The organism is Lacinutrix sp. MEBiC02595, from assembly GCF_053601555.1.
Map to the genome: position 1 here is coordinate 57,672 of NZ_JBSHNU010000147.1, position 57,671 is coordinate 115,342.

56 protein-coding genes and 2 tRNA genes (2 of these 58 cut by a window edge) are annotated in these 57,671 nt (G+C 32.8%); 26 read left to right on the forward strand and 32 right to left on the reverse strand.

Annotated features, from left to right (window positions below):
• The 6 genes from ACVCZW_RS02455 to ACVCZW_RS02480 all read left to right on the forward strand — a co-directional run.
• On the forward strand, positions 1-519 hold the 3' portion of the coding sequence (locus ACVCZW_RS02455; protein WP_452231564.1) for an alpha/beta fold hydrolase. The gene continues 258 nt to the left of window position 1, outside the view; only the last 519 of its 777 coding nucleotides appear in the window; its start codon lies beyond the left edge, outside the window; it ends in the stop codon at positions 517-519.
• A 46-nt stretch (positions 520-565) separates the two neighbouring features.
• The gene (locus ACVCZW_RS02460; protein ID WP_452231006.1) at positions 566-913 is read left to right on the forward strand and encodes a phage holin family protein; all 348 of its coding nucleotides are present in this window, start codon (positions 566-568) and stop codon (positions 911-913) included.
• A 182-nt stretch (positions 914-1,095) separates the two neighbouring features.
• Positions 1,096-2,424, forward strand: a complete 1,329-nt coding sequence (gene tig, locus ACVCZW_RS02465; RefSeq protein ID WP_452231007.1) for a trigger factor — start codon at positions 1,096-1,098, stop codon at positions 2,422-2,424.
• Positions 2,425-2,602: 178 nt separating this feature from the next.
• A complete protein-coding gene (clpP, locus tag ACVCZW_RS02470) occupies positions 2,603-3,277 on the forward strand; it encodes an ATP-dependent Clp endopeptidase proteolytic subunit ClpP (protein ID WP_055443725.1) in 675 nt (224 codons plus the stop codon).
• Between the two features lie 89 nt (positions 3,278-3,366).
• Entirely contained in the window at positions 3,367-4,599 is a 1,233-nt protein-coding gene (clpX, locus tag ACVCZW_RS02475; RefSeq protein WP_452231008.1) for an ATP-dependent Clp protease ATP-binding subunit ClpX, read from the forward strand.
• A 76-nt stretch (positions 4,600-4,675) separates the two neighbouring features.
• Positions 4,676-5,197 (forward strand): GNAT family N-acetyltransferase, encoded by a 522-nt coding sequence (locus ACVCZW_RS02480; RefSeq protein ID WP_452231565.1) that lies wholly within the window; start codon positions 4,676-4,678, stop codon positions 5,195-5,197.
• Here the strand turns inward: ACVCZW_RS02480 and ACVCZW_RS02485 are convergent.
• The 5 genes from ACVCZW_RS02485 to ACVCZW_RS02505 all read right to left on the reverse strand — a co-directional run bounded on the left by ACVCZW_RS02485 (position 5,175) and on the right by ACVCZW_RS02505 (position 10,169).
• Positions 5,175-5,876: a lycopene cyclase domain-containing protein gene (locus ACVCZW_RS02485; RefSeq protein WP_452231566.1), complete on the reverse strand. Its 702-nt coding sequence runs from the start codon at positions 5,874-5,876 to the stop codon at positions 5,175-5,177. The two genes, ACVCZW_RS02480 and ACVCZW_RS02485, sit on opposite strands and share 23 nt — an antisense overlap.
• Before the next feature lie 3 nt (positions 5,877-5,879).
• A complete protein-coding gene (locus ACVCZW_RS02490; protein WP_452231011.1) occupies positions 5,880-6,338 on the reverse strand; it encodes a sterol desaturase family protein in 459 nt (152 codons plus the stop codon).
• A gap of 29 nt (positions 6,339-6,367) precedes the next feature.
• Complete coding sequence (locus ACVCZW_RS02495; RefSeq protein WP_452231012.1) at positions 6,368-7,204, reverse strand: phytoene/squalene synthase family protein; 837 nt, start codon at positions 7,202-7,204, stop codon at positions 6,368-6,370.
• Position 7,205: 1 nt separating this feature from the next.
• Positions 7,206-8,672 (reverse strand): phytoene desaturase family protein, encoded by a 1,467-nt coding sequence (locus ACVCZW_RS02500; RefSeq protein WP_452231567.1) that lies wholly within the window; start codon positions 8,670-8,672, stop codon positions 7,206-7,208.
• A gap of 78 nt (positions 8,673-8,750) precedes the next feature.
• A complete protein-coding gene (locus ACVCZW_RS02505) occupies positions 8,751-10,169 on the reverse strand; it encodes a fasciclin domain-containing protein (RefSeq protein ID WP_452231014.1) in 1,419 nt (472 codons plus the stop codon).
• Between the two features lie 151 nt (positions 10,170-10,320).
• Here ACVCZW_RS02505 and ACVCZW_RS02510 point away from each other — a divergent pair, with 151 nt between their 5' ends.
• Positions 10,321-11,187, forward strand: a complete 867-nt coding sequence (locus ACVCZW_RS02510) for a MerR family transcriptional regulator (RefSeq protein ID WP_452231015.1) — start codon at positions 10,321-10,323, stop codon at positions 11,185-11,187.
• A 232-nt stretch (positions 11,188-11,419) separates the two neighbouring features.
• Here the strand turns inward: ACVCZW_RS02510 and ACVCZW_RS02515 are convergent, their stop codons facing one another.
• Positions 11,420-12,934 carry a GH3 auxin-responsive promoter family protein gene (locus tag ACVCZW_RS02515; protein ID WP_452231568.1) on the reverse strand — a complete coding sequence of 505 codons (1,515 nt, stop codon included), beginning with the start codon at positions 12,932-12,934 and terminating at the stop codon, positions 11,420-11,422.
• 136 nt (positions 12,935-13,070) lie between these two features.
• Here ACVCZW_RS02515 and ACVCZW_RS02520 point away from each other — a divergent pair, with 136 nt between their 5' ends.
• Positions 13,071-13,865, forward strand: coding sequence for a DUF2797 domain-containing protein (locus ACVCZW_RS02520; RefSeq protein ID WP_452231017.1), 795 nt, complete (start codon positions 13,071-13,073; stop codon positions 13,863-13,865).
• A 66-nt stretch (positions 13,866-13,931) separates the two neighbouring features.
• On the opposite strand, the gene rpsU is transcribed toward ACVCZW_RS02520, so the two are convergent.
• The 3 genes from rpsU to ACVCZW_RS02535 form a co-directional block, all read right to left on the reverse strand.
• On the reverse strand, positions 13,932-14,126 hold the full coding sequence (gene rpsU / locus ACVCZW_RS02525) for a 30S ribosomal protein S21 (RefSeq protein ID WP_055443717.1): 195 nt from the start codon (positions 14,124-14,126) through the stop codon (positions 13,932-13,934).
• Positions 14,127-14,206: 80 nt separating this feature from the next.
• Positions 14,207-16,927 carry an AsmA family protein gene (locus ACVCZW_RS02530; RefSeq protein WP_452231018.1) on the reverse strand — a complete coding sequence of 907 codons (2,721 nt, stop codon included), beginning with the start codon at positions 16,925-16,927 and terminating at the stop codon, positions 14,207-14,209.
• A gap of 90 nt (positions 16,928-17,017) precedes the next feature.
• A complete protein-coding gene (locus ACVCZW_RS02535) occupies positions 17,018-17,722 on the reverse strand; it encodes a queuosine precursor transporter (RefSeq protein WP_452231569.1) in 705 nt (234 codons plus the stop codon).
• Positions 17,723-17,980: 258 nt separating this feature from the next.
• On the opposite strand from ACVCZW_RS02535, the gene folK reads away from it, so the two are divergent.
• Together folK and ACVCZW_RS02545 are read left to right on the forward strand one after the other, a co-directional pair.
• Positions 17,981-19,108, forward strand: coding sequence for a 2-amino-4-hydroxy-6-hydroxymethyldihydropteridine diphosphokinase (folK, locus tag ACVCZW_RS02540; protein ID WP_452231020.1), 1,128 nt, complete (start codon positions 17,981-17,983; stop codon positions 19,106-19,108).
• Between the two features lie 40 nt (positions 19,109-19,148).
• Complete coding sequence (locus ACVCZW_RS02545; protein WP_452231021.1) at positions 19,149-21,449, forward strand: hypothetical protein; 2,301 nt, start codon at positions 19,149-19,151, stop codon at positions 21,447-21,449.
• Here the strand turns inward: ACVCZW_RS02545 and ACVCZW_RS02550 are convergent.
• Entirely contained in the window at positions 21,433-21,978 is a 546-nt protein-coding gene (locus tag ACVCZW_RS02550; RefSeq protein ID WP_452231022.1) for an RNA methyltransferase, read from the reverse strand. The genes ACVCZW_RS02545 and ACVCZW_RS02550 overlap by 17 nt on opposite strands.
• 67 nt (positions 21,979-22,045) lie before the next feature.
• Positions 22,046-22,489 (reverse strand): DUF1573 domain-containing protein, encoded by a 444-nt coding sequence (locus ACVCZW_RS02555; RefSeq protein WP_452231023.1) that lies wholly within the window; start codon positions 22,487-22,489, stop codon positions 22,046-22,048.
• Between the two features lie 156 nt (positions 22,490-22,645).
• Between ACVCZW_RS02555 and mutS the strand changes: the two genes are divergently transcribed.
• The 3 genes from mutS to ACVCZW_RS02570 all read left to right on the forward strand — a co-directional run bounded on the left by mutS (position 22,646) and on the right by ACVCZW_RS02570 (position 25,563).
• Positions 22,646-25,258 (forward strand): DNA mismatch repair protein MutS, encoded by a 2,613-nt coding sequence (gene mutS / locus ACVCZW_RS02560; protein ID WP_452231024.1) that lies wholly within the window; start codon positions 22,646-22,648, stop codon positions 25,256-25,258.
• Positions 25,259-25,357: 99 nt separating this feature from the next.
• Positions 25,358-25,429 (forward strand) — tRNA-Gly (locus ACVCZW_RS02565).
• Positions 25,430-25,479: 50 nt separating this feature from the next.
• Positions 25,480-25,563, forward strand: a tRNA-Leu gene (locus tag ACVCZW_RS02570).
• 763 nt (positions 25,564-26,326) lie between these two features.
• Here the strand turns inward: ACVCZW_RS02570 and ACVCZW_RS02575 are convergent.
• From ACVCZW_RS02575 to ACVCZW_RS02585, 3 genes are all read right to left on the reverse strand, one after another.
• A complete protein-coding gene (locus ACVCZW_RS02575) occupies positions 26,327-26,740 on the reverse strand; it encodes a hypothetical protein (protein WP_452231025.1) in 414 nt (137 codons plus the stop codon).
• A gap of 100 nt (positions 26,741-26,840) precedes the next feature.
• Positions 26,841-27,275, reverse strand: coding sequence for a hypothetical protein (locus ACVCZW_RS02580; RefSeq protein ID WP_452231026.1), 435 nt, complete (start codon positions 27,273-27,275; stop codon positions 26,841-26,843).
• 115 nt (positions 27,276-27,390) lie between these two features.
• On the reverse strand, positions 27,391-28,626 hold the full coding sequence (locus ACVCZW_RS02585; RefSeq protein WP_452231570.1) for a 3-deoxy-D-manno-octulosonic acid transferase: 1,236 nt from the start codon (positions 28,624-28,626) through the stop codon (positions 27,391-27,393).
• A 169-nt stretch (positions 28,627-28,795) separates the two neighbouring features.
• Between ACVCZW_RS02585 and ACVCZW_RS02590 the strand changes: the two genes are divergently transcribed.
• The 3 genes from ACVCZW_RS02590 (at position 28,796) to ACVCZW_RS02600 (ending at position 31,428) form a co-directional block, all read left to right on the forward strand.
• Positions 28,796-29,953: a DegT/DnrJ/EryC1/StrS family aminotransferase gene (locus ACVCZW_RS02590; RefSeq protein ID WP_452231571.1), complete on the forward strand. Its 1,158-nt coding sequence runs from the start codon at positions 28,796-28,798 to the stop codon at positions 29,951-29,953.
• Between the two features lie 101 nt (positions 29,954-30,054).
• Positions 30,055-31,074, forward strand: a complete 1,020-nt coding sequence (galE, locus tag ACVCZW_RS02595) for a UDP-glucose 4-epimerase GalE (protein WP_452231572.1) — start codon at positions 30,055-30,057, stop codon at positions 31,072-31,074.
• 162 nt (positions 31,075-31,236) lie between these two features.
• A complete protein-coding gene (locus ACVCZW_RS02600) occupies positions 31,237-31,428 on the forward strand; it encodes a hypothetical protein (RefSeq protein ID WP_452231573.1) in 192 nt (63 codons plus the stop codon).
• Between the two features lie 44 nt (positions 31,429-31,472).
• Here ACVCZW_RS02600 and lspA read toward each other — a convergent pair whose 3' ends face one another.
• The 10 genes from lspA to ACVCZW_RS02650 form a co-directional block, all read right to left on the reverse strand.
• Positions 31,473-31,952: a signal peptidase II gene (lspA, locus tag ACVCZW_RS02605; protein ID WP_452231574.1), complete on the reverse strand. Its 480-nt coding sequence runs from the start codon at positions 31,950-31,952 to the stop codon at positions 31,473-31,475.
• Complete coding sequence (gene fabD, locus ACVCZW_RS02610; RefSeq protein WP_452231575.1) at positions 31,952-32,845, reverse strand: ACP S-malonyltransferase; 894 nt, start codon at positions 32,843-32,845, stop codon at positions 31,952-31,954. The genes lspA and fabD overlap by 1 nt, the downstream gene beginning before the upstream one ends.
• 152 nt (positions 32,846-32,997) lie before the next feature.
• Positions 32,998-34,554 (reverse strand): NAD(P)/FAD-dependent oxidoreductase, encoded by a 1,557-nt coding sequence (locus ACVCZW_RS02615; protein ID WP_452231576.1) that lies wholly within the window; start codon positions 34,552-34,554, stop codon positions 32,998-33,000.
• An 80-nt stretch (positions 34,555-34,634) separates the two neighbouring features.
• Positions 34,635-35,369: an SDR family oxidoreductase gene (locus ACVCZW_RS02620; protein WP_452231034.1), complete on the reverse strand. Its 735-nt coding sequence runs from the start codon at positions 35,367-35,369 to the stop codon at positions 34,635-34,637.
• Between the two features lie 11 nt (positions 35,370-35,380).
• Entirely contained in the window at positions 35,381-35,761 is a 381-nt protein-coding gene (locus ACVCZW_RS02625) for a DoxX family protein (protein WP_452231035.1), read from the reverse strand.
• Positions 35,762-36,562 carry a haloacid dehalogenase type II gene (locus ACVCZW_RS02630; protein ID WP_452231036.1) on the reverse strand — a complete coding sequence of 267 codons (801 nt, stop codon included), beginning with the start codon at positions 36,560-36,562 and terminating at the stop codon, positions 35,762-35,764.
• A 55-nt stretch (positions 36,563-36,617) separates the two neighbouring features.
• Positions 36,618-37,220 (reverse strand): TetR/AcrR family transcriptional regulator, encoded by a 603-nt coding sequence (locus tag ACVCZW_RS02635; protein WP_452231037.1) that lies wholly within the window; start codon positions 37,218-37,220, stop codon positions 36,618-36,620.
• Between the two features lie 198 nt (positions 37,221-37,418).
• Complete coding sequence (locus ACVCZW_RS02640) at positions 37,419-37,856, reverse strand: hypothetical protein (protein WP_452231038.1); 438 nt, start codon at positions 37,854-37,856, stop codon at positions 37,419-37,421.
• A 374-nt stretch (positions 37,857-38,230) separates the two neighbouring features.
• Positions 38,231-38,686, reverse strand: coding sequence for a GNAT family N-acetyltransferase (locus ACVCZW_RS02645; RefSeq protein WP_452231577.1), 456 nt, complete (start codon positions 38,684-38,686; stop codon positions 38,231-38,233).
• Positions 38,687-38,740: 54 nt separating this feature from the next.
• Positions 38,741-39,649, reverse strand: a complete 909-nt coding sequence (locus ACVCZW_RS02650; protein WP_452231578.1) for a dihydrofolate reductase — start codon at positions 39,647-39,649, stop codon at positions 38,741-38,743.
• A 252-nt stretch (positions 39,650-39,901) separates the two neighbouring features.
• Between ACVCZW_RS02650 and ACVCZW_RS02655 the strand changes: the two genes are divergently transcribed.
• A complete protein-coding gene (locus tag ACVCZW_RS02655; protein ID WP_452231041.1) occupies positions 39,902-40,198 on the forward strand; it encodes an isoamylase early set domain-containing protein in 297 nt (98 codons plus the stop codon).
• Between the two features lie 87 nt (positions 40,199-40,285).
• On the opposite strand, the gene ACVCZW_RS02660 is transcribed toward ACVCZW_RS02655, so the two are convergent.
• From ACVCZW_RS02660 to ACVCZW_RS02685, 6 genes are all read right to left on the reverse strand, one after another.
• Positions 40,286-41,143: a hypothetical protein gene (locus tag ACVCZW_RS02660; protein ID WP_452231579.1), complete on the reverse strand. Its 858-nt coding sequence runs from the start codon at positions 41,141-41,143 to the stop codon at positions 40,286-40,288.
• A 15-nt stretch (positions 41,144-41,158) separates the two neighbouring features.
• Positions 41,159-41,983: a thymidylate synthase gene (locus tag ACVCZW_RS02665; RefSeq protein WP_452231580.1), complete on the reverse strand. Its 825-nt coding sequence runs from the start codon at positions 41,981-41,983 to the stop codon at positions 41,159-41,161.
• Between the two features lie 226 nt (positions 41,984-42,209).
• Positions 42,210-43,877 carry a NupC/NupG family nucleoside CNT transporter gene (locus ACVCZW_RS02670; RefSeq protein WP_452231581.1) on the reverse strand — a complete coding sequence of 556 codons (1,668 nt, stop codon included), beginning with the start codon at positions 43,875-43,877 and terminating at the stop codon, positions 42,210-42,212.
• Between the two features lie 105 nt (positions 43,878-43,982).
• Positions 43,983-44,597 (reverse strand): bifunctional nuclease domain-containing protein, encoded by a 615-nt coding sequence (locus ACVCZW_RS02675; protein WP_452231045.1) that lies wholly within the window; start codon positions 44,595-44,597, stop codon positions 43,983-43,985.
• An 85-nt stretch (positions 44,598-44,682) separates the two neighbouring features.
• Positions 44,683-45,642 (reverse strand): electron transfer flavoprotein subunit alpha/FixB family protein, encoded by a 960-nt coding sequence (locus ACVCZW_RS02680; RefSeq protein ID WP_452231046.1) that lies wholly within the window; start codon positions 45,640-45,642, stop codon positions 44,683-44,685.
• Positions 45,643-45,751: 109 nt separating this feature from the next.
• Positions 45,752-46,498: an electron transfer flavoprotein subunit beta/FixA family protein gene (locus tag ACVCZW_RS02685; protein ID WP_452231582.1), complete on the reverse strand. Its 747-nt coding sequence runs from the start codon at positions 46,496-46,498 to the stop codon at positions 45,752-45,754.
• Between the two features lie 270 nt (positions 46,499-46,768).
• Here ACVCZW_RS02685 and ACVCZW_RS02690 point away from each other — a divergent pair, with 270 nt between their 5' ends.
• Together ACVCZW_RS02690 and ACVCZW_RS02695 are read left to right on the forward strand one after the other, a co-directional pair.
• On the forward strand, positions 46,769-47,785 hold the full coding sequence (locus ACVCZW_RS02690; protein WP_452231177.1) for a pyruvate dehydrogenase complex E1 component subunit beta: 1,017 nt from the start codon (positions 46,769-46,771) through the stop codon (positions 47,783-47,785).
• 85 nt (positions 47,786-47,870) lie between these two features.
• Entirely contained in the window at positions 47,871-50,369 is a 2,499-nt protein-coding gene (locus ACVCZW_RS02695) for a DUF5686 family protein (RefSeq protein WP_452231583.1), read from the forward strand.
• Between the two features lie 5 nt (positions 50,370-50,374).
• On the opposite strand, the gene ACVCZW_RS02700 is transcribed toward ACVCZW_RS02695, so the two are convergent.
• Together ACVCZW_RS02700 and glpK are read right to left on the reverse strand one after the other, a co-directional pair.
• Entirely contained in the window at positions 50,375-52,051 is a 1,677-nt protein-coding gene (locus tag ACVCZW_RS02700; RefSeq protein ID WP_452231584.1) for an FAD-dependent oxidoreductase, read from the reverse strand.
• A 2-nt stretch (positions 52,052-52,053) separates the two neighbouring features.
• Complete coding sequence (gene glpK, locus ACVCZW_RS02705) at positions 52,054-53,547, reverse strand: glycerol kinase GlpK (protein ID WP_452231585.1); 1,494 nt, start codon at positions 53,545-53,547, stop codon at positions 52,054-52,056.
• Between the two features lie 160 nt (positions 53,548-53,707).
• Between glpK and ACVCZW_RS02710 the strand changes: the two genes are divergently transcribed.
• From ACVCZW_RS02710 to ACVCZW_RS02740, 7 genes are all read left to right on the forward strand, one after another.
• Entirely contained in the window at positions 53,708-54,274 is a 567-nt protein-coding gene (locus tag ACVCZW_RS02710) for a hypothetical protein (protein WP_452231051.1), read from the forward strand.
• 9 nt (positions 54,275-54,283) lie between these two features.
• Complete coding sequence (locus tag ACVCZW_RS02715; RefSeq protein WP_452231586.1) at positions 54,284-55,084, forward strand: AfsR/SARP family transcriptional regulator; 801 nt, start codon at positions 54,284-54,286, stop codon at positions 55,082-55,084.
• 171 nt (positions 55,085-55,255) lie between these two features.
• The gene (locus ACVCZW_RS02720; RefSeq protein ID WP_452231587.1) at positions 55,256-55,519 is read left to right on the forward strand and encodes a hypothetical protein; all 264 of its coding nucleotides are present in this window, start codon (positions 55,256-55,258) and stop codon (positions 55,517-55,519) included.
• Positions 55,520-55,625: 106 nt separating this feature from the next.
• Positions 55,626-56,483 (forward strand): hypothetical protein, encoded by an 858-nt coding sequence (locus ACVCZW_RS02725; RefSeq protein ID WP_452231588.1) that lies wholly within the window; start codon positions 55,626-55,628, stop codon positions 56,481-56,483.
• 28 nt (positions 56,484-56,511) lie between these two features.
• A complete protein-coding gene (locus tag ACVCZW_RS02730; RefSeq protein ID WP_452231055.1) occupies positions 56,512-56,799 on the forward strand; it encodes a hypothetical protein in 288 nt (95 codons plus the stop codon).
• A 128-nt stretch (positions 56,800-56,927) separates the two neighbouring features.
• Positions 56,928-57,578, forward strand: coding sequence for a TetR family transcriptional regulator C-terminal domain-containing protein (locus tag ACVCZW_RS02735; RefSeq protein WP_452231589.1), 651 nt, complete (start codon positions 56,928-56,930; stop codon positions 57,576-57,578).
• 68 nt (positions 57,579-57,646) lie between these two features.
• Positions 57,647-57,671 carry the 5' end (the start) of an ABC1 kinase family protein gene (locus ACVCZW_RS02740; RefSeq protein WP_452231057.1) on the forward strand. The gene runs 1,286 nt beyond the window's last position, so only the first 25 of its 1,311 coding nucleotides appear in the window; its start codon is at positions 57,647-57,649; the stop codon falls past the right edge of the window.

Sequence of the window (57,671 nt, forward strand, 5' to 3'; positions counted from 1 at the left end):
GGACATTCTATGGGAGGGAAAACTACTATGCTTTTTGCTACAGAATATCCAGAACTGGTTTCTAAATTAATAATAGCAGATATTTCACCAAGATTTTACCCTATTCATCACGACGCTATTTTAGAAGGATTAAGTCGTTTGAATTTTGAAGAATTAAAATCGAGAGGTGCCGCAGATAAAGTGTTAGCTAATTATGTTTCAGAACCTGGAACGAGGCAATTTTTACTTAAAAATCTATATTGGATTGAAAAAGGAAAACTTGCTCTTCGTATAAATCTAGAAGCTTTAAAAGAAAATGTAAGCGAGGTTGGTGAAGCATTACCAATGCACGCCAAATTTGATAAAGACACTTTGTTTCTGCGAGGAGACAGAAGTGAATACATTGCGCTGCAAGACGAAGCGTTAATTAAAAGACATTTCCCTTTAGCAAGGATTACAACTATTGCAAATGCAGGACATTGGTTACATGCAGAAAATCCGGAAGATTTCTATAAAGCTGTAATAGATTTTGTAAATTAGAAGATAACTATTAATCTTTAATACGAATAAATTCAATAAACAAACTATGAACTTAATAATAAGACTCTTACTTAATGCTATTGCTGTATTTGCTTTAGCAAGTTTTTTAAATGGTGTAACTGTAGATGGCTACCAAACAGCAATTATTGTTGCAATTGTGCTTTCTATTTTAAACTTAATAGTGAAGCCTATTTTAGTTATTTTAACCTTGCCAATTACCATTGTAACTCTAGGTTTATTCATGTTTGTTATTAACGCATGTATTATTCTTTTAGCAGATAATTTTATAGATGGATTTGCCGTGAGTAGCTTCTGGACAGCAATGCTTTTTTCTGTGCTTTTAAGTATTTTACAATCTTTGTTGCAATCCTTTTTAAAACAAGATAAAAAGTAGGCTAATTTTCAATACGTTAAAAACTTTGTTGTAGTGTAAAAAAGTAGTATTTTTGCACTCCTTTTTAATAGGGAAAATTCTTTAAAAGTTAGCTTTTAGAATTCTATTAAATGGTGTTTCTCATGAAAATGAGAATCTAAAACTAGTGTTAAATGCCCTTTTAGGGTTTTATATCATTTATAATGAATATTACAAGAGAAAACATTGATGCATTAAATGCAGTAGTAAAAGTGGAAATCGCTAAAGAAGATTATAGCGATAAAATTGAAAAAATCTTAATAGATTATAGAAAAACTGCTAACATTCCTGGATTTAGAAAAGGTCACGTGCCAATGGGAATGGTTAAGAAACAATATGGTAAAGCCGTTTTGGTAGATGAGGTTAATAAACTTTTACAAGAAGGTTTAAATAAATATTTAACAGAAGAAAAGTTAGATGTTTTAGGGCAACCATTACCTAAAGTTCAAGACGAAGTTAATTGGGAAGCTGAAAATTTTTCTTTTGAATTCGAATTAGGTTTAGCACCAGAATTTAGCGTAGATTTAAAAAGTAAAAAAGCAATAACACATTATAATATTGTTGCTGGAGATAAAATGATTGATGATCAAATCATAAACATCCAGAAACAGTACGGTAAATTAATTTCGCAAACTGCCATTGAAAAAGACAGTGAAATAACTGGAACTTTTAAAAACGAAGAGAAAGAAATTGAAAATACAGTTACCATAACTTTAGATAAACTTAAAGGAGCTGCAAACGCAAAGAAATTTGTTGGTGCTAAAGTTGGTGATGTAATTACTTTAAAAACAAAAGGTTTATATAGTGACGATCATGATTTAATGCATGCATTAAAAGTGCAACATGAGGATGCGCATGGTTTAGAAATTGAAGTAACTTTTACCGTTACAGAAATCAATAAACGTGAGCTTGCAGACTTAGATCAAGAGTTGTTTACTAAATTATTTGCAGATGGTAGTGTAACTTCTGTTTCCGAATTAAAAGAAAAGATTAAAGAAGATGCCGAAAAACAATTCGTGCAACAAGGAGATCAAAAACTTTTAAATGATGTTACAGAATACTTAGTAGACAATACTAAATTCGATTTACCAGCAGCATTCTTACAAAAATGGATGCAAACTGCAGGAGAACAACAATTGACAGAAGATCAAGCAAAAGACGAATACGAAAAGTCTGAAAAAAGCTTACGTTACCAATTAATTGAAGGGAAACTAATCACAGATAACAAAATACAAGTAACCTTAGAAGATATTCAAGGGCATGCTAAAAACATGATTAAAGGGCAAATGGCTCAATTCGGACAAATGAACCCGTCAGAAAAAGAGCTTGATGATATTGCTGCTCGTGTTTTATCTAGCCAAGAAGAAGCTCGTAAAATATCAGAACAAATCGTTAGCCAACGCTTATTAGAAGTTTATAAAGAAAAGGCAAATGTTAAGGTTAAAGAATTAACGTACGAAGACTTTGTAAAAGAAGTTTACGGAGATAAATAAGAAGAGAAAATAGTTGCACTTAGCTTATATAAGTGTTAACATACTTTTAAAGAATAAATCCTTATATTTGGGCGTTGAAACTTTTACGTTTTAACGCCTTTTTTAATAGAGCGCATTTAGGCTCTTTTTCTTAAATAGAAAAGCTTAAATAGTTCATAACTATAATTTTATACAACATATGGATTACGGAAAAGAATTCGAAAAATTTGCAATAAAAGATCAAGGAATTAGCAGCACATACTACAACAAAATAATTAGTAGCATGTATCCAACAAACTTGACACCAAACATAATTGAAGAACGTCAAATGAACATCGCTATTTTTGATGTATTTTCTCGTTTAATGATGGATAGAATCATCTTCTTAGGAACTGGGATTAACGACCAAGTTGCTAATATTATTCAAGCCCAATTATTGTTTTTAGAAAGTACAGATGCTAATAAAGACATTCAAATATACATCAACTCTCCAGGAGGAAGTGTATATGCAGGTCTTGGTATTTATGATACCATGCAGTTTATTAAACCAGATGTAGCTACAATTTGTACAGGAATGGCTGCTTCTATGGGAGCTGTTTTATTATGTGCAGGAACCAAAGGGAAACGTAGTGGTTTAACACATTCTCGTGTTATGATTCACCAACCTTTAGGTGGCGCACAAGGTCAAGCTAGTGATATAGAAATTACTGCTCGTGAAATCTTAATCTTAAAAGAAGAGCTTTATAATATTATTAGTAAGCATTCTGGTCAAGATTACGACAAAGTATACAACGATTCTGATCGTGATTATTGGATGAAATCGGATAAAGCGAAAGAATACGGAATGATTGATGAAATTTTAGTGAGAAGCTAAAATAAAAGTAAACTGTCATATCGAGCGAAGTGGAGCATCTTTAATAATAAATTCTTCATTTCGTTCTATTGGACATTATAATTTAAGTAATGGCAAAAGAAGATTTAGAATGTTCGTTTTGTGGACGTAAAAAACCCGAAACCAACTTATTAATAGCAGGATTAGATGCGCATATCTGCGATCGCTGTATTGAGCAAGCACATGGTATTGTTATCGAAGAATCCAAACAAACCGATAATAGTGACCTTTCTGCAGAGTTAGTATTACGCAAACCTAAAAAGATTAAAGGCTTTCTAGACGAATATATAATTGGTCAGGAAGCAACAAAAAAGGTAATGTCTGTTGCTGTATATAATCACTATAAAAGATTATTACAACCACCAAGTGATGATGATATTGAAATTCAAAAATCAAATATCATTATGGTTGGTCAAACCGGAACAGGTAAAACCTTAATGGCCAAGACTATTGCTAAAATGCTAAACGTACCATTAGCAATTGTAGATGCTACTGTTTTAACAGAAGCGGGTTATGTTGGTGAAGATGTAGAAAGTATTTTAACAAGATTACTACAAGCTGCAGATTACAATTTAGAAAAAGCTGAAAAAGGAATCGTTTTTATTGACGAAATAGATAAAATTGCGCGTAAGAGTGATAACCCATCTATAACTCGTGATGTTTCTGGTGAAGGTGTACAACAAGCATTATTGAAACTTTTGGAAGGTACCGTAGTAAATGTGCCGCCTAAAGGAGGACGTAAGCATCCAGATCAGAAATTTATTGAAGTAAATACAGAAAATATTTTATTCATTGCTGGAGGTGCTTTTGATGGTATTGATCGTGTAATCTCTAAAAGATTAAACATGCAAGCTGTTGGTTATTCTGCATCTATGAGTGATAACGTTGTAGATCAAAATCATTTATTACAGTATATTATTCCAAAAGATTTAAAAGACTTTGGTTTAATTCCTGAAATTATTGGTCGTCTTCCCGTATTAACATACATGGATCCTTTAGATGCTAAAACATTAAGAGCGATTTTAACAGAGCCTAAAAATGCAATCATTAAGCAATACAAGAAATTGTTCGAAATGGATGATATCGAGTTTACTATCGAAGATGGCGCTTTAGATTTTATTGTTGGTAAAGCAATAGAGTATAAGTTAGGAGCTCGTGGTTTACGTGCACTGTGCGAGGAAATTTTAACAGATGCTATGTTTGAATTACCAGGTAGTAAAGAGAAAGCATTAAATGTGACACAAGAATACGCAGAAGAAAAACTGACTAAAACAACTATAAAAAAATTGAAAGCAGTTTCTTAGTTTTTATATGTTGTACTACCTATAAAAGCCATTTATAAATTTATTTGTAAATGGTTTTTTTTGTTTATTTTAAAGGATGAAATTTAAAGAGGTTAAAGAAATACAAACGAAAAGATTAACCCTGACTATTTTAAATAGGAAGGATGTCGATATTGTTTTTGCACTTCGTTCTAATGAAGAAGTAATACAATACATAGCAAGAGAACCTTTTAAAGTTGCTTCTGAGGCAGAAGAGAAAACGAAAGAGTTAGTGAAGTATATAGATACTAATACATCCATTTCTTGGATTATCAACCGTACTTCGGAAACAAAAAAAATAGGAAGCATTTGCTTATGGAATTTTAGTACAGACAGAAAAACAGCGGAGGTTGGCTATGATTTATTACCAGAATACTACAATAAAGGAATCATGACAGAAGCTTTACAAAGTGTAGTGCATTTTGGTTTTTATGCACTGAAATTAAAAGCTATCGAAGCATTTACAAGCAGACATAATAAAGGTTCTATTGCTCTGTTAGAAAAGAATAATTTTATTCTAGAACAGCATAGGAAAGACGAAGGATTTCCGGATAATATTATTTTTCGTCTAACGCTTTAGTTTTTCTATTTTTAAAATAGCGATATAATTCAATATTCATAAAAATAAGAAGTAAGCCGTAAATAGAGTCCTCCACAGGGATATTACCAATTCTAATTCCTAGGTTTTCGGCGTCATTATACCAAACAATAGGTGCTACCAAAAAGCTTCCCGTAAGAATGCCGTTGCTAATAAAAAAGAAAGGAAGAATTAAAAAGTACGTGAAGTACTGGTATGAAAGATTTGTTTTCTTAACCTTTAAATACATTAGAAATACGGATGTACTTAGAAAAGTAATGGAAGTGTACCATTTTTCAAAATGAAAAAAGCCAACTATTAAAAGAACTACTATTAAAAAATAGCTTAACCCTGATGCAATTTTTTCTAAAGGATTTTGATTAATAATATGCTGTAAAGCAAAAAAGGTAAAGACACAACAATACGGAATACAGATAAAAAATAATACTTCTTCTAGTGGTAAATTTCCTAAATGAATCCCTGTTAAATATTCGGTGTTAAAACCCCAAACTCCCATGTTAGTGAAAATCGAATCCCATAAAATAAATAGTAAAGCAACAATAATATTGGCTTTAAAAAAGGAATTCCATTCTTTATAAAAGGCATGTTTTTTATAAAAACTCGCTATAAACGGAACAGTAATACAAGCTAAATCTACAAAAAGATAAGTGTATGATTGCATGTGTTATTTTTTAAAAGTGTTATGATACTTCTTCGGAACAAACAACATTCCAAAACATTCGCCTTCCTGTTTTCCTAAATGTTTGTGGTGCACTTTATGTGCTTTCCTTAAGCCAATAAGGTATTTGTTTTTGGTGTTTTTAAACCATTTAAAACGTTGGTGAATAAGTACATCGTGAATTAAGAAGTAACTCATTCCATAAAAGAAAATACCTAAGCCAATAAAGAATAGGTAGTTTAAGGTTGGTATTAATCCGAAGTATAAAAGTAGTATGCTAGGAGTGGCGAAAATGACAAAAAAAGCATCATTCTTTTCAAAAGCATGCGGGTATTTTGGTTCGTGATGATCTGCATGTAAATACCATAGAAAGCCATGCATTATATATTTATGAGTAAGCCAAGTAACCACTTCCATGCAAGAAAAGGTTACTATTGTAATTAGTATGTATAGTATAATATTCATTGTGTTGTAAGATACTTAATCGGTTAAAATTAATACGCATTTAATTTATATCGTATATACGATTTAGTTAGTATTACTAATTTTAACGGGTTTGAAACTCGAATTCTTCCGCTTAAAATCTTTTCAGGATCTGCTTTTTTAAGCTTCTTCAGTAATTTTAAATAATATCGATACGCAATATAAACGCCAAGCCTGCTTTCTAAAGGTAATTGAATGATACCTTTATATGCTTCTTGAAAATCCTTTTCAATGTCTTTTATTATTTCTTCTTTATTCGAATTGTTTAGTGAATTACTATCTAAATTAGGAAAGTACGAACGACCTAAGTTTTCGGTATCTTCTTTAATATCTCTTAAGAAATTTACTTTTTGAAACGCAGATCCTAATCGTGTGGCCGATTCTTTTAGCGCTTCAAATTTGGCATCATCGTTATTTACAAATACTCGCAAACACATTAAACCAACAACATCTGCAGATCCATATATGTAGTTTTCATAGGCTTCCTTAGTGGTGTAATCTGTTACTAGTAAATCAGCTTCCATTCGCTTTAGAAAATCATCTGCATAGCCTTGTAAATGATATTTATGTGCTACTTCTTGAAACGAATTTACAATCGGATTTAAACTAATTCTTCTATCTAATGATTTCTTGTAGTCTGTAACAAAATCATAGAATAAATCTTCTTGTGGATACGCTTCAAAAGAATCTACTATTTCATCCGCATAACGCACAAATCCATAGATGGCATAAATAGAAGGGCGTATAGAAGGAGCAAATAGTTTTATGCCAAGAGAAAACGATGTGCTGTAGCTGTTAGTAACAATCTTGCTACATTTTAAACTAGATGTGTCAAATAATGCTTTCATGTTATGCGATGTTTTTTATAATTAAATCACTTACTATTTTACCCGAAATTAAAGATGGTGGTACGCCTGGTCCAGGAACGGTTAGTTGTCCGCAGAAATATAAATTATCCACTTTTTTACTTTTTAATTTAGGTCTTAAAACATGTGTTTGTGTAAGTGTATTAGCCAGGCCATATGCGTTGCCTTTATATGAATTGTAATCGTCTTTAAAGTCTTTTACACAATACGATTCTTTAAATAAAATATTATTTTGAAGGTCTTCTCCAGTAATTTTTTCAACTCGATCTATAAGTTGTTTAAAGTAATGTTCTCTAATTTCTGGAGTGTCTTCTACATCTGGTGCAATAGGAATTAAAAAGATACCAGCTTCTTTGCCATCAGGAGCAGTGGAAGCATCTGTTATACTTGGGAAGCTTGCATAAAATAAAGGCTTTTCTGCCCATTCTTTGGTGTCATAAATGGTTTTGGCGTGTGCATCAAAATCAGTGTCAAAAAATAAAGTGTGATGCGAAACGTTTTTTATTTTTTTATTAAATCCAACGTAGAATAATAATGCAGAAGGAGCAAAGGTTTTTTTATTCCAATACGATTCTGAATATTGCCTTAGTTCTTTTGGAAGTAAGGTTTCTGTATGGTGATAATCTGCTCCGCTTAACAATATGTCGCAGTGCATTAAACCTTTTTTCGTACTAACATTTACTACTTTTTTATTTTCGATATGTATGGCTTCAACGGCGCAATCTGTTACTATTTTCACACCAAGACTTTTAGCAAGGCTTGTCATCGCTTTAACGACTTCGTACATACCTCCTTGTGGGTGCCATGTTCCTAATTTGAAATCGGCATAATTCATGAAGTTATAAAAGGAAGGTGTATTGCTTGGTTTGGCACCAAGAAATAAAACGGGAAATTCTAATATCTTTTGTAGCTTTTTGTTTTTTACATAACCTGTAACCTGTTTTTTTATAGTTAAAATAAACTCGTATAACTTTAAAATAGTTTTACTGTTTATAATTTCAAAAACGTGCACTCCGGGCTTGTACACTAAATCTTTAATTGCAATGTTGTAGTTTCTTTGCGCTTTGTCTATAAACTTTTGAAGTTTATTAGCGCTACCTTTTTCAATACCTTCAAAAGTTGTTTTTATATCTTCAAAATTGTCAGATATACTAATGGAATCTTTCTTTCCAAAATAAATTTGATAAGCAGGGTTTAGCTTATTTAGTTGGTAATACGCTTTAGTAGACGTGTTGAAATCATTGAAGAAACGTTCAAAAACATCAGGCATCCAATAAAAAGTTGGACCAATATCGAAAACAAAACCATCTTTTTTTAGTTGTCTTGCTCTTCCGCCAACCGTTTTGTTTTTCTCTAGAATGGTTACATCAAAACCTTTGCTTGCTAAATAACAGGAAGCAGATAAAGATGAAAATCCAGAACCAACGATTATAATTTTTTTTGAATTCATGGTATAATTTAATTAAATAAACCGACAACAAAAAGTAGTTATCGGTCTATTTATCAGTGTGTTATAAATATTTTACTCTTAATTATTAATCATTACTTTGTTTACTACGTGTATAACGCCGTTTCCAGCTTGAACATCGACAGCTACTATGCCAATATCTGTAGCTCCAGAGCCATCTGTAATGTCTGCTATATTACTACCAGAACCAGGTAGTGTAATCGTGATGTTATCACCTTCTAGTGTAGCAGCAGTCGTGTCACCAGGATTATTTAACATACTAGATGTGATGTTTGCTTCTTTAATTACGTGGTGTAATAGAATTTGAGTTAAAGGCCCTTCCGCAGGAATTGCAGCTAAAGCAGCAAAAGCATCATTTGTTGGCGCAAATACGGTAAAATCAGGATCTATGGTGTCTGTGTTTCCAATTGCTGTTCTCGATAATATACTAGCAAAATCTGTTGCAGGCGTTAAAGTTGTTAATGCTTGTACTAAAGTAGAGAACGTTGGGTCTGCTGTAGCAAAAGTAACTACGGTTGGAATATCAATTACGGTATCTACTGCATGAATTATTCCATTGGTTCCAACTACATCTGCTTGTGCTACTGTAGATATTCCATTAAATACTACTTCACTTGAAGTATTATAATATAAACTTAAAGCATTTCCACCAGGACCAGTTGCTCCTGTATTTGTATATCCTGCTCCAGCATCAACTAAAGAAGTAGAAGTTATGGTAGAACCTATAATAACGTGGTTTAATAATATTTGAGAAAGAACAGCAGTATCTACATTTGCTAAAGGAGTACCATTTAAAAAGGTGCTAAAAGCAGTATCGTCGGGTGCTAAAACTGTAAATGGTCCATCTCCACTAAGTACATTAACTAAGTTTCCATCTGCTGCACCTAAGGCAGCTACTAAATTTGAAAAAGCTGGATTCGCAACTGCGTGATCCACTATGGTTGGTAAACTTAGAACAGCGTCAATAATATGTACCGTTCCGTTGGATGCATCTGCATCAGCAGTAGTGACGGTTGCAACGTTATTAAACATCACGCCACCAGATGCATCAAAATAGATACTAATGTTTAAACCATCTGGACCACTTGCGCTTCCTGAGGTGTAGCCAGAACCCATAGATGCTAAATCACTAGAGGAAACATCTGCCATAATTACATGGTTTAAAAGTACTTGTGATAGTATATCTGTTGGTACATCTTCTAAAGATGCGAATCCGTTAGCAGATAAGAAAGTAGTAAAGGCTGCATTAGTTGGAGCAAGAACTGTAAAAGGTCCGTTTCCGCTTAATACAGAAACCAAGTTTCCGTCTGCTCTAGATAAAGCAGCTACTAAAGAACTTAAATCTGGTGTTGCTTGTGCTAATTCTATAATATTTGGTGTAGGAGTAATTGGGGTATTAGAACTATCATCATCATTACTACAAGATGTTACTAATAAGGATAGACTAAAAAGTGCGATAAAAAAGAATTTCGTTTTCATAATGTCTAATATTTTTTGTTATTGTTTGGACAAATATATAAAATAATTTTAATTTGTCAAATAAAATATATAAAAAGTTAGACAAAAGTTTTTTGATTGAAATATCGATTTCCTGATTTTTTGTTTAACTTTGCGTGGTAAATAATTAGACATGAGTAAATATACAATGGCACAGATTGTCACTTTAACAGGTATTAAAGCGCATACATTACGAAAATGGGAAACCAGATATAATTTTTTAAATCCCGAAAGAACCGATACTAATATTAGGTATTATTCAGATCTTCAATTAAAGAAGTTGTTGAATATTGGTGTTTTAACTAGAAATGGTTATCGGATTTCTAAAATAGATAAAATGTCGGATACCGAGATTCACCAAACCATTTCAGAGAAATTTATTTCTGGAGATTATGAAGACGAGATAAGTGCGCTAGTTATTAGTATGCTAGATATGGATGAGGTAACATTCAATGAAATACTAAGAACTCAAATTGTTAAAAAAGGTCTATTGGCTACTACTACAGATCTTATTTATCCTTTTCTAAACCAGGTTGGAGTTCTATGGGGAATTAATAAAGTAATGCCTGCTCAAGAACATTTTATTTCTAATTTAATTAAGAAAAAAATGTTTGCTTCTATAGATTTACTTGCGTATCCGCATAAAGGAGCTCCTAGTATATTAATGTTTTTGACGGAAGGAGAATACCATGAAATAGGACTTTTATTAGCGTATTATATAGCAAGAGAAATGGGGTGGAAAGTGTATTACTTAGGACAAAATGTACCTACGGAAAATATAAAACAAGTTATAGAGGAAGTAAAACCAGAATTAATGCTGTCTATGTTTGTAACGCCAACTGAAGAATCTGTTTCTAGTAAAATAGATACTATATTATCCCAAGGAGATATTGCGCTTTTGGTTTCCGGAAACCCAACTATTTTAGAGAATGTTAGTCAAGATAAGAGGGTGAAATACTTAGCACATCCCGAAGAACTAATTGGTCTTTTGAAAAAATAAAAATAAAATTAAATAATAAAAAAAACCCGAGCAAATTGCTTGGGTTTTTTTTTGTTTATGGACGATAATTAATACTACATTAGTATATAGTAATCGATTAATAGCAAGGCTAAAGTAGTTTTAATTTATTAAATAATAAACTGTTTTAGACAAAGTATAACTTATACTCGTTGTAAGAAAAAGGATTGTTTTTTTCTTCGATTAACTACTTTCAGTATAAAAACATTCAGCGTTAACTATTTAGTTTCAATAACTGTTCTATATAATCTCTAGTGTTAGAAAGTCTAGGTATTTTATGTTGCCCACCAAGTTTGTTGTTCTGTTTTAGCCAATCATAAAACAGTTTTTCTCTAGCAACATGAACGGTTGGTTTGTTAAGTGTCAAGTTGTTATAGCGCTTTGCTTCGTAGTCCGAATTTAGAGCCTTTAACGCATTGTCAAACAATTCATTAAACATGTTTATGTCTTTTGGTGGTTTTTTAAATTCTATTAGCCATTCATGAGCACCTTTTTCTTTGCCTTGCATAAAAATTGGAGCAGCGGTATAATCTACAATTTCTGCTTTTGTTTTTTTGCAAACTGTTTTTAGTGCGTCTTCTGCATTTTCAATTATTAGCTCTTCACCAAATACATTGATATGGTGTTTTGTTCGTCCGGAAACCTTTATTCTATATGGTTTGGTAGAAGTAAATCGAACTGTGTCCCCAATTTTGTAACGCCATAATCCAGCATTTGTAGTGATAATTACCGCGTAGTTTTTGCCAATTTCGACTTCGGCAAGCGGAATAATTTTTTCGTTAAAACCGCCATAAGTTTCCATGGGAATAAATTCATAAAAAATCCCGTAATCCAACATGAGTAGTAATTCACTAGAATTGTTATGATCTTGAATCGCAAAGAATCCTTCCGAAGCATTATAAATTTCATAATACTTAAAACTACTGTTTGGTAAAATATTTTTGTATTGCTGTTGGTACGGCGTAAAACTAACACCTCCATGAAAATAAACTTCTAAATTTGGCCAAACTTCATGTAAATTACCTTTTCCTGTTGTTTCTAAAACATTGTTTAATAAAACCAACATCCAAGAAGGTACACCTGCAAGACTGGTTACGTTTTCATTTATAGTTTCGTTTACAATGGCTTGCATTTTATGTTCCCAATCACTCATGAGAGAAACTTTGTTGCTTGGCGTGCTACTAAATTCAGCCCAGAAAGGCATGTTATCAATCAAAATAGCACTTAAATCGCCAAAAGCAGTTCCGTTTTCTTTGTAAAGTTCTTTACTGCCACCTAGACGTAAACTTTTTCCTGTAAAGAGTTGAGAGTCTTCATTGTTATTTAAGTACATACAAAGTAAATCTTTACTTGCTGCATAATGACAATCCTCTAAAGAGTCGGTGCTAACCGGAATAAATTTACTTTTCGCATTTGTGGTTCCGCTAGATTTTGCAAACCATTTAATAGGTGTTGGCCAAAAGATATTGTTTTCTCCTTTTCTAGAGCGCTCAATACTAGGTTGGAAATCTTCATAACAAGAAACAGGAACACGGGCCGCAAATTGGGTATAGTTTCTAATGGATGCAAAATCATATTGCCTACCAATCTCGGTATCTTTTGCTGTGTCTATAAGTTCTAACAGTAATTCTGTTTGTACTTCGTTTGGGTATTTTAAAAATAATTCGATTTGGTGAAATCGTTTTTTTAAAAACCACGAAGCAATAGAATTGACTATAGGAATTGCCATATTTATACTATCTTTATTCTTAATTAGATTTGCTTATAAAAATTGCTTTTTTCGATACTAATTTCACGCTGAAATTTTCGAGAAGCGCCTTTATCTTTTATAAGTATCTTCAACGATAAAAATAAGACTTTTTTTTATGTTCTACCAAGGTGTTTTAACAAAAATGGCAACCGAGTTTACAAAGCCTATTCAATATTATTTAGTGTTTGAAAGTGATTTCTTGAATATGAACCAGTTGCTAGGCAAGACAATAGATATTAAGTTTATAAAATACCAATGTTTAAATTGTAGTTTCAACAAAGAAATTTACAGACAAGGTTTTTGTAAAAGCTGTTTTTTTGACATTCCCCAAGCAGCAGATTGGATTATACGTCCAGAATTGAGCACAGCGCATTTAGATAAAGAAGATCGCGATTTAGCTTACGAAAAGAAAGTGCAACTGCAACCACATATTGTTTACTTAGCTAATTCAAGTAATGTAAAAGTTGGTGTTACTAGAAAAGGGCAGGTACCAACACGTTGGATAGATCAAGGTGCTCATGAAGCTATTGAAATTGTAGAAGTGCCAAATAGATATTTAGCAGGAATTACGGAGGTTGCTTTAAAAGATCATGTTGCAGATAAAACGAATTGGCGAACCATGTTGAAAAATGAAATAGCAGATGAAGATTTGGTGGTTTGGCGAGAACGCTTAAAACAATATATACCAGACGAAGCACAACAGTATTTTATTGAAAATAATACGGAAACGAATATAGAATTTCCGGTGTTGCAATATCCTTTAAAGCCAAAAAGCTTAAATATAAAAAAGCAAGGAAGTTATTCTGGTAAATTGGTTGGGATAAAGGGGCAATACCTCATTTTTGAAGATCAAACGGTTTTTAACGTGAGATCTAATGAAGGTTTGGTTGTAGCAATTACAGTAGATTAAGACAAACAAAAAAACACGCTTTTTAATAAAAGCGTGTTTTTGTATATATGTAAAAAGAAGTATCTACTAAATATCTTCAGCGTCTCTTAAACCTTGAATATAAGATGCTTTTTGTACTTGACGTCTACGTTTTACAGATGGCTTAGTGAAAAACTGGTTTTCTCTTAAGTTCTGCATAACTTTCACATTTCTGTGTTTACGCTTGTAACGTTTTAAAGCACGTTCTATATTTTCTCCTTCTTTTATTTCTATTCTTAACATAATGAATCTTTAATTGTGGATGCAAAAGTAATTAATTATTCTTATTTTATAATATTTATTTACTTTTTTTTTCTTCTTTTTTACTCTATCGAGTCTTTTACAGTTTCTTTCTTCTTTTTTCCTCCAAAAAGACCACCTAAAATATCTTTTACACCGTCTTCAACAGTTGGTTTTGTAGGCGTTGTTTCTGTATTTGTGGAATCTGTGTTATTTGTGTTTGCTGTATTTCCTCCTATAATATCATTAAGGACATTTTTTATTGGATTGCTATTTTGTGTTTTTGTAGAGTCGGTTTTAGGTTTGGTTCCTCCTAAAGCATCACCAATTAAATCTTGTAATTGTTGTGTGCCTTGATTTAAAAGTTTTTGTTTTTCAATTTCAATTAGTTGTTTGGTAAGATTGGTAATGCCGCTTGTTAAATCTGTTTTAACGGTTGGAGCGCTAAAAGTACCACCAATTATTGCTGTTACAGGAATTGTTATTTTATCTGCGGCAGGATCGTTTATTTTACCAATAAGTTGATTGATTTCGCTTCCTAGGTATTTTGCAGGAACTTGTAAAACGGCATTGTAAGCCATGCTTTTGTCAAAGCCATGCGATCCATCGACAGTAATGTTAATGTCTTTGTATTTAATATCAAAAGGTTTCACATTTACTTTTCCGTCCTTAAATTCTAATTTTGTTTTTAGGTCTTTTAAATCTAATTTATCAAAATCTATAAAACTAAATGCGCCATTTAGTTTGCTTAATAAAGGAGCGGTTTCCGAAGAAATATCTGTAGTTAACAGTTCTGCAAGTGCATTACCAGAAACCGAAGCCAAATCTGGGGAAAAATGCTCATCTAAAGCGCCAGAAAGATTAATGGTTGTATTTAGTTTTCCTTGTAAAACTTTAGCAATAGGAGCTAAGCTTTGTAGTAATTCTAAACCTTTAAAGGATTCTGAAATGTCAAAATTTGCAATACCAAGGTTCATATTAAAAAGAGGTGTTTTACTTTTCGTGTCTACCAAACCAGAAACAGCAATATCGCCATCAAAAAGGTTAGAGGTTAGGTTTTCTAAAGTGGCTTGTTCGTCTTTTATTTTTAGATTTCCTTTTACATTTTTAAGGGTTAAGTTATCGTATAAAACCGTTTTCGCGTCTGCTTTAATAGTACAATCTAAAAATGCTGGAATTTTCAGCGATTCTTCACTGGACGTCGTTTTGTTTTTAGAAGCAGTTTCCGTTTCAGCAACCATAAAATCATCTACAGCAAAGGTGTTTGATTTTACATTAAAATCTCCTTTTAGCTTTCCATCACTAAGTAAAAAACCTAATAGATTATTAATGGTTCCTGTTGCATTTATATCACTAGTTCCTGTTCTTGCATCAAAATTGTTTAGCGAAACAGTTCCAGGGTGAAAGGTGATATCTGCTTTGCTTATATGAATTGGATTTACAATGTCTTCTCCAGAAAATATAAAATCCGTAATACTTACCGTTCCATTATTTTTAATGCGTTGGTATGCATTGGTTTCTAAAGCATTCATGTCAAAAGAAGTGTTTAGCTTTGCTTTTAAAATTCCGCTTAATTCTTTTTCTAAAGTTACAGGATAGGCTTTGGTGATGTTTGCTAGGTTTAAAACACCATCAATGTCAGCGTTTACAAACATATTTTTGGTGATATTTTTTAAAGTAGCTGAAGACTTAAAAATATCTTCGTCTATTTTAAAATTTAAAGTTTTAATGTCTATATAGGTATTGTCCACGTTTCCATCATCGTTTTTTACCGATGCGTTTATGATGATGTTTTGTACGCTTTTAGGTAAATCTGGATATTTAAACGAAGCATTGTTAGATGCTATGTTTATGTCTAAATGCGGAATAGTGGTGTCGCTACTCAAACCTTTAATAATTCCTTTTACTTTAAAGGTTCCTGTTGTTGCTACGTTTTCGATGTTTTTTGAATATTCTTTCGGAATAATAGCTAAAAAGTCTTTAAAATCGGAACCCGAATTTTCAAAAGAAATATCTATGTTTTGACCTTCGTCTACCATTTGAATAAATCCTTGAAACGCTAATGGTAACTGGTTGATTACTGCCTTGTTTTCTTTAAAAGTGTATTTATTATTTTCTAAATCCAGATCGATTAATGCATCTAGTTTAATGGTGTTGTTGCTGAGGTATTCTGTACTATCTAATTTTAAACTTACTCTAGCTTCCGTATTGGTGTCTAGTTCTGAAACTTCACCAGAAAAAGTTCCTTTTCCCGAGTGATTTAATTCGGTGATATAAAAGGTAATGTTCGATTTTTCATCCAAATACGTAAAAGCACTATTGTTTATCGCGTAATCTTTAATGTCAAAACTAAAACTAGAGTCACCTTCTGTATTGGTGCTTTTTGTTTCCTTTTCATCTTTTTTAGCAATGTCGTAGTTTACATCTCCAAATTTGTTGGTCTTTAAAGTTAATAAAGCTTCGTTTACGTTTATAGCATTTACAACAATTGGTCCTTCGTCTGCTTTTTTGAATAGCTCTTTTATAGACATATCAAAAGTAATAGACTTGGCAGTAGCAAAAGTTTCGTCTTTAAAAGGTTCAAAGTTGGTGATTACTAAATCGTTTACACTAACATGTGCTTGCGGAAAGCTGCTTAAAAAGCTTAAGCTTACATCGCTAAATTCTACTTTAGCATTCATGTTTTCGTTTATAAAACGTTTTACCATATCCTTAATTTGTGATTTAAACATAAAAGGAATGGCAACCAAAAGTGCCACTATAATGAGTAAAGTAATACCAGTAATTTTTAAAGCTTTCTTCATAAAAAAAATACAAATTTGTTTGTGTACGTATTTACGTAATAATACTCGGTTTAGATGATGTAAAGATAGACTTTAGCAAAATTTTAGCGTTTAAAGTAAATCTATTTCTTCGTTAATTTTAAGGTTAAAACGTTTTCTAAAAATATAGACGCCTAAATACAAAAAAGGAGTGTCAAAAAGAGCGATGAGCACTTTGAAAACAAATCCTGCAATTAGTAAGCCAGCAAACTTATCCCAAGCTATAATATGAAAAGAGCATAATAAAATTAAAATGGTAAGCGTATCTACAAACTGGGAGAAAAAGGTGGAGAAATTATTTCGCAACCATAAATGTTTTCCTTTGGTTACGCGTTTCCAGAAATGGTAAATTTGAATATCTATTAATTGCGCAAATAAGTAAGCCATCATACTAGCAAAAACAGCAATTGCTGTGCTGCCAAAAACAGTGGTAAATAGATTGTTGTCTACTGGCGACCAACTTGTGGCTGGCGCTGCATTGGCGACATAAACAATGAACATGGAGAAAAAGGAGGCGAAAATTCCAGCGATAACAATGTCGTTAGCTCGTTTCTTACCATAGATTTCGCTTATTAAGTCGGTGATTAAAAAGGTAATAGGGTATGGTAAAATACCAACGGAAATTTCAAATAATTTGGAACCAAATATCTCTACATCAATTGGGTGCCAATAAAAAAACTTTTGAAATATTAAATTAGAAACCACTAATGAAGTTATAAATAAAGCACCCAGAAATAGGTAAATACGTTGTGCAGCAAGTTTATCTTTTAATGTCATAATATGTACTTCGAAATCGGGAAGCTAAATTTTGTTTACTAAATTTTCTGTTAATTTTTGTTTTTCATCTGTCACATTTAGCGTATTCAGATTAGACAAGTTTCCACTCAAAAACTTTTGAGATTAAATTGTGAATAAATAGCTAAGATAAATATAAAGCATTAAAAATTGTTTTAGTTATTTTGCAGGAATTCGTCTTTTCTTTTGTTTTTAACTATTTGTGGGAAATAGAAAAAAGTAAGATGTGTTAATTTACTTATGAACCAACCAAAAAAAGCATACATTTCTTTAGGAAGCAATCAAGGCGACAAATTTAAAAATTTGCAAAATGCTGTTGATCGCATTCACGAACAAGTTGGTAATATTAAAATAATATCTAAGGTCTATAAAACACCTGCTTTTGGTTTTAAAGGCGAGTCCTTTTTAAATACGTGTTTAATTTTAGAAACGGAATTTAAAGCAAGTAAGCTTTTAAAGATTTTGTTAGATATTGAAAAACAATTAGGAAGAGTTCGCTCTAAAAATGAAGGATATGAATCTAGAATTATAGATTTAGATATTGTTTTTTACGAAGACGAAATTGTAGATTCTAAATCCTTACAGATTCCGCATCCAGAAATGCATAAACGCAAGTTTGTATTGGAGCCTTTACATAATATAGCTTCGCAAATGAAGCATCCCATATTAAACAAAGAAGTTGGTGTTTTGTTAGCTGAATGCGAGGATACTAGTGTTTTGGAGCCAGTAAATATTTGGTTAAAAAATACAAGTAAGCAGTATGATTTTTCTAAATATAATTTTATTGCAATAGAAGGGAATATAGGAGCAGGAAAAACGAGCTTCACCAATAAAATGGCACATGATTTTAATGCGAAACTTATTTTGGAACGTTTTGCAGATAATCCGTTTTTGCCTAAATTTTATAAAGAGCCAAAGCGTTATGCATTTACTTTAGAAATGTCTTTTCTTGCCGATCGCTATCAGCAAATTAGTGATGATTTATCGCAGTTAGATTTATTTAAAGATTTTATTGTTAGTGATTATGATGTGTTTAAATCTCTAATATTCTCAAAAATTACTTTACCCGAAGATGAGTTTAAACTCTACAGAAAACTCTTTTATCAGGTATATAAAGACATCGCAAAACCAGATTTGTATGTGTATTTATATCAGAATACAGAAAGACTTCAAGCCAATATTAAAAAAAGAGGTAGAAGCTACGAGAAGGATATTGAAAACGATTATTTAGATAAAATCAATTCTGGTTATTTAGAGTTTTTAAAAGAGCAAACCGAATTGAATGTCAAGATTATTGATATTTCTGAAAAAGACTTTGTTAAAAACCGAGCAGACTATCTTTGGTTGTTGGATAGAATTTGTGAATAGTTGTTTAATTTTTTTGTAAATTTCTAAATATTTAGAATTTATGAAGCTAGCCAATTATGTACTATTTTATTTTCTCCTTTTTTTTAGTGTAATTGCAATGGCGCAAGATACATCTGTAGATTCTTTAGTTGCCGCATTACAAAAGGATCCGTTGTTTTTCGAAAAAGTATTTATACATACCAATAAAACGAAGTATGATAAAGAAGATACTATTTGGTTTAAGGGCTATGTTTCTTCCAGTGTCAATAAGCCTTCATTAAAAACGACTTTGCTATATGTTAGCTTGTTTTCTGAAACAGGCCAGTTAATAGAAGAGCAAAATATTTTAATTAATAAAGGAGTAGGAGTTGGGCAATTTGAACTATTCGATACTTTAGAATATGGAGATTATTATATTCAGGCACATACTAATTTTATGAAAAATTTTGGAGACGAAAACACATTTGTCTCTAAAATAAGTATAGGTAATACGGCTAAAAATAATGGTGAAAATAATCCTGTTTTATATGATCTACAGCTTTTTCCAGAAGGAGGCTATTTACTAGAAAATGTCGAAAATGTAATTGCTATTAAAGCTTTAGTGAATGGGAAAGGACTCGATTTTACTGGTGAAATTGTAGATTCTAAAAATAAAGTAATCACGAGTTTTGAAAATCGGTATTTAGGAATGACTACTTGTGCGCTTTTCTATGATGCATCAGAAAAATATCAAGCAATTATCAGGATAAAAGATACGGTTCTAAAAATGGACGTTCCAGTGGCTAAAAAAGAAGGTTTGTCTCTTAAGGTTATAGATCGCGTAGATTTTGTGGATATGCAATTGCAAACGAATAGGAAAACGTTACAAAGCCAAAAGGATAGTTATTCGGTTTTATTTCATCAAAATAATAAATTGGTTAATTACGCAGATATTGTGCTTAGGGATACTTCTAAAATAATTCTGCAAATAAATAAGAATGATTTTTTTAACGGGGTAAATACGGTAACGGTATTTAAAAAGGATACGCCAATTCTGGAAAGAAAGTTTTTTGTGTATAAAGACAATGCTAAAATCCAAGTGAAAGTTGAAAAGCAACTAAAAGAAAAAGATTCTAGTGTTTTTAAATTGAAAATGATAGCTGAAGCAGAACGAGCTAATTTAAGCGTTTCTGTGATGTCAAGTAAAACACAAATAGAAGAAGAGACTACTATAGAGTCTGCTTTTTTGCTAACGCCTTATATAAAAGGATATATAGAAAAGCCTTCCTATTACTTGGATGAAAAAAACATAAATCGATTGCAACATGCAGACTTACTATTGTTAACGCAAGGTTGGACGCAGTATACTACTTCGCGATTTGTGAATAATGTAAACCCAAAATATAAATACGACTTTGAATTAGGGTTTAAATTGTCTGGTCACGCTGCGCCATTAGGGTCTAATAACCTTGCGTTAATTAGTGAAGATAATAAGGTAATAGATAAGATATTTTTGAATAATAAGTTGGATTTCACCTTTAAAAATCTGTTGATATATAAAGGGGATGCTGTAAAATTATCTTTTGTAAAACCAGATAACGAATTGGCAAAACCAGAAAATATGACTTTAGATTCTGTAGTTCATTCTAAATTGGAATTTAAGCCTATAGTTTTAAAGTCAAATTATACATCTGTAGCCATAGAAAAAGAAGATGACTTCGTGTTTTATGAAGCCGATGCTACCAGGTTAGATACCGTTAATGTTACTGGAAGAATTAAAACTAAGGCGTATTTAGAAAAAACAAAATTGGTGCGTAAATACAAGAAAATAACTTTTGATATTGGAAAATACATGCCATTAGAGGTAGCCGATCGTTATAAAAAAGAATTGTTCTTGGGGTATTTAGAAAGAGCAGAAGGTGCTAGGTTGGTAAATTGGAAAGGATTAGAATGGTATTTGGAGTTGGGTGTAGAAAAAGAAGCTTTTCTGTTTATTGATGGGAAAAGAATGGAGTCTGAAGATTTAGGAGGTTTAAAATTAGAAATGAAAGATGTTGAAAATGTAATGGTGCAACCTCTTAAAAAAGGGTTTAGGGCATATCAAGTTTTTACAACAGATAATTACAAAAAAGGAATTGTAGAATTATACCAGAATTATGTTTTTGAGTATGGTTACAATACGGCTAAAAAGTATTACACGCCAATTCATGATTTTAATTTTCAAAATGAAGCAACAGAAATAGATTGGAAACCAATACTAGAAACCAATACGAATGGGGAAGCTATTTTTAAAGTTAAAAATAATTCTTCAGGATATACTTTTTCTATTCAAGGGTTTACCAAGTCAGGAAAATTGATTAGCGAAATTATTGTTGTAGAATAGTGCTTTTCATTTTACTAAAAACATCCCAAACCACAACGCCGCAACTCACCGAAATATTTAAGGAGTGCTTGGTTCCAAATTGAGGGATTTCAATTACGACATCACTTGCGCTTACCACGTCTTGGGCAACACCTTTTACTTCATTTCCAAAAACGAAAGCATATTTTGTGTTTGCTTCCGGTGAAAAGTCATTTAGCATGGTTGCATTTTCCGCTTGTTCGATAGCGCATATTTTTACGTTTTCAGCCTTTAGATTTTCTACCAAAGAAGTTGTGCTTTCGGCATATTCCCAGGCAACAGTATCTGTGCTTCCAAGTGCTGTTTTATGAATGTCTTTGTGTGGTGGAGTAGCAGTAATTCCGCAGAGATAGATTTTTTCAACTAAAAAAGCATCACTAGTTCTAAATACCGAGCCGATATTGTTCAAGCTTCTAATATTATCTAAAATGATTATAATAGGAGTCTTGGTAGCAGTTTTAAAATCTTCTACGGTTAATCGATCTAGCTCGTTGTTTTTTAGTTTTCTCATAGTGCAAATATTCAAAAAAAAAGCTTCCTTTTTGAAGAGGAAGCTTTAAAGTTATCAAAAAAAGAAATTAAATTTTCTCTTCTTCTGTTGGTTTTGGATTAACCTTTCCTTTAATGTGTATTACTTTTTTAGGAGCGTTTACCGCATTAGAAGTTAGCGTTATACTTTTGGAAAAAGATCCAGTTCTATCTGTAGCATAACGTACACCAATAACAGAAGATTCTCCAGGAGCAATAGCTTGTTTTGGCCAAGTAGGAACCGTACATCCGCAAGAGCCTTTTGCATTTGTAATTACTAAAGGAGTGCTTCCTGTATTTGTAAATGTAAATTCCCTATTTCCATCCGAGCTGTTTTCTATGGTTCCATAATCTATGGTTTCCGATTCAAACTCAATTTGTGCGCCGTCTTCATTAGCTACTGTTTTTACTTCGCTAGTTTTTTCGGTGTTTTGAGCTATTCCTACTGTCGTCATTGCTAGCATAGCAAAACTTAATAAAATTGCTTTTTTCATAATTTATAATGGTTTGATTTAAAAATAAGTATTCCAAATTTACTAAAACAATATGTGTTTCGTATTACAATTTAATTTTTAACATTATTTTATAACAACTATTAATTTAACTAAATTCGCAATGAAATCAATTTTTACTAAAAAGAACATCTACCCTTGGCAAAAAAAGAAAAAAAAGTAACGCCTTTAATGAAGCAGTACAATGCTATAAAAGTAAAGTATCCAGATGCTTTATTGTTATTTCGTGTTGGCGATTTTTATGAAACCTTTGGTGCAGATGCCATTAAAACGGCTGGAATTCTAGGTATAATATTAACGAAACGAGGTGCAGGAAGTGAAAGCGAAATTGAACTTGCTGGTTTTCCGCATCATTCTTTAAATACGTATTTGCCTAAATTAGTAAAGGCTGGAGAACGTGTTGCAATTTGTGATCAGTTGGAAGACCCTAAACTTACCAAAAACATTGTTAAACGTGGTGTTACTGAGCTTGTAACTCCCGGAGTTGCACTCAATGATGAGGTTTTAGTTTCTAAATCGAATAATTTTTTATGTTCGGTTTATTTCGATAAAAACAAAATAGGAATTTCCTTTTTAGACGTTTCTACAGGGGAATTTTTAACCTCACAAGGGAATGCCGAGTATATCGATAAATTATTACAAAATTTTAGTCCGAGTGAAGTATTAGTCTCCAAACAAAAACGAACGCTTTTTAATGAAACCTTTGGAACTGATTTTCATACGTTTTACTTAGAAGATTGGGTATATCAAACCGATTATGCAAACGAAACTTTAATTAAGCATTTTAATACTAAAACGTTAAAAGGTTTTGGTATTGCAGATTTACAGGAAGGGATTATCGCTTCCGGATCTGTTTTACATTATTTGGGAGAGACACAACATAATAAATTGCAACATATTACTTCTGTTTCTAGAATTGCTGAAGATGATTATGTTTGGATGGATCGATTTACTATCCGGAATCTAGAACTTTATAACTCTACCAATAATAATGCAGTGACGCTTTTAAATGTTATTGATAAAACGATTTCTCCAATGGGAGGACGTTTATTAAAACGTTGGTTGGCTTTACCATTGAAGAATGTAGAGAAAATAAAAGAACGTCATGAAGTCGTAGATTTCTTTACGAAAGATAAAACGACGCTTCAAAAAATACAGAATCATATAAAACATATTGGAGACATTGAAAGACTAATCTCTAAGGTCGCTACAGCAAAGGTGAATCCAAGAGAGGTTATTCAGCTAAAAAACTCTTTAGAAGCTATACTGCCAATAAAAGTATTATCGTCTAATTGCGATAATGAATCACTTAAAATTATTGGTGATAAATTACAAAGCTGTGATATCCTTCGAGAGAAGATAAAAACGATGCTTAACGAAGAAGCTCCCGTAAATGTTTTAAAAGGAAATAGTATTGCGCAAGGGTTTTCTGAAGAATTAGATGAACTACGTGCTTTGTCTACTTCGGGTAAAGATTATTTGAATAAAATGTTGCAACGTGAAAGTGAGCGTACCGGCATCACTTCTCTTAAAATAGCATCCAATAATGTATTTGGTTATTATATAGAAGTACGAAATACACATAAGGATAAAGTTCCAGAAGAATGGGTTAGAAAGCAGACTTTAGTGAATGCGGAGCGTTATATCACGGAAGAGCTTAAAGAATACGAAACAAAAATTTTAGGTGCAGAAGAGAAAATCCTAGCCATAGAACAAAAGCTATTTACAGAATTGGTTACTTGGATGAACCAATACATAAAACCGGTACAACAGAATGCGTATTTAATTGGTCAATTAGATTGCTTAGCTGGTTTTGCACAATTAGCAAAAGATAATACGTATATCTATCCAATTATTGATGATTCGCACGACTTAGAAATAAAAGATGGTCGTCATCCTGTAATTGAAAAGCAATTACCAATTGGCGAACCTTATATTGCTAATGATGTGTTCTTAGATAGAGACACCCAACAGATGATTATGATTACTGGTCCTAATATGTCTGGTAAGTCTGCTATTTTACGCCAAACAGCATTAATAGTATTACTAGCGCAGATGGGAAGTTTTGTTCCCGCAAAAGCTGCTAGAATTGGTTTAGTAGATAAAATATTTACTAGAGTAGGAGCGAGTGATAATATTTCGATGGGAGAATCTACCTTTATGGTAGAAATGAATGAGACAGCTTCTATCTTAAATAATATTAGTAATAGAAGTTTAGTCTTGCTAGATGAAATAGGAAGAGGAACAAGTACCTATGATGGTATTTCTATAGCTTGGGCAATTAGCGAATATTTACATGAGCATCCAGCAAAACCAAAAACGCTTTTTGCAACCCATTATCATGAACTTAATGAAATGACAGAAACGTTTGTTCGTATAAAAAACTACAATGTTTCTGTAAAAGAATTAAAAGATAACGTTTTGTTTATTCGTAAGCTAGTTCCTGGTGGAAGTGAGCATAGTTTTGGAATTCACGTTGCTAAAATGGCTGGAATGCCACAGCAGGTAATACATCGGGCGAATAAGATCTTAAAGAAATTAGAGAAATCACATTCTAGCGAAGAACTTACAGATAAAGTAAAATCTTTAAAAGATGAAATGCAATTGAGTTTCTTTAATCTAGACGATCCGTTATTAGAAAACATAAAAGAAGAAATATTACATATTGATATTGACACACTTACGCCGGTAGAGGCGTTGATGAAACTCAACGAAATAAAACGAATGTTGGTTAAGAAAAAGGAGGTTTGAAAAAAAAAATAATATTTTTTCAAAAAAAGCTTTGCAATTAAGAGATTTATTCTAAATTTGCAACCGCAATAGCAATATTGCACGTTCATACAAAAGACTGCGAAAGTAGCTCAGGGGTAGAGCATCACCTTGCCAAGGTGGGGGTCGCGGGTTCAAATCCCGTCTTTCGCTCTGACACTTTCAAAATAATATACCAAGCGATATTTTAAATATCGTTTCCTGCTGAAGTGGTGGAATTGGTAGACACGTTGGACTTAAAATCCAATGTCCATTAGGACGTACGGGTTCAAGTCCCGTCTTCAGTACAGATGAAAAGCCGAAACGAAAGTTTCGGCTTTTTTGTTTTAAAAAAATACGAAAAGCTCGCTTTTAAGTATTTTTTTAAAACAAAAAACCAATCCAATCTTTTGGGTTGGCTTTTCTCAACATGTTGAAACTGGGACTCGACGCAGTCAATTCCGGTCTTCGACACAAAAGCCTTACAGGAATGTAAGGCTTTTGTGTTTTAAAAATTTAAGTAAGTTTTAATTTCAAGAGTATTCTTGGAGTAAAGAAGAATTCCAATGCTATAGATTGGCTTTTCTCAACATGTTGAAACTGGGACTCGGCGCAGTCAATTCCCGTTTTCGTCACAAAAGCCTTACAGGAATGTAAGGCTTTCGTGTTTTAAAAATTTAAGTAAGTTTTAATTTCAAGCGTATTCTTTGGGTAAAAAAGAATTCCAATGCTATAGATTGGCTTTTCTCAACATGTTGAAACTAGGACTCGACGCAGTCAATTCCCGTCTTCAATATAAAAGCCTTACAGGAATGAAAGGCTTTTGTATTTTAGAAAACGTCCCAAAATTCTCTTTTAAATACAGTGCAAAAGAAAAAAGCAATTACGTGTTATGAGTTGTCTTTTCTTAATGTATCGATAGGAGCGCCACGCGTTTCGTTTCCTGCCTTTTGTATAAAATCGGTATAGTCTAGTTGTGTTTTGTTTTATAAGGTCTCAAACCTTAAAAATAGACACAAAAAAAAGCCTTCATATTTATGAAGGCTTTTAAATAAAAAATAAGAAAATTTCTTAGTGCTTATCTTTAATTTCTTTTGCTTTATCAGCAACTGCATCCGCAGCTTTTGATACTGCACCAGTAGTAGCGTCTTTAGCATTTTCTAAAGCATTACCAGTAGCATCAGCAGCGTTTTCTAAAGCATCTCCAGTAGCATTAGCAGCACCTTTTATTGCATCACCAGCATCTTCCATTGCGTCTTTAGTTGCGCTATTAGCATCTTCTACTGCATCTTCAGTAGCGTCAGCAGCGTTTTCGATTGCATCTTCCGTAGCGTCAGCAGCATCTTCTAATGCATCACCAGTAGCCTCAGTAGCATTTTCTATAGCATTTCCTGCTTCATCTGTTTTTTCTTTTGCTTCCCTACAAGAAGTAAATGATACGCTTAATGCTAATAATAAAGCCGAGCTTAATAATAATTTTTTCATCAGTAATAGTTTTTAGTGTTAATTTTAATGGTACAAAAAAAACCATTAAAAGAAATTACTTTTAATGGTTTCTTTTAATAGTGTAATTATTTGCTGTTTTTTATTGAGCAGTCATTTTCTTAGCTAATTCCATAACTTCCGTTGATTTCGAAGTCATGTAATCCGTTAATTTTTTCATGTCTTCAGCTTTTACGTTTTTCATTGCTTCTTGACCTTTAGTTGCAAGTTCTTGACCTTTAGTTGCAAGTGCTTGCATTTTAGTCATGTCCTTTGTTGTTACAGCTTCCGTGTAAGTTTCAATGTAATCTTCGTAAGCAGTAACATAAGATTGTACTTCTGCATTGTCAAAAGAAGGAACTCCTGTTACAGTCTCTGTTACAGCTTCAGCAGCTTCTTCGACAGCTTCAGTTGTTTCTGCAGCTGCATTTTCAACAGCATCACCTGCTGCATCTGTTTTTTCTTTTACGTCTTTGCAAGATGTAAACGATACGCTTAATGCTAATAGTAAAGCTGCGCTTAATAATAATTTTTTCATCAGTAATAGTTTTTAGTGTTAATTTTCAATATACGAAAGTAACAACTTCCTGTTAAAATTCGCACATGTTTGTTAAAATTTTTAACATAATCGTTATTCAGGTAGATTTAATAGTCTATTTACGTATGTAGTTCATAATTTGGATTACAGCTTCCTTGTTTTTTTTAATATAATTTAAGTTTTTAGCTCCAGAACGCAATCTCTTTTCTTTATTTTGAATCAACTCGGTTAGTATAAAGTCTAATTCTTCTTTGTTTTTCACCGAGAACATCCCTTTTTCTTTTAACATTGCATATGCTTCCGGGAATTTTTTGTAGTTTTTTCCAATAAGTACAGGTATACCAAACACTGCCGGTTCTAAAGTATTATGTAAACCCGTATTCCCCATTGCTCCGCCTATATAAGCAATATCCGCATAACTATAGGTTTTGGATAATAATCCAATAGTATCCATTATAAAAACGGGATATTTAGACACATCTTGGTTTTCTTTTTCGGAATACTTAATACTAGGTACTTGTAGTTGTTTACTAAATCTATCTATTTGTGCTGTTTTAAGATTATGAGGCGCAATAATAAATTTCAAGTCTTCGGAAGCATTTTTATTCATGTAATCTAATAGGATGTTTTCGTCTTCAGGCCAAGTACTTCCTGCAACAACACATAAACTGTCTTGTTTAAATTCTTCAATAAAAGTTAAAGTATTATTTTGGGCTAACTGACTGTAAACACGATCAAAACGGGTGTCCCCAGAAACGGTTACATGGTTGTAGCCTATGGTATTCAATAAAGCTTTTGAGGCCTCGTTTTGAACAAAAATATGTTCGAAAGCAAATAAAGCACTACGTTGTTCTTTTCCATAAAACTTAAAAAAAGATTGCGAAGGTCTAAAAAGAGCAGAAATTAAAATGGCTTTTAAATTTCGCTTTTTTATTTCCTTTAAAAAATTCGGCCAAATATCATATTTTACAAAAATAGTCAGCTGTGGGTTTATTATATCTATAAATCTTTTTGCGTTTTTCTTAGAATCTAAAGGAAGGTAAACAACAACATCTGCTATTTCTGTATCTTTTCTAATTTCATAACCAGAAGGTGAAAAGAAAGTGAGTACAATTTTGTGCTTTGGGTAAAGCTGTCTAATTTCTTTAAAAACAGGTAAGCCTTGCTCGTATTCTCCCAAAGAAGCACAATGAAACCATATACAAGCATCTGTTTGTAGAATGTTGTTTTTTAAAACAGTAAATGTCTGTTTTCTTCCGTGGACACCTTTACTAATTTTGGTGTTAAATAGCGCTATTCCTTTTAAAACAAATGAAGTTAAAGAAATAAGTATGTTATAAATGAAACCCAATAGTTTTTGTTTATTGCTAAAATACATTTCTTTTAAATTATATACATAAGTAGTTTTTAATAAATTATTTTTTATTCATTCATCTTCATTGCTAAACAATATGGTTTTTTGTAAATTCGTAAGATATAATGAGCCAAAATGTATAGTTAAGGTTTCAAAATTTAAGAATGTGAAAAAGATTCAAATGGTTGACCTTAAAGGTCAATATGCAGGTATAAAAGATGTTGTTAATGCAACGATTCAAGAAATAATAGATAATGCATCTTTTATTAACGGACCAAAAGTTCATGAGTTTCAGAAAAATTTAGAAAATTATTTAGGTGTAAAGCATGTTATTCCTTGTGCCAATGGTACAGACGCATTGCAAATTGCAATGATGGGTTTAGGTTTGAAACCAGGAGATGAAGTTATCACTGCAGATTTTACATTTGCAGCTACTGTTGAGGTAATCGCTTTATTGCAATTAACTCCAGTTTTGGTAGATGTAGATCCAAACGACTTTAATATTAGTGTAGAAGCTATTAAAAAAGCGATAACACCAAAAACAAAAGCAATAGTTCCTGTACATTTATTTGGTCAATGTGCCAATATGGAAGCAATTATGAAAGTTGCCGAAGAGTACAACTTGTACGTAATTGAAGATAATGCACAAGCAATTGGAGCTTCGTACACTTACAGTGATGGTAAAAAAGCGAAAGCGGGAACCATTGGTCATGTAGCTTCTACTTCGTTTTTTCCTTCCAAAAATTTAGGAGGTTATGGAGATGGAGGAGCAATTTTTACTAATGATGATGCATTAGCACATACCATTAGAGGAATTGTAAATCACGGTATGTATGAACGTTATCATCACGATGTAGTTGGTGTAAACTCAAGATTAGATTCTATTCAAGCGGCCGTTTTAAATGCAAAATTACCGCATTTAGATAGCTATAATAAAGCAAGGCAATCTGCAGCAAGAAAATATAACAAAGCCTTAGAAGGAATAGCAAACATAACAACACCTCAGGTTTCTAAAACATGCACTACTATTTGCGAAAATTGTGATTGTCATGTCTTTCATCAATATACTTTAAAGTTAAACAATGTGGACAGAGATGGCTTAGTGAAGTTTTTAAATAGCCACGAAATACCATGTGGTGTGTACTATCCAATTCCGTTGCACAATCAAAAAGCATATAAAGATTCTAGATATAATGAAGCAGATTTCCCGGTTACTAACCAGTTGATAAAAGACGTGATTTCTTTACCAATGCATACTGAGTTAGACGATGAGCAAATAGCCTTTATTACCAATAAAATTAAAGAATTTATAGCAAATAATTAGAGCGTTACCGCAAGGGTCAGGCTGTTCGCTTAAATCTTTTTTTGCCGTATAGGCAACCAAAAAAAGGATAACGCTTCCATCCCTAACGCACATACCAGCCAATGAAAGTACTAGTCACAGGAGGTTTAGGTTTTATAGGGTCACACACGGTTGTAGAACTTCAAAAAGAAGGATATGAAGTAGTGATTATAGATAATCTATCGAATTCCTCTATCGATGTTTTAAAAGGAATTGTTGCCATAACTGGTAAAACACCCATTTTCGAAAAACTAGATTTAAAAGATAAAAGAAAAGTTCAAACGTTTTTTAAACAGCATCAAGACATAAAAGGAGTAATCCATTTTGCAGCAAGTAAAGCAGTAGGTGAGAGTGTAGAAAAACCATTATTATATTATGAAAATAATATCAATACCTTGGTTTATGTATTGCAGGAATTAGAAAAGTTAGCCATATCGAATTTTATTTTTAGTTCCTCATGTACCGTTTATGGCCAAGCAGATGTCATGCCAATTACAGAAGATGCACCAATAAAAATAGCAGAATCTCCTTATGGAAATACGAAGCAAATAGGAGAAGAAATAATACAAGATACGTGTAAAGTGAATGCCAAAATAAAAGCCATTTCCTTGCGCTATTTTAATCCTATAGGAGCACATGAAAGTATTGAAATTGGCGAATTACCCATAGGTGTTCCGCAGAATTTAATTCCTTACATCATGCAAACTGCAGCAGGAATACGTGAGCAGCTTTCTGTTTTCGGGGATGATTATCCAACCATAGACGGAACATGTATTAGAGATTATATTCATGTTGTAGATTTAGCAAGAGCACATGTGATAGCCTTAAAAAGGCTTTTAGAACAAAAGAATACATCTAATTACGAAACCTTTAATCTAGGAACAGGGAAAGGAAGTTCGGTTTTAGAAGTGATTCAAGCTTTTGAGAAAGTTGCCAACAAAAAACTAAATTATAAAATAGTAAATAGACGTTCAGGAGATGTTGTTTCTGCTTATGCAGATACCAAAAAAGCAAATGATGTACTAGGTTGGAATGCACAATATAATTTAGAAGATGCCATTTTATCTTCTTGGCAATGGCAAAATAGTCTAGATGTTACTTAAAATATCGTAATGCATTTGCTGTTCTATTATCATATGCGTAATAGATTGTACATATAGGTATGTTATTTTTATTAATAAGCTGATTAACAATATTTTAATATTGTAGATTCGGGATTGGCGTATATTCTTGTTTTCTTTGTAGCTAATGAAAATGACAAAACAATGAAATGGATCACAGTAAAGCGTCAGACAAGACAAGAAAACAGATTTGCTCCAAACATGGGACGTGTTAGTGCAAAAGTTACTTACATTAAAAAGCAAGTACTTGGCATTCCTATTAAAACATTACATAAATATCGAGAAACCTATTACGGAAAAGTAAAAGACTGCGATGCTTGTAGTCTAGTGAAATAAAAAAAAGCCTCGAAATATTTCGAGGCTTTTTTGTGCTTTATAATTTACGCTTTTTTCTTTTTAAAATTGCCAAGAATTAGAAATCCTAAACCAACCATTACAGACATATCTGCAACGTTAAAAATTCCAGTTCTAAAAACACCGCCAAGATCTATATGGAACATATCGGTTACAGAACCATACATGAATCGATCGTAAATATTAGCTATTCCACCACCTAGAATACAGCAAAAACCTATAATAGAAAGTTTGTCTAAATCTTTATTACTAAAAAGAAGAAATAAAACATAGCCCATTACAGATACAGGAATAATAAGTAAAAATATAGCACGCATTGTCGGACTCAAATCACTTCCCATTCCTAAAAATGCTCCAGAATTTTCTACATTGTGTAAAGTAAGGTAGTCACCAAGGATTTCCGATTTACTTCCTTTTACAACATTTGTTCGTGTCCAAATTTTAGAAAGTTGATCAATAACAATATTGAAAATAATTAAAAATGTAATAAATAAAGAACGTTTCATTAAGCTTCAGTTTCTATAGTTGCAGTAGCTGTTTGCGCTTCTCTATTAATTTTTTTAACCAATCCTTGTAAAACTTTTCCTGGTCCTACTTCTGTAAATAAAGTGGCACCATCTGTAATCATTTGTTGTACCGATTGCGTCCAACGTACAGGAGCAGTAAGTTGCGAAATTAAATTCTTTTTTATTTCTGCTTCGTCCGTTGTAGCACTTGCAGTAACGTTTTGATAAATTGGGCAATTTGGTTTGCTAAACGTTGTGTTTTCTATAGCAGCAGCTAATTCTTCTCTTGCAGGTTCCATCATTGGCGAGTGAAATGCTCCACCAACAGGAAGTACTAAAGCACGTCTTGCTCCAGCTTCTTTCATCGCTTCACAAGCGCGGTTAATAGCATCTATCTCACCAGAGATTACTAATTGACCTGGACAGTTATAATTTGCGGCAACTACAACTCCTTCCATTTTTGCACAAATTTCTTCTACCACTTTATCTTCTAAGCCTAAAACAGCAGCCATAGTACTTGGTTGTATTTCGCAGGCTTTTTGCATCGCCAAAGCACGTTTGGATACTAAACGTAATCCGTCTTCAAAAGTTAAAGCACCTGCAGCAACTAGCGCAGAAAATTCACCTAAAGAATGTCCGGCAACCATATCTGGTTTAAAGCTTTCACCTAAAGTTTTTGCTAAAATTACAGAGTGTAAAAATATTGCTGGTTGGGTTACTTTAGTTTCTTTTAAAGCTTCCGCAGTACCTTCAAACATAATATCGGTAATGTTGAAACCTAAAATAGCATTCGCATCTTCAAATAGATGTTGTGCTTCTGGGGAGTTTTCGTATAAGTCTAAACCCATTCCTGAGAATTGTGCGCCTTGACCTGGAAATATATATGCGTTCATTTGTTTTTTATTTTGAATTGCAAAAATAGGAATAAAATCTTTAAAAGAATCAAGAGTCAAGAATCAAGGTTTGTTTCTGTTTTTAAATTTTTTTATAGAAGAATAAGGACTAAGTCTTGGCTCTAAAAGCAAAGCGATTTCTATTCTGTTTTTTATAATCCAACAATTGCAGACTCTGCACAGCGTTCGCCGTCCATTGCAGCAGAAACAATTCCGCCAGCATAACCACCACCTTCCCCACAAGGGAAAAGTCCGATAATTTCTGGATGTTCTAAATTTTCATTTCGTGGAATATTTACAGGAGATGAAGTTCTAGACTCCACACCAATAATATTAGCTTCCGCAGTATAGAAACCATTCATTTTAGAACCAAAAGCTTTAAAACCTTGACGTAATCTACTTCCTATAAATTTAGGAAATAAAGAATGTAATGGTGCAGAATGCAGACCTGGTTGATACGAGGTCGGATTTAAACTCGCAGATAAATTTCCCTCTACAAAATCAGTTAAACGTTGGGCAGGCGCAGCTTGACTTCTTCCGCCAGCATTAAAAGCTAGTTTTTCAAAATCCTTCTGATATTCTAATCCTTTTAAAACGCCAAACTTTTCATATTTAGCTAAATCTTTATCCACATTAATTTCAACTACAATTCCCGAATTTGCAAATTCGTTATTTCGTTTAGAAGGTGACATTCCATTTACAACCACTTCTCCGTTTGCAGTAGCAGCAGGAACTATAAATCCGCCAGGACACATACAAAAAGAATATACGCCTCTATCATTTACTTGATGTACCAAACTATAAGCAGCCGCAGGAAGTAATTCGCTACGATTGCCATCACAATGGTATTGAATAGAATCTATAATGTGTTGTGGATGCTCTACACGAACTCCCATTGCAAAAGATTTTGCTTGTAAAGCGATTTCCTTTTTATGTAATAAATAATAAATATCACGAGCAGAATGACCAGTAGCTAAAATAACGCGATTTGCGGTTAGTTCTGTGCCATTTTGTAATTGAATAGCTTGAATAGTATTATTTTTTATAACAAAATCGGTGACACGAGTATCAAAATGAATTTCGCCACCAAATTTTAAAATGGTTTCTCTAATGTTAGTAACTACTTTAGGAAGCTTATTGGTTCCAATATGCGGATGTGCATCTACCAGAATTTGATCGGTTGCACCATGAAAAACAAGATTTTCAAAAATACGGCGCACATCACCACGCTTTAAACTTCGGGTGTATAGTTTTCCGTCAGAGTAGGTACCTGCGCCACCTTCACCAAAGCAATAGTTAGAATCTTCGTTTACAAAATGATCTTGATTAATTGCTTTTAAATCGCGACGTCTGTCTTTTACATTTTTACCGCGTTCCAGAACAATAGGTTTAAAACCAAGTTCTATACAACGCAAAGCGGCATACATTCCTGCTGGACCAAAACCAATAATATGAATCGGTTTTGCATTAGAAACGTCTTTATATTCAAAAGTGTATTCTGATTTTTGCGGAACCGGTTCTTTTATATATACTGCAACCTTATAATTAAAGATTATTTTGGGTTTACGTGCATCAATAGACTTACGCAATACTTTAATTCCGGAAATATCTTCGTAAGAAATAGCTAGTATTTTGGAAGCTTTTTTCAGAAGGATATTAGGAATTTCTTCTTCCTTAAGGGAAACGCGTAATTGAAGGTCTTTAATCATACTGCGAATTTATGAAAAAATGCGATAGCGAATTAAAGATTTTAGGAGTTTTACATCCCTATCACGGTTTATATATGAAGTTAAACTAATGCACCATTAGCACCAATTACTTGACCAGAAATCCATTTAGAATCGTCACTGGCTAAAAATAAAGCCACTTTTGCTATGTCGATTGGTTTGGCAAGGCGATTAAAAGCATTCATGCTACTTAGTTTGTCTATAAATTCTTGGGACTTTCCTTTTAAAAATAATTCGGTTTCTGTAGCTCCGGGAGCTAATGCATTTACCGAAATCCCTCTTCCTATTTCTTTAGAAAACACACGTGTCATTTGTTCTACTGCAGCTTTAGATGCAGAGTATATTGCGTATGTAGGAAACATTAATTTTACCGTACTGGAGGATATATTGATAATGTTTCCGTTGTCTGCTAATTTACTGCTTGCTTCCTGTAATGTGTTAAAGACACCTTTTACGTTGACATTAAATTGTTTAGTAAAATCGGCTTCGGTATTATCTTTTAATGCTTTAGAAATCATAACCCCAGCATTATTTATTAATACATCTACTTTGCCAAATGCAGCAATGGCTTGGTCAAATAGTTGGGTTACTTCTTCTTTTATACTTACATCTGCTTTTACAGAAATGGCTGTACCACCATTTTTTAAAATGGTATCTACGGCAGCTTTAGCTTCTGCTTCACTATTCGAATGATTTACTACTACTTTTGCTCCATTTTTAGCTAAAAGTGTTGCTATTTCTTTTCCAATTCCTTTAGAAGAACCAGTTACTATTACTACTTTGTTTTCTAGTTTCATGTGTTTATAGTTTAAGCGTTAGATAATTTTTTTAAGCGGAAAACCGAAATAAGGACTAAAATAATAGCAATGATTACAAGAATCATTTTTGGTTCTGGCCTTGCAAAAAATTCCAGAAATAAAGCGGTTATCATGGTTATTAATAAAAAAGCAAATGCGATTTTACCAATTGTTTTATTTTTATTAATAGCGAAAATGATAAATAATGTTGCTAATCCAAGTTCTGCAATTCCTGTAAAGATTCTAAATAAATCTGCAGGAATACCAAAGGCATTTTCAAATTGTTGAAAGCCTTCGATACTTTGCGGTTTTCCTAATAATTTAGGAATCGCAAAAAATACCATTACAGCAGTTATCAAAACGTTTATTATTTGATTTTTTAAATATTTCATTTATTTTAATGCTATAAGTTGATTTGCTATTTGTGTTAAATTGGATGCCACAATTTCTGGTTTATCTGCTAAAGGATATAATTGTGCTCCTGGTCTGCTAACAAAAGCACCTCTCCAATCTGCCCAAAGTGCACCTGCAATATCCCATCCATGTGCAGCAATTAGTAAGCATTCGATAGGTTTAATTCCCATTTTTCTTGCCGCCCAATCATAAGCATCTGTATGTGGTTTAAATTTTCCAATATCTTCGATACTCAAACGATCATCAAAAAAATCAATTAAGCCTGCATTTTCAAATTGGGTTTGCACACCTTTGTTAGAGGAGTTTGTAAAGGATACTAGTTTATAACCAGCATCTTTTAATTTTTGAAGTGCTTCTTTTACTTCGGGATGTGCAGGTAAAGATCGAATCGGACCTAAAATAGCTTCTTTTGCTTCGGTTTCTGATATTGTAATGCCATGGTTAGAAGCAACCATTTGTAAGGCAGCAGCACCAATAATTCCAAAATCGTTGTATTGTCTTCCTACTGTGGTTACTAAAGAATACTGTAACATGGTTGTAAACCATAATGGTAATAAATCGCTTCGGTTTCCTAATACTTTACCAACACTGTCTTTCATTACAGTAAGGTCTAGTAAGGTTTCATTGACATCAAAAAATAATACTTTAGGTCGTATGTTGCTTTTTTCTTTTTTTTCTGGTTCCTTTAAAGAAGAGCTAAATGCTAAATGCGGCGCAGCTAAACCTACTATTGCTGCTTTTTTTAGAAAGTCTCGTCTATTGTTTTTTTCGTTTTTCATATATATTATCATTAATTAAAAACATACCAACTAGTATGTTTTAGGGTAAAAAAAATTAAGCTTTTATTTGTTTTAGGTAGATGGAAAGTCCGGAGATAAATTCATCAATAATTATGTCATTATCATATAATTTTCTAATGCCACGAATTCCTTCAAAAGCACTTATGAGGTAAACAGCTACTGCTTTACTGGAAACATTTTCGCTGATTGTTTTTTCAGTTTTACCTCTATGGATTAAATGGGTAAGTGCTGCTTTCCATTCTTCAATAATACTTCTTAAAGCCATTTGGTATGCTATTTCGAGATCTCCAATTTCATTTATAAAATTATTCATTGGGCAACCGTGTTGCTTATCATATAGCGGAAAAGACTTTAATCGCTCTAAAAAGGTGGTTTCTAAAATCTCTAAAGTGTTTCCTGGTTTGTACAAAGGTGCAATCATACCGTCATGTACCCTTTTTTGAAGTTTTAAACTAATTACGGCAAGACCAAGCTCTTTTTTGTTTTTGTAATGATGATAAAAAGCTCCTTTAGTGAGTTTGGTAGCTTTCATTATTTTATCGACACTTGTAGTTTTAAAACCATTTTCATAAAACAGCTTAAAAGATTCGTTTAGAATGTTTTGCTTTGTGAGTTCCGATTTTAATTCTTGTTGCATAGTGCAAATGTATATTAAAAAATACTAGTCGGTATGTTTTTGATTTTTATTTAACAATTTTTTAAAAAATATAATTATTTTGGATGTACATATTTCAAAAGTAATAGGAGCGAAATTAGATATGAAAACAAAAGCTACAGAAATAGGTGTAGCTTTGTTTTCTTTCTTTTACGGATTCGTTATTTAAGATAAGCTATTTTAAAAGCTAAGGCTATAACCCATTTTAGAAACATCATTTTTTAGTTTTTTTAATTGATCTGCGTTTAAACCATAGTTACTTTGTCTAGAGGCTATTAACTGTTCTTTGTTTAAAATTCGTTCAAATTTCACCTGGTTTTTGTATATAATATACTTAAGATTATTAAATGATGCCTTCTTACTAATTTCTTTACTTTTTTCTCTGTGAGCATTATCTCTTTTTTCAGTATATGCTTCTGAAAATACTTTATTAGCTTTCAATAATTGGTCCTCAGATAAATTTAATTGTGCTATTCTTTTAATCTCGTTATTAACATAATTATCTTCAGTTTGATCAATAATTTCCTGATTAAGTATACCGGCAACCGTGCTCATACAGGATTGGAAATTAAGACTAATTGTAAATAGTAATACAGCTAAAGTGATTTTTTGTTTCATTGAAATGGGGTTAGAGGTTATATTAATTTTAAGTTTACAAATTAATAGGTTTTTTCTGACTTTAATATGATTTTTGAAATAAACCAGCAATTAAAGATGGTTTATTATTTTTCATAAATTTCCAATTGTTTTATTATTTGATTTCTGTAACAGGAAGTGCTTCCCCTTTTCTAATCCCATTGAAAATTTACATGTACGCAGATTTTTTCAGGATTTATTTTCCTTTGTTGTTTCTCGTTAGCAATGGAAATGGCTGTAAGAAAACCATGTGCTTTCATGGGTTCTTTTGCGATAGTTTATTTGAAGAACTATTTTCTTCTTTCTTGCCTCTTATTAAGGGTTAGCGCGAGCATATGAATTACATGGTCTATCAATTAGTTACTTCGTCTATATTCTATTTTTATTTTTCTAATACCATGATCTGTATCCCATTGGTTCACTTCGTTAAAACCATATTTTTTATATAGTGCTGTTGCTGGTCCATTTTCTAGTCCGGTTTCTACAACAAAAAGGCTAGAATCGAATGTGCTTAAAGTGAATTCCATTAGCTTTTTGGCAACGCCTTGTCTAAAGAAGTTTGGATCTACAACCAAACTATTAATAGATGTAAAATCATTCGTGTGATTAATTTCGATGACTCCAGCTAATTGTTTTTCTTTTATATATCCGAAAAATGCAGTACTACTCTTTATATAATTCTCTAGGGTTCTTTTTAAAGGAGGAAAGTCCACTGCTTTTAATAATTCGGCTTCTACTTTATACGAAGATTGAAAAACAGAGCGTATTTTTTTAGCTATTTCTAAATCGCTATTTTCAAGTTTTTCAATCATCTTTCGTGTTTTTAAATGGAGTTAAAGGAAGTTTTTTCGCAAATTTAAATACACTTATTTTCTCTCATACGTTAGAAACGAAAATTCATAATCATGATTTTCATCTTTTACATGATATTTGTCGTTGGTTTTGTTCCAAATTTTAGGATCTATTTTCGGAAAGAAAGTATCCGCTTCAAATACTTCATGCACACGCGTAATTTCAATCTTATCGACTAAAGTCATGGCTTGTTTATAAATTTCGCCACCACCAATAATAAAAGGGTTTAGATCACTTTTAGAGATTGCAATTGCTTTTTCTAAAGAGTTTACTACAATTACACCTTCTGGTACTTGGTAATCTGCTTGTCTAGAGATTACAACATGCGTTCTGTTTGGTAGTGGTTTTGGGAAACTTTCAAACGTTTTTCTTCCCATAATAATATGGTGCCCAGAAGTAAGTGCTTTAAAGCGTACTAAATCGTCACGTAAATGCCAGATAAGCTTATTATCTTTGCCAATAGCGTCGTTTTCTCCAGCGGCAACAATAATAGTTAACACTTGTTTTTTAGCGGCCAAAGCTTCATTGTATATTTCTGTTTTCGCAATATGTGGTGCTTCTTTTTTAAGATTGATTTTTAGTTTTTCAATACGTGCTTGTTGCTTGCTTACTAGTTTTTCTAGTTGTTTTTCTTCCCATTCTTTTCCCATAAAGGTTTGAAACAAAAATACATTTAAAAAATGCCAGAATAATAGCGCAAACCAAACAGCAATGATTACAACAGACCATGGAAGTGTTGCTAGTGTAAATTCATCTGCTAATTGTAAACCAACATTAAAAGTATAGAGTATTAAACCAAAAATTGCAAATACGATCGCATGGGAATAAAAGCGTTTTTTCTGTTTTATTCTACGTTGCGCATTCTGTATCAGCTGTAATTGCTCTTGGTCTATTTTTGGTTTGTTTTTCTTTTTACCGAACATATTTAATAGGTTTCTTATGTAAAGTTACTGAATTCATTTTTGTCGTTCACGAAAACGATATAGTGTGGTTTTCAGTGTTTTATGTTGTTTTTGCGATTATTATATTCTTTAATTCTGAATCCGTTTTGTAGTGATTTAATACTTTTACTATGGGATTTATAATAATAGAATAATAATTCAAAATTAGGTATTTATTTTTTTGATACCTCTAACTTTCTTATTTAATTTGAACTAGCTTAAATCAATAATATTATGGCAATTAAGAAACAATTTTTAAAAAGTAAGCCAGTTTGTAAAGTAACATTTACAGTTCCTGCTAAAGAAGCAAATGAAGTTTTGGTGGTAGGAAATTGGAACAATTGGGATGCAAAAGCAGAGCCTTTACAAAAATTAAAAAACGGAACATTTAAAGGAACAGTAAACTTAGAAAGTGGCAGTTCTTACGAATTTAAATATGTTGTTGACGGACAATGGCAAAACGAGGAACAAGCAGATGCATTTGTTTGGAATGAGTTTGCAGCATCAGACAATAGTGTGATAAATTTGTAATTAGCGACTAGTAAAACAGAAAAGGTGTATTCTTTAATTAGAATACACCTTTTTTATGCTTTTATATTTTTGAAAAAAACGAGGCCATTAAAAATAAATAGTCATTAAAATCCGGAATGGAACCGCGACTGGTTTGCCATTTAAATAACCAGGTTTTTTCATTTTTGGAAGTCGTTTTAAAAGCTTAATCGCTTCTGCAGCAATTTCTTTTTTATGCGCTTTTGCTGTTATGTTTTTAGTCTTTCCCTTTTCATCAATAGTAAATTCTACTAAAAACTGTGTAGATTCGTCAAGCGGAAATAACTTGTCTGCTAATTCATAATTAAAGCCAAGTTTAATAAAATCCACTATTTTTTCTGTAGTACAACTTTTTGTTCCTTGGTAGTCTAGCTTTTCACTACAACTTCTATACATTGGATAGCTATCTATTTTGGCAGGTTTTTCTTTAGAAGAAGAAGTCGCACGAGAAGTTGATTTTGGTGCATCTTCTACTGTAAAACTTATAGGAAATCCGTAAGGTACAATTACCGGTTTCCCTAACTGATAACCTGGTTTATCTAGTTGTGGTATTAGTTTTGTTACACGAATAGCTTCTTTTTCTAATGTTGGATGTGGCGCTCTTGCTCGAACATCTATAACATGACCTTCTTTATCGACTTTAAACTGTACACTAATTCTATGTTTACCAGGAGAAAGATGCAGTGTTTGTGCTAGTTTGGTATTAAAGTTTTTATTAACCAAAGCCGTCATTTTAGTACTCATACATTTTTTGATCGCTAGATTTTCCATGTTTTCATCACAACCAGAATAAACGGGTACAGTTTCAATGACTTCAAATGCAACTTCATCAGATACTTCTGTGGTTTCTGCTTTCGTTGTTGGTTGATCTTGCGAAAAAGAAAATGTGGTACACCATAAGCATACAAAAAGGTAAACGTATTTCATTTGGGATTTTTAAAATTATACAGCAACTGCTCCTTTAATATGTGGATGCGGATTGTAATCTTCGAGTGTGAAATCATCAAAAGTAAAGTCGAAAATATCTTTTACATCTGGATTGATTTTCATTTTAGGAAGGTTTCTAGTTTCGCGAGATAATTGTAATTCTAATTGCTCCATATGGTTGCTGTAAATATGTGCGTCACCAAAAGTGTGTATAAAATCTCCTGCTTGGTAACCACAAACTTGCGCCATCATCATGGTAAATAAAGCATAGGATGCAATGTTAAATGGAACACCTAGGAAGATATCTGCACTACGTTGGTATAATTGGCAAGATAATTTCCCGTCTGCTACATAAAACTGAAAGAAAGCATGACAAGGTGGAAGCGCAGCTTTACCATTGGCAACATTCTCACTAAAAGATTTCGAGTTGTCTGGTAACACCGAAGGATTCCAGGCAGAAACCAACATTCTTCTACTATTAGGGTTTGTCTTTAAGGCCTGAATTACCTCTTTTATTTGATCGATTTCATCATCGTTCCAATTACGCCATTGGTGGCCATAAACAGGACCTAAGTCGCCGTTTTCGTCTGCCCAGCTATTCCATATTTTTACGCCGTTTTCGGTAAGATAATTAATATTGGTGTCGCCTTTTAAAAACCAAAGTAGTTCGTAAATTATAGATTTTAAGTGGAGTTTTTTTGTAGTAACCATTGGGAAACCTTCACTTAAATCAAAACGCATTTGGTGACCAAATACACTTTTTGTTCCCGTTCCTGTTCTATCTCCTTTTTCGTTTCCGTTTTCTAAAACGTGTTGTACTAGGTCTAAATATTGTTTCATAGCATTTCCCACGAAAGTGGGAATCTCATTAAATTAAACTTGATTTTATTAGCAGTTGGAATTAATATGAATAGATTCAACGGCTGCGCTCAGTATGACATAAATAAGCGATGCTAAAATAAAAAAAAGCACCAAGATTTGATGCTTGATGCTTTACTATATTATTATAAAGTTATTAACGATTTTTGCGAACAGCAATTAATAATTTAGTTGCAGTGATTTACTACTAACCTATTATCATTCCTGCAATAGTGGCAGACATAAGCGATGCAATAGTACCACCAATTAATGCTTTTATACCTAACTCAGATAATGTTTTACGTTGCCCTGGTGCAATAGATCCAATACCTCCAATTTGAATTCCAATAGAAGCAAAGTTTGCAAAACCACATAACATATAGGTTGCCATGATAATGGACTTGTTATAGGTTAAATGTGTTGCGCTTGCTACATCTTTTAAGTCTACTAATTGTATGTACCCAACAAATTCACTTGCTGCTAATTTGATACCTAAAAGTTGTCCCATTAAAGTCATATCTACCGTAGCTACACCTATTAGCCACATTAATGGCGCAAATATATAACCCAAAATAAGTTCTAAGGATAAACTTTGATATGCTGTATTAGAAGCAATCCATGTATTTATGGTTGTAATATCTCCAACCCAACCAAGAATACCATTTACCATTGCTATAAAAGCGACAAATACTAAAAGCATAGCACCAACATTTACTGCTAGTTTTAATCCTTCGGTGGTACCATTAGCTATGGCATCTAAAATGTTAGAACCAATTTTTTCGGAAGAAACACTTACATCGGTATTTATTTCTTCGGTTTGTGGATATAATATTTTAGAAACGACAATAGCTCCAGGAGCTGCCATTACTGAAGCTGCTAGTAAATGTTTTGCGAATTGTAATCTTAAAACCGGATCGTCACCACCAAGAAAACCAATGTATGCAGCAAGTACTGCACCAGCAACGGTTGCCATACCACCAATCATTACTAGGAGTATTTCCGATTTGTTCATTTTCTCTAAATATGCCTTAATCAATAAAGGCGCTTCCGTTTGACCGAGGAAAATATTTCCGGCAACACTTAAACTTTCTGCTCCTGAAATCTTTAAGACTTTAGATAAAACGACACCAAAAAATTTCACTACTTTTTGTATGATTCCTAAATAAAATAGGAGCGATGTTAAAGCCGAAAAGAATATGATAGTTGGTAAAACTTGAAAAGCGAAAATGAATCCAAAGGTATCCATATCTACTACTAAACCATCGAATAGGAATTTACTTCCTGCTCTTGTAAAATCTAACACACTAACAAATAAGCCTCCAACCCATTCAAATATTTTTTGAACAAAAGGAATTTTTAAAACACCAACAGCGATTATAAGTTGAAATACCAAACCAAGTCCAACCGTTTTCCAGTTTATTGCTTTTTTGTTATTGCTAAAAAGAAAGGCTAAAACTAAAAGGGAAATCATTCCTAATACACCTCGCCATAAACTTTGTATAGAAAATCCTTGACTTCCTATAATAGTGTCTGTTGGTTCTACAGCATTTTCTATTGCCATCGGGACTTCTTCATCTACTGCCGTGAAATGAAAGACCGTATTTTTTTCGGAGAATACTAAAGTAGAATCGGTATGCTCTTTAATTTTGTAACGACGTATCGTATCGTTAGGTTGGTTGTAGTAAAAAACTAATAAGTTGTTTTGGTGTATATAATCTCCGGAAGCATTTGCTGTACTAAATTCACCTTCGATTAGTTCTAAGGTTTCAAAACTATTGTTTTGGTTATTTGCTATCCATTTTTTTTCTAGATCTTGCGCAATACTTGTAGAAAATCCAAAAAAAATAGCTACAATAGCTAATACAAATTTTTTCATGTGTTTATATTTATTGTTTTTAATTCGTCACATGCTGTTCGCTATTAATGATTCATTTTACATGAAAAACTTTTTAGCATGCTCGTTTCATGTGGTGGTGTTTAGTTATCGTTTAGAGATTTCATCTCTTATGTGTGCTGCTTTTTCATAGTCTTCATTAGCAACTGCTTCGTCTAACATATTGTGTAGATCTTCAATAGTCTTACTGGCAAAGGTATCGCTGGGTGATTCGGTTTCTAATTCTTCGGTAACTAAAGCATCTAAAAGAATATCTCCTTCCATGTTTTTTTCTTCGCTCTCCGGATTTACTTTTAAATAAATCCCGGCTTTGTCCAAGATGTTTTTATAGGTGAAAATTGGAGCTTGAAAACGTAAAGCTAATGCAATAGCGTCACTTGTTCTTGCATCAATGATTTCTTCAATTTTATCGCGTTCGCAAATTAAACTAGAATAGAAAACACCATCTACTAGTTTATGGATGATTACTTGTTTTACAACAATATCAAACCGATCTGCAAAATTTTTGAATAAATCGTGTGTGAGTGGTCTTGGCGGACGAATTTCCTTTTCTAAAGCAATAGCAATAGATTGAGCCTCGAAAGCACCAATAACTATTGGGAGTTTTCTATCTCCATCCACTTCATTTAAAATCAAGGCATAAGCGCCATTTTGAGTTTGGCTATATGAAATACCTTTTATGTTTAACTTGACTAAGCTCATAATATAAAACGCAAAAGACTGTTTAAATTCGGACAAAACAAAATTTAAACAGTCCTTTTTAACAATACAATTTATAAAAAAATATTTATTGTTGGGCCTTAAAGGCTTTTAATTTTTCGATTAATGCTGGTACAACTTCAAAAGCATCACCAACAACACCATAATCTGCAGCCTTAAAGAAAGGAGCTTCTGGATCTGTGTTGATTACTACTTTTACTTTACTCGCATTAATTCCTGCTAAGTGCTGGATAGCACCAGAAATACCAATAGCTATATATAAGTTTGCAGCAACAGGCTTCCCTGTTTGGCCTACGTGTTCGCTATGTGGTCTCCATCCTAAATCACTAACAGGTTTAGAACAAGCTGTAGCTGCACCAAGTACATCTGCTAATTCTTCAATCATTCCCCAGTTTTCTGGTCCTTTTAATCCACGACCAGCAGAAACTACTATTTCGGCATCTGCAATACTTACTTTATCACTTGCTTTGTCTACAGATTGCACATGTACACTAAAATCTGGAATAGCAGGAGCAAAGTCTTCCGCGGAAGCGCTTCCTGTATTTTCTACTAAACCAAATGAATTATTAGATACTGCAACTAATTTTACATCGGTATTAATAGTGGTTATGTTGAATGCTTTATTAGTAAAAGCAGTACGTTTTACTGTAAAAGGAGAAGTACTTGAAGGTGCTTCAATAACATTAGAAGCAAAACCGGCGTTTAATCTAACAGCTAATAATGGCGCTAAATATTTACTGTCTGCACTAGAGCTTACAATAACTACTTTGGCACCTTCTTTTTCTGCTGCTTGTTTAATAATATCTGCATATGCGTTTGCATTAAAAGCATCTAACTTTGTGTTAGTAACGTTTAATACTTTGTCTACGCCATAGTTTCCTAAGACACTAGAATCGCTAGCATTAATAGTTACCGCCGTAACCGTTGTACCCAATTGGTTAGCAACAGCTTTTGCGTATGAAGCTACTTCTAAAGCAACTTTTTTAAATTTTCCTTGTTCTGATTCTGTATATACTAAAACTGACATAATCTATTCTTTTTTTTTCTATCCCAACCCTTTCCAAAGGAAAGGGCTAAAAAAATTACATATTATTTAATCCAATCGTTTCCCTCCTTTGGAGGGGTTAAGGGAGGATTTAAATCACCTTAGCTTCGTTGTGAAGTAAGTTTACTAATTCGTCTAAATTATCTGGAGCTACAAGCGTTACTGCACCTTTTGGAGCAGGTTTTTCAAAACTTACAGAGGTAGTCTCGGCTTCCGTAGCAACAGGTTCTATAACTTGTAACGGTTTTTTACGAGCCATCATGATTCCTCTCATGTTTGGAATACGTAAATCGCTTTCTTCTACTAATCCTTTTTGTCCTCCAATTACTAAAGGCAAGGCAGTAGTAACGGTTTCTTTTCCACCATCAATTTCTCTAGTGGTAGTTGCGTTTGTACCTTCTACTTCCAAACTAATACAGTTATTTACAAAATTTGCATTTGTTAAAGCTGCTATCATTCCTGGAACCATTCCGCCATTATAATCAATAGATTCACGACCAGCAATTACTAAATCATAAGCACCATCTTGAATTACTTTAGCTAATTGCTTTGCAACGGCAAAACCATCTGTAGCTTCTGTGTTTACTCTAATTGCTTCATCTGCTCCAATTGCTAGAGCTTTACGTAAAGTAGGTTCTGTTTCTGGACCACCAACATTAACAACAGCTACACTAGCTCCTTGCTTTTCTTTAAACCACATGGCACGAGTTAATCCAAACTCATCATTCGGATTAATTACAAATTGTACACCATTGGTGTCAAATTTAGTATCTCCTTCGGTAAAATTAATTTTTGATGTCGTGTCAGGAACGTGACTGATACACACTAAAATTTTCATAATTATATAATTTAATTAAAATTGTATTTTTTGTAAAGCCTAGAACTATAACGATTTCGAATAGCTATTTGCAATTTATAATTCTAGGCTTTATTCTCTAGGCTACGAAGTTAATTATAATATTTTGATTATTTACTATGCGTGCATAGTAAATTTTAAACAAATCTTTCTAAGAAAGTTTTTCTTTTATTGCTATTTTTGTTCCGATTAAATAATTAATATAGATGAAATATGTAAAACCCATAGGTTTATATAAACTATTATGTGGTTATAAAATTTCATTTATCAGAATATAAAACAAGAACACGAATGAAGACTATACAATTTAGAGAAGCTATTTGCGAAGCCATGAGCGAAGAAATGCGCAGAGATGAAAGCATTTATTTAATGGGCGAAGAAGTAGCAGAATATAATGGTGCTTACAAAGCAAGTAAAGGAATGCTAGATGAGTTTGGTGCAAAGCGTGTTATTGATACACCAATTGCTGAACTTGGTTTTTCTGGTATTGCTGTTGGTTCTACCATGACAGGAAACAGACCTATTGTTGAGTATATGACTTTTAACTTCGCTTTAGTTGGTATTGATCAAATTATAAATAATGCCGCAAAGATTAGACAAATGTCTGGAGGACAGTTTAAATGTCCTATTGTTTTTCGTGGTCCAACAGGATCTGCAGGACAATTAGGAGCAACACACTCGCAAGCTTTTGAAAGTTGGTTTGCTAATACGCCTGGTTTAAAAGTAATTGTACCTTCTAATCCTTATGATGCAAAAGGCTTATTAAAAGCAGCTATACGTGATGACGATCCAGTTATTTTTATGGAAAGTGAACAAATGTATGGGGATAAAGGAGAAGTGCCAGAAGGGGAATATGTTGTACCTATTGGAGTTGCAGATGTTAAAAGAGAAGGTACAGATGTAACTATCGTATCCTTTGGAAAAATTATTAAAGAAGCGTACAAAGCTGCAGATCAATTAGCAGAAGAAGGTATTTCTTGCGAAGTTATCGATTTACGTACTGTAAAACCATTAGATATTAATACGGTTTTAACTTCGGTTAAGAAAACGAATAGATTGGTCATTTTAGAAGAAGCTTGGCCATTTGGAAACGTGTCTACAGAAATCACATACCAAGTGCAAGCGCAAGCTTTTGATTATTTAGATGCGCCAATTGTAAAAATAAATACAGCAGATACTCCTGCACCTTACTCCCCAGTATTATTTGCAGAATGGTTACCAAATAGCAATGATGTTATAGCAGCTGTTAAAAAAGTAATGTATAAATAAAAACGAATTATTTTCGTTATATAGACTTCATTGGCAACATTGTTGATGAAGTCTTTTTAGTATAATGAAATTAGAAGTGGATTAAATGAAGTGTAAATTAATTGTCTTATTGTTTTTTTTCGGAATAGTTTCCGTGGTAGCGCAAACCAAAGTTAGTGGTAAAGTATTCGATGAATTTAATGAACCAGTAGCTTTTGCAAATGTTATATTTAAAGGTTCTTCTGAAGGTACAATAACCGATGAAAACGGTACATTTTATTTAGAATCGGATGCTACTTGGGATACTGTTTTTGTTTCCTTTATTGGTTTTGCTACTTTAAATGTTCCTCTTGAAAAACGAGTTAATTACGATCTTAAATTTATTTTAAAAGAAGAAGAAGGGTCCTTAGATGAAGTGGTTATTGTTACCGGGAAACAGTCTAAAAAAGAATCTGAAAACCCTGCAATAGCTATTCTTAAAAAAGTTTGGGAGCACAAACGAAAGAATGGTTTAAAACAATTCAAACAATACGAATACGATAAATACGAAAAAGTAGAATTCGATCTTAATACTATAGATAGTTCGCTTATTAAAAGTAAGTTGTTTAAAGGTATGGAGTTTGTATTTGATGAGGTAGATACTTCGCGTGTCACAGGAAAAACCTACTTACCAATATTTATTAATGAAGCCGTTTCTAAAATTTATGGAGACAATACTATTAATAAAGAAAAAATAGATTTATTAGGAAATAAAAACTCTGGTTTTAGCGATAATCAAGTCATTATTGATTTTGTGAATGATTTATATTCCGAGTTTGATATTTATGATAACTACCTTAAGTTTTTCGATAAGAGTTTTGTTAGTCCAATTTCTAGAACAGGAATAAACACCTACAATTACGTTTTATCCGATAGTACGTACAGAGATAATAAATGGTGTTACAACATTATATATTATCCAAGACGTAAAAATGAACTTACCTTTAAAGGTGATTTTTGGGTTGCAGATACTACGTATGCCATTAAGGAAATCAACATGCAAGCTTCCAAAAGTGCCAATATAAACTGGGTAAAAGAAATTTATATAGAGCAGGAATTTGATGTGTTAAATGATTCGTTACTATTATTAAAACGAGATTATTTTATGTCGGATTTCTCTTTTAATAAAAAGGAAGAAGCTCGTGGTGTTTACGGTAAGCGTACTACTTTATATGATAATTATGCTTTTGATATGGCGAAAGACGAAAAATTCTACAGTCAGGAAGTATACAATTATGATAAAGATGTCTATAATAGAGAAGACGACTTTTGGGAGGATAACCGAATGGAGGCTTTAAGTAAAGACGAAAAAGGGGTTTACAAAATGCTAGACACTTTAAAAACCGTTAAAAAGTTTAAGCGTCTTTATAATGTAGGAAGTATTCTGGCATCTGGATATATAGAAATGCCAAGTTTAAATTTAGATTACGGACCCATATTTTCAACCTTTGGTTTTAACGAAGTAGAAGGCGTACGATTAAGAGCTGGAGGAAGAACCTATTTCGGACAAAATGATCTGTGGCGTATCGAAGGATATACAGCCTATGGTTTTAAAGACGATAAGTTTAAATATGGTATCTCTGGAAAAGTACTCTTAAACAAAAAAAATAGATTTATTATTTCTGGTGGAAACCGAAGAGATGTAGAGCAAATAGGAGCGAGTTTAACCACATCAACAGATGTTTTGGGTAGAAGCCTAGCATCTTCATCCATTGTAGGAACAGGAACGAACGATAAACTTACCTCTATTAATCTAACCAGTCTTGCCGTTGAAATGGAACCTGTAAGAAATGTGGTTTTTAGATTAAGCGGAAACTATAGAACTTTAGAGTCGGCATCACCAACTTTTAGTTTAGATTATAATACACCAACAGGAATAGAGTCGGAAGTCAAACAATTTGAAAGTTCTTTATCTGTTTCGTATTTCCCGAAAAGAAAAATGACAGGTTTTGGTGTAGAACGTAGAGAAGCAAATGATAATTTTGCTAGAATATTTGCACAAGTTAGCAATGGTAATCAAAACATGTTTAAAAGTGATTTTGATTATACGAAGGTACAATTATCATACTTACAGCCTTGGTCTGTTGGTGGCTTAGGAAGATTATACACTACGCTAGAAGTAGGGAAAACCTTTGGAGAAGTTCCGTTAGGACTATTAAGTGTCGTTCCTGGAAACCAAAGTTATTTCTCTATTTATAACACCTTTTCTAATCTAGATTATTACGAGTTTGTAACAGACACCTATGCGTCTATGCATATACAACACAACTTTAATGGTCGTTTCTTTTCACGAATTCCTTTTCTACGTAAATTGAACTGGCGAGAAATAGTTGGTTTTAGAGCAGTTGTAGGTGAAGTTTCTAATGAAAACAGAGCGCTTAATGCTTCTGGTTTAGTCTATAAAGCACCAAGTAATAAAGCGTATTACGAATACAGTTTTGGTATAGATAATATCTTTAAAGTCTTTAGAATTGATTTTAATTTTAGAGGAAATTATCTAGACGAAACCAATTATCCGGATGCCAGAAAATTTGGTATTACAGGTAGTTTCGGATTTAATTTTTAGAAATCCTATACCAATTCTGCATCATAAAAATGGGTAGCATCTTTTACAAGTATGCTTAATGTTTCTTTTTCTTTTTTAATACGAGAAGCATCCCAATGTAAGTATTGCGTACAGTCTTTAAGAATAAGCGATTCAAATTTTGCAATACTAGAAATATTAAAATAGAGTCTGCCGGTTCGTCGTACAAAAAAATCAGCAAGACTGTTAATCATTTCATGGTGAATACCATACCATAATTCGGCTCTAATTAGTCTAGCTTCTGGATCTTTATCTAGAAAGGATTGCATTTGCTCTAGTATATCATTCGTTTGTTTACCATAGTTGGAAGTTAAATACCATGCAAAATAATCGTTTTCTATTCCAATTTTCTGAAGCTTTAATTGTAATTTTTTTCGGTATTTTTTCACTTCTTTAGAAGAAGTCATCGCATCTGTTGTCAGCAAAATTTTTTCGGTATACGAATCTTTCAGTTTCGCTACTTGCTTGTCAGTCATGGTGTTTAAAACGGCATCCATAACACGTTGTGCCATTTTTCTATAGCCTGTTAATTTTCCGCCAGCAATAGAAATTAAGCCGCTTTTAGAAATAAATATTTCATCTTTTCTAGATAATTCGGAAGGATCTTTTTCTTCCTCATGAATTAAAGGTCGCAATCCGGCCCAATTGGATTCGATGTCTTTTTCTTTTAAATGAATATCTGGAAATGCAGCATTTACAGCGTCTAGCAAATAATGAATATCTGCTTTGGTAGTAACCACGCGATCTAAATTTCCAAAATAATCGGTATCTGTGGTGCCAACGTAGGTTGCTCGTCCTCTAGGAATTGCAAATATCATGCGCCCATCTGCCACATCAAAATAAACCGATTGTTGTAATGGGAATTTTTCAATAGGAAAAACAATATGCACACCTTTTGTTAGATGTAAATGTTTCTTGTTTTTGGAAGCATCTTTTTCTCGTAATTTATCCACCCACGGACCAGTAGCTGAAACGAAATTTATAGACCTAATGTTAATGCTTTCTCCAGAATTATGATCGATACAATCGATACTTTTTATTTCCTTTTTAGAATTGTAAACAAAGCTATCCATCTCACAATAATTAAGAATCGTCGCACCAAATTCGGAAGCTTTTTTAAGTAATTCTATGGTAAGTCGTGCATCATCTGTTCTGTATTCCGAGTAGTAACCGCTTCCAAGAATCGTTTCTTCATCTAATAAAGGTTCTTTTTTCAAAGTTTCGGCTTTATCTAACATTCTCCTACGATCATCACCTTCTACATCGGCTAAAAAATCATATACTTTTAATCCAATAGAAGTCATCATTTTGCCATAAGTGCCATCTTCAACAAGAGGTAAAAGCATCTTTTCTGGAATCACTAAATGTGGTGCTAGTGTATGCACAATAGCACGTTCTCTGCCAGATTCTCTTACCAAACCAATTTCCAATTGTTTTAAATAACGCAAACCTCCATGAATTAGTTTTGTCGATTTATTACTAGTTCCAGAGGCGAAATCATTTTTCTCAATCAAACAGGTTTTTAGACCTCGTGATGCAGCATCTAGAGCAATTCCTGCTCCTGTAACGCCACCTCCAATAATAACAAGGTCAAATTTTTGTGTACTTACTGTTTTAAGATCTTCGGCTCTATTTAGAATAGAAAATGGTTTTGTTTTCATCATATTTACTCCGCGTCATTAAAGGTTTTGGTTCTTTTAATAGCCGACAACCAGCCTGCATATTTTTGGGTTCTTGTTTTTATATCCATTTTTGGCGTAAAAATTTGGTCTATTTCTCGAATGGACTCCATGTCTTTTCTTGACCAAATTCCTGCTTTTAATCCTGCTAACATGGCAGCTCCAAGAGCAGTGATTTCTAGCATTTTTGGTCTTTCAACAATAACATCAAGCATATCACATTGAAATTGCATCAGGTAATTATTAGCACTTGCACCACCATCCACTTTTAAGGAAGTTAGTGTTTTTCCACTATCTTCTTCCATTGCTTTTATGACATCTTTGGTTTGGTATGCTAAGGCTTCTACTGTGGCTTTAATGATTTCATTTTTTCCAATATCCAGCGTAATTCCGTAGATAGCACCTTTGGCATTGGCATCCCAATATGGTGCTCCTAATCCGGCAAAAGCGGGAACTACATATACATCTTTTAATGGTGGAATACGATTACAAATAGCCTCAGTTTCTTTGGCGTCCTTAATGAATAACAATTTATCACGTAACCATTGTATAGATGCACCACCAATAAAAATACTGCCTTCTAATGCGTAGTTTATAGGTTCATTGGGTAAACTGCAAGTTAATGTGGTGATGAGTCCGTTTTTAGAAGACACATAATCTTTTCCATTATTAAGTAATAAAAAGCAACCCGTGCCATAGGTGTTTTTAGCAATTCCTGCTTCCGAACCTCCTTGTCCGAACAAAGCAGCTTGTTGGTCTCCAGCAACACCATAAATAGGAATTTCTATTTCGTTATACGTTACGGCACCAAAATTAGCGGATGAGGTTTTTACTTCTGGTAACATCGATTTCGGGATATCTAAAGCAGCAAGCAAAGTGTCGTCCCATTTTAAATCTTTAATGTTATAAAGCATGGTTCGGGACGCATTAGTATGATCTGTAACGTGCTGCTTTCCGTAGGTAAATTTATAAATCAGCCAACTATCTATAGTTCCGAAAAGTAGTTGCCCAGCTTCGGCTTTTTTACGTGCTCCTGGTACGTTATCTAAAATCCATTTTAACTTGGTTCCCGAAAAATAAGCATCAATAACCAATCCTGTATGTTCTCGAACATACGTTCCTAAGCCATCCTTTTTTAAGGTCTGACAAATGTCTTTGGTCCTATTGTCTAGCCAAACAATGGCATTGTAAATAGGTTCGCCAGTTTCTTTCTCCCAAACCACAGTGGTTTCTCTTTGGTTGGTAATTCCTATGGCGGCAATTTCTTCCGGAAGAATTCCGGTGTTTTTTAAAACGGTTTCAAAAGTTTCTTTTTGATCCTTATATATTTCGATAGGATCGTGTTCTACCCAACCAGATTCTGGATAATGTTGTGTTAGTTCTTTTTGCGAAACACCTACAATAGAACCTTTTTCATCGAAAATAATGGTCCTGGTACTCGTTGTGCCTTGGTCAAAAGCGATTACGTATTTTTTATGCATGAAGAACTCTTTCAAATATTAAAACATAAAGTACCGAAATTATTTTAATATACTATGCGTGCATAAGAATTATTTTGAAACTTAAATGAGTATTCCGTTTCCCGAGCAATTCATTTCTCAAAAAAGAATTGTAATTTGTAACGGATAAAATTTTAAGATTATGGCTAAAAAAGCAGACCAAACAGCATCCTTTATGGTTCGGTTTAACCAGATTATTTTTGAAGAAGATGGTGAATCTAAGGTACAATGGCGTGGAAAAGTATCGCATGTACAAGGTGGTGAAGATAAAAGTTTTTCAGATTTTAAAGAAGCAGTAGCTTTTATTCAATCCAAATTAGCCGATTTAACCTTAGAAGCTACAAAACATGAATCTCCAGAAGTACAGGATTCTCTATTGAAAAAGAGTTTTTCGCTTTGGAAAACCATTTCTAAAGAAGGTCCGAAAGTAATCCTAGAAACCATTAAAGATCCTAGAAAGCAAGTTGCAAACATACAAGATCAGATTAGTTATTTAGGCGAAGACTTAATGGATAAAGTACATATTGATCAATGGCGAAATGCTTCTCGATCTGATTTTAATACCATAAAAGATTCTATTAGCGGTTTAGCAGATGAGATTAAAAAATTAAATGCTAAAGTCGATGCTATTAGTACTTCAACAAAAGCGACAAAAACTACGAAAACCACGAAAACTACAAAAAGCCCACGAGCTACTAAAAAGAAGTAAGCCTTATAAATGAATCCACTTACCGATAAATTAATAGAATTAAAACAGTTTCAAAAGGATGCGATTATTCGTATTCAGACTTTGGGGCAGTTTAATCTATGGTTGCATAATGAGAAAGTAGATTCCAAAAAATGGGGAAGAGATAAAACCGTTCAATTACTTCAGTATTTAATTTCTAATAGACAACGGCATGCGCTTCATAAAGAAAAAATCATGGATCATCTTTGGGAAGATGGAGATGACAGGGATTTTAAAGTTGCACTACACGGTGTTAATAAAGTATTAGAGCCAGAAAGGCCTTCTAGAACCGAACCTGTTTTTGTGATTAGACAAGGTATTAGTTACCAATTAGATTTAGAAAAAGTTTGGATTGATGTGGAAGCTTTAGAGCAATATATTATTATAGGAAACGAAGCTTTTGGTGATAATCAAGCAATTGCTAAAGAAGCCTATAAAGAAGCTATAGCATTATATCGAGGTGTATATTTACCAAATCGTGTTTTTGAAGATTGGTCTTCGGAAGAGCGCGAGAAAATTCAAATCCTAATTTTAGGAGCTTATGTAATACTTGCTGAATTATTACTTAACGAAAACCCTTTAGAAAGTATCCGTTTAGCACAATGTGCTATTGCCATAGATAATACTTGGGAAGATGCATACCGACTTCAAATGCAAGCTTACATAAAAAAAGGAAACCGACCACAAGCCATTAAAGCCTATAAAAAATGTGCCGATGTGCTAGAAAAAGAATATGGTATTGAACCACTTCCAGCTACAAAAAATCTTCTAAAAGAGATTGAAAACATTTAATTGTAAAATATTTTAAAAATAATTATACTCTGTAAACCCTTGGTTTTACTCCAGTTTTTATTCTTCCTTTTTATAAAAAAACGCTAAGCATCGTTTTTGTAACTCATTTGTAACTACGTGATTGTACGTTTGTACCATAAAATAAGATATAACACATTTAAACAATATATTATGGCTACTAAAACAAAAGCAACATTAATAAATAGTACTACAAATAAAGTGTTGGAATTAACTACGAAAGTAAATGATTTCGCTTTAAATACTACAGAAAAAGCATTCACAAAATCTATTGGTTTAACGGAGAAAGGATTAGGTCTTTCTGCAAAACTAGTAAAGAAAGGTTTAAAAGCATCTGCTAAAAACCAAGATATTGTTTTTAATACTTTAGAAACGGTAAAAGGGAAAGCGGTAAAGTTTATGGCCAAATCTAAATAATTTCAAAAATAAAAGGAACACATACACAAGTGCAACTCATTTGTAACTCGCTGATTGTATGTTTGTACCAGAATTAAGAATAACAACACAATAACAACAATATATTATGGCAACTAAAACTAAAAAAGTAGCAAAAAAAGCAACAAGTAAAGTGAAAAACGATACAAATGTTGTAAATAAAATTAACACAGAATTAGTTAACGCTTCTATAGCTACAATTAATACTGTTGTAGATAATGGTGAAAAATGGCAAAAATTAGCTTCTAAGTTAATGAAGAAGTCAGAAAAGGTAAGAGAGCAACAAATTAATATGATTTTTGATACTGCAGAAGCTGTAAAAGGGCAGTTTGTAACGGGAGCAGATAAAATGAAAGATTTAGTTGGTTACGATGCAACTATAGTTGAGAAAGCTAAAGATATGGCTATGAACAATCCAATAGCGAAAAAAGTATTGGATATTGTAGAAGATATTACAGAGAAAGTTTCTGAAAACCCAATGGTTCAAAAAGCAGAAAAAGCTACTGAAGATATTAAAAACATGGGAGTGGCTAAATATAATGAACTTAAAGGAGATGTGTTAGAGCAAGCTTCAAAAATCATTAACAAGGGAGAAGCTATTATTGAAGACGCTAAAACACCTAAAGCTAAAGTAACTAAGGAAGTGACTAAAAAAGTCGTTAAAGCTAAAAAAACAGTAGCTAAAAAAGCAACTGCAAAAGTCGCTAAAGTTACTAAAGCAACGAAAGTGGTAGCAAAATCAGCACCAAAGAAAACAGTAGCTAAGAAAGCAACTGTAACTAAAAAAGCGGTTACTAAAGTAGCAACAAAAGTAGCTCCTAAAGCAAAAGCTACTGTGGCTAAAAAAGCAACAGCAGTTAAAAAAGAAACGGTAGTGAAAGTAGCAGAAGCTAAAAACGAAGTAGTAGCAGATGTTGCTGAAGTGAAAGTGGAAGTAACAAAATAATACCATAACTTATAAAAAGTAATTTGATATGCGTAAAAATTCAATATTAGATGCTCCAAAAAACATGGTTTTTAAAGCATTAAAGAAAACAAGAAAAGCTGCAGAATCGGCAAATGATTATGCGCTACATACCACAGAAGATGTTGTTAGTGAAACTATAGTTGTTGCAGAGCAATGGCAAACGGTTGCTAATAAAGCAATTAAAGATAGTTTGAAAATAGCTGCAACAAATCAAGATTTAGTTTTTACCGCTTTAACAGGTGTAAAAAAACATGTAAAACTTAGCAAAAAAAGATTTACTAAGCTTATGGCATAGTATTAAAGTTTTTGTTTATTATTAGGTTGGTTAGTTGAAAAGGTTGTCTGTAGAGGCAATCTTTTTTTGTTTTATAGATCTTCGTTTTAGCAAAAACGTTTCGTACTTTTATAGCAAATATTTGGTTAATGGCAAAGAAAAAGAAGATTTCAGCTTCTGAAATGATAACAATGTACATGGATTATGTGGTGGAACACCATAGTAAACCAGAATCGGTAACAAGTTTTGCAGAAGTGCATCATTTTGAAGACGAAGTATTTTATACGCTTTTCACCTCTTTTAAAGATTTAGAAAAGGATATTTATGTACTGCTTTTTGAAAATTCATTAGCTATTTTAAAGCAAACGCCAGAGTATATTACGTTTACTAAAAAGGACAAACTATTAAGTTTGTATTATACCTTTTTTGAAAATCTGTCGCTCAATCAAGAATTCATAAAAATCAATCTGAAAGGTTTTGAAAATCAGCTGAAAGCACTTGCGACCTTTTCAAGATTAAAACGCAGTTTTAAGGCATTTGTAGAAGATCTGAATCTAGAAACAATTAGTTTGAATGTCGATACTATTGAAAACATTCAAAAGAAAACCATTAAAGAATCCTTTTGGATTCAGTTCTTGTTTACCATGAAATTTTGGTTGGATGATACTTCAGAAGACTTCGAAAAAACAGATATTTTTATTGAGAAATCATTAAATACCAGTTTTGAGTTGTTAAATACCAAGTCTTTGAATAATATAATTGATTTGGCGAAGTTTTTGTATAAAGAGAAAGTGAAATAGCATTCCTGCAAGGTTTTTAAAACGGTGTGGGTGGGCAACTAAAAGTTACTCGCTATCGCGAGCATAAAATGAAAACACTAAAAAGCATACCAA

Bases quoted from the DNA above. Each gene is read 5' to 3' on its own strand.
- ACVCZW_RS02635 (WP_452231037.1), bottom strand. From the start codon at position 37,220: ATGCAACAAGAATTAAAATCGGAACTCACAAAGCAAAACATTCTAAAC.
- lspA (WP_452231574.1), bottom strand. From the start codon at position 31,952: ATGAAACGTTCTTTATTTATTACATTTTTAATTATTTTCAATATTGTT.
- ACVCZW_RS02720 (WP_452231587.1), top strand. From the start codon at position 55,256: ATGGCTACTAAAACAAAAGCAACATTAATAAATAGTACTACAAATAAA.
- ACVCZW_RS02710 (WP_452231051.1), top strand. From the start codon at position 53,708: ATGGCTAAAAAAGCAGACCAAACAGCATCCTTTATGGTTCGGTTTAAC.
- ACVCZW_RS02655 (WP_452231041.1), top strand. From the start codon at position 39,902: ATGGCAATTAAGAAACAATTTTTAAAAAGTAAGCCAGTTTGTAAAGTA.
- ACVCZW_RS02620 (WP_452231034.1), bottom strand. From the start codon at position 35,369: ATGAAACTAGAAAACAAAGTAGTAATAGTAACTGGTTCTTCTAAAGGA.
- galE (WP_452231572.1), top strand. From the start codon at position 30,055: ATGAAAGTACTAGTCACAGGAGGTTTAGGTTTTATAGGGTCACACACG.
- tig (WP_452231007.1), top strand. From the start codon at position 1,096: ATGAATATTACAAGAGAAAACATTGATGCATTAAATGCAGTAGTAAAA.
- ACVCZW_RS02490 (WP_452231011.1), bottom strand. From the start codon at position 6,338: ATGAATATTATACTATACATACTAATTACAATAGTAACCTTTTCTTGC.
- ACVCZW_RS02545 (WP_452231021.1), top strand. From the start codon at position 19,149: ATGAAGCTAGCCAATTATGTACTATTTTATTTTCTCCTTTTTTTTAGT.
- ACVCZW_RS02725 (WP_452231588.1), top strand. From the start codon at position 55,626: ATGGCAACTAAAACTAAAAAAGTAGCAAAAAAAGCAACAAGTAAAGTG.
- ACVCZW_RS02535 (WP_452231569.1), bottom strand. From the start codon at position 17,722: ATGACATTAAAAGATAAACTTGCTGCACAACGTATTTACCTATTTCTG.
- fabD (WP_452231575.1), bottom strand. From the start codon at position 32,845: ATGAACGCATATATATTTCCAGGTCAAGGCGCACAATTCTCAGGAATG.
- clpP (WP_055443725.1), top strand. From the start codon at position 2,603: ATGGATTACGGAAAAGAATTCGAAAAATTTGCAATAAAAGATCAAGGA.
- ACVCZW_RS02665 (WP_452231580.1), bottom strand. From the start codon at position 41,983: ATGAAACAATATTTAGACCTAGTACAACACGTTTTAGAAAACGGAAAC.
- ACVCZW_RS02580 (WP_452231026.1), bottom strand. From the start codon at position 27,275: ATGAAAAAATTATTATTAAGCGCAGCTTTACTATTAGCATTAAGCGTA.
- ACVCZW_RS02730 (WP_452231055.1), top strand. From the start codon at position 56,512: ATGCGTAAAAATTCAATATTAGATGCTCCAAAAAACATGGTTTTTAAA.
- ACVCZW_RS02485 (WP_452231566.1), bottom strand. From the start codon at position 5,876: ATGCAATCATACACTTATCTTTTTGTAGATTTAGCTTGTATTACTGTT.
- ACVCZW_RS02625 (WP_452231035.1), bottom strand. From the start codon at position 35,761: ATGAAATATTTAAAAAATCAAATAATAAACGTTTTGATAACTGCTGTA.
- ACVCZW_RS02735 (WP_452231589.1), top strand. From the start codon at position 56,928: ATGGCAAAGAAAAAGAAGATTTCAGCTTCTGAAATGATAACAATGTAC.
- ACVCZW_RS02640 (WP_452231038.1), bottom strand. From the start codon at position 37,856: ATGAAACAAAAAATCACTTTAGCTGTATTACTATTTACAATTAGTCTT.
- ACVCZW_RS02515 (WP_452231568.1), bottom strand. From the start codon at position 12,934: ATGGCAATTCCTATAGTCAATTCTATTGCTTCGTGGTTTTTAAAAAAA.
- ACVCZW_RS02495 (WP_452231012.1), bottom strand. From the start codon at position 7,204: ATGAAAGCATTATTTGACACATCTAGTTTAAAATGTAGCAAGATTGTT.
- folK (WP_452231020.1), top strand. From the start codon at position 17,981: ATGAACCAACCAAAAAAAGCATACATTTCTTTAGGAAGCAATCAAGGC.
- ACVCZW_RS02520 (WP_452231017.1), top strand. From the start codon at position 13,071: ATGTTCTACCAAGGTGTTTTAACAAAAATGGCAACCGAGTTTACAAAG.
- ACVCZW_RS02505 (WP_452231014.1), bottom strand. From the start codon at position 10,169: ATGAAAACGAAATTCTTTTTTATCGCACTTTTTAGTCTATCCTTATTA.
- ACVCZW_RS02630 (WP_452231036.1), bottom strand. From the start codon at position 36,562: ATGAAAAACGAAAAAAACAATAGACGAGACTTTCTAAAAAAAGCAGCA.
- ACVCZW_RS02615 (WP_452231576.1), bottom strand. From the start codon at position 34,554: ATGATTAAAGACCTTCAATTACGCGTTTCCCTTAAGGAAGAAGAAATT.
- glpK (WP_452231585.1), bottom strand. From the start codon at position 53,547: ATGCATAAAAAATACGTAATCGCTTTTGACCAAGGCACAACGAGTACC.
- ACVCZW_RS02675 (WP_452231045.1), bottom strand. From the start codon at position 44,597: ATGAGCTTAGTCAAGTTAAACATAAAAGGTATTTCATATAGCCAAACT.
- ACVCZW_RS02700 (WP_452231584.1), bottom strand. From the start codon at position 52,051: ATGATGAAAACAAAACCATTTTCTATTCTAAATAGAGCCGAAGATCTT.
- ACVCZW_RS02680 (WP_452231046.1), bottom strand. From the start codon at position 45,642: ATGTCAGTTTTAGTATATACAGAATCAGAACAAGGAAAATTTAAAAAA.
- clpX (WP_452231008.1), top strand. From the start codon at position 3,367: ATGGCAAAAGAAGATTTAGAATGTTCGTTTTGTGGACGTAAAAAACCC.
- ACVCZW_RS02645 (WP_452231577.1), bottom strand. From the start codon at position 38,686: ATGATTGAAAAACTTGAAAATAGCGATTTAGAAATAGCTAAAAAAATA.
- rpsU (WP_055443717.1), bottom strand. From the start codon at position 14,126: ATGTTAAGAATAGAAATAAAAGAAGGAGAAAATATAGAACGTGCTTTA.
- ACVCZW_RS02555 (WP_452231023.1), bottom strand. From the start codon at position 22,489: ATGAAAAAAGCAATTTTATTAAGTTTTGCTATGCTAGCAATGACGACA.
- ACVCZW_RS02575 (WP_452231025.1), bottom strand. From the start codon at position 26,740: ATGAAAAAATTATTATTAAGCTCGGCTTTATTATTAGCATTAAGCGTA.
- ACVCZW_RS02685 (WP_452231582.1), bottom strand. From the start codon at position 46,498: ATGAAAATTTTAGTGTGTATCAGTCACGTTCCTGACACGACATCAAAA.
- ACVCZW_RS02660 (WP_452231579.1), bottom strand. From the start codon at position 41,143: ATGAAATACGTTTACCTTTTTGTATGCTTATGGTGTACCACATTTTCT.
- ACVCZW_RS02510 (WP_452231015.1), top strand. From the start codon at position 10,321: ATGAGTAAATATACAATGGCACAGATTGTCACTTTAACAGGTATTAAA.
- ACVCZW_RS02650 (WP_452231578.1), bottom strand. From the start codon at position 39,649: ATGTTCGGTAAAAAGAAAAACAAACCAAAAATAGACCAAGAGCAATTA.
- ACVCZW_RS02530 (WP_452231018.1), bottom strand. From the start codon at position 16,927: ATGAAGAAAGCTTTAAAAATTACTGGTATTACTTTACTCATTATAGTG.
- ACVCZW_RS02600 (WP_452231573.1), top strand. From the start codon at position 31,237: ATGAAATGGATCACAGTAAAGCGTCAGACAAGACAAGAAAACAGATTT.
- ACVCZW_RS02695 (WP_452231583.1), top strand. From the start codon at position 47,871: ATGAAGTGTAAATTAATTGTCTTATTGTTTTTTTTCGGAATAGTTTCC.
- ACVCZW_RS02480 (WP_452231565.1), top strand. From the start codon at position 4,676: ATGAAATTTAAAGAGGTTAAAGAAATACAAACGAAAAGATTAACCCTG.
- ACVCZW_RS02670 (WP_452231581.1), bottom strand. From the start codon at position 43,877: ATGAAAAAATTTGTATTAGCTATTGTAGCTATTTTTTTTGGATTTTCT.
- ACVCZW_RS02500 (WP_452231567.1), bottom strand. From the start codon at position 8,672: ATGAATTCAAAAAAAATTATAATCGTTGGTTCTGGATTTTCATCTTTA.
- ACVCZW_RS02550 (WP_452231022.1), bottom strand. From the start codon at position 21,978: ATGAGAAAACTAAAAAACAACGAGCTAGATCGATTAACCGTAGAAGAT.
- ACVCZW_RS02460 (WP_452231006.1), top strand. From the start codon at position 566: ATGAACTTAATAATAAGACTCTTACTTAATGCTATTGCTGTATTTGCT.
- ACVCZW_RS02715 (WP_452231586.1), top strand. From the start codon at position 54,284: ATGAATCCACTTACCGATAAATTAATAGAATTAAAACAGTTTCAAAAG.